Annotated in this window: 55 protein-coding genes and 1 tRNA gene; 34 read left to right on the top strand and 22 right to left on the bottom strand. The window is 45.2% G+C overall.

Features of this window, described 5'->3' with window-relative positions; all coding sequences use genetic code 11:
- The first annotated feature begins 6 nt into the window (after nt 1–6).
- The 13 genes from GTQ38_RS10805 (at nt 7) to pheS (ending at nt 14,916) form a co-directional block, all read left to right on the top strand.
- Nucleotides 7–1,008: an AAA family ATPase gene (locus tag GTQ38_RS10805; RefSeq protein WP_161435534.1), complete on the top strand. Its 1,002-nt coding sequence runs from the start codon at nt 7–9 to the stop codon at nt 1,006–1,008.
- A gap of 70 nt (nt 1,009–1,078) precedes the next feature.
- Nucleotides 1,079–1,945, top strand: a complete 867-nt coding sequence (locus tag GTQ38_RS10800; protein WP_161435533.1) for a DUF58 domain-containing protein — start codon at nt 1,079–1,081, stop codon at nt 1,943–1,945.
- 5 nt (nt 1,946–1,950) lie between these two features.
- Entirely contained in the window at nt 1,951–3,606 is a 1,656-nt protein-coding gene (locus tag GTQ38_RS10795; protein WP_161435532.1) for a hypothetical protein, read from the top strand.
- Nucleotides 3,607–4,605: a vWA domain-containing protein gene (locus GTQ38_RS10790; protein ID WP_161435531.1), complete on the top strand. Its 999-nt coding sequence runs from the start codon at nt 3,607–3,609 to the stop codon at nt 4,603–4,605.
- Nucleotides 4,606–4,643: 38 nt separating this feature from the next.
- On the top strand, nt 4,644–5,690 hold the full coding sequence (locus GTQ38_RS10785; protein ID WP_161435530.1) for a VWA domain-containing protein: 1,047 nt from the start codon (nt 4,644–4,646) through the stop codon (nt 5,688–5,690).
- Nucleotides 5,671–6,546: a tetratricopeptide repeat protein gene (locus GTQ38_RS10780; RefSeq protein WP_238857903.1), complete on the top strand. Its 876-nt coding sequence runs from the start codon at nt 5,671–5,673 to the stop codon at nt 6,544–6,546. The genes GTQ38_RS10785 and GTQ38_RS10780 overlap by 20 nt, the downstream gene beginning before the upstream one ends.
- Complete coding sequence (locus GTQ38_RS10775) at nt 6,543–8,330, top strand: BatD family protein (protein ID WP_394350965.1); 1,788 nt, start codon at nt 6,543–6,545, stop codon at nt 8,328–8,330. The genes GTQ38_RS10780 and GTQ38_RS10775 overlap by 4 nt, the downstream gene beginning before the upstream one ends.
- 2 nt (nt 8,331–8,332) lie before the next feature.
- Nucleotides 8,333–9,091, top strand: coding sequence for a tetratricopeptide repeat protein (locus GTQ38_RS10770; protein WP_161435529.1), 759 nt, complete (start codon nt 8,333–8,335; stop codon nt 9,089–9,091).
- A 50-nt stretch (nt 9,092–9,141) separates the two neighbouring features.
- A complete protein-coding gene (locus GTQ38_RS10765) occupies nt 9,142–9,444 on the top strand; it encodes a hypothetical protein (protein WP_161435528.1) in 303 nt (100 codons plus the stop codon).
- An 82-nt stretch (nt 9,445–9,526) separates the two neighbouring features.
- Nucleotides 9,527–11,107, top strand: a complete 1,581-nt coding sequence (locus GTQ38_RS10760) for a SulP family inorganic anion transporter (protein ID WP_161435527.1) — start codon at nt 9,527–9,529, stop codon at nt 11,105–11,107.
- A 19-nt stretch (nt 11,108–11,126) separates the two neighbouring features.
- A complete protein-coding gene (locus tag GTQ38_RS10755) occupies nt 11,127–11,753 on the top strand; it encodes a carbonic anhydrase family protein (protein WP_161435526.1) in 627 nt (208 codons plus the stop codon).
- Between the two features lie 112 nt (nt 11,754–11,865).
- A complete protein-coding gene (locus GTQ38_RS10750; protein ID WP_161435525.1) occupies nt 11,866–13,767 on the top strand; it encodes a SulP family inorganic anion transporter in 1,902 nt (633 codons plus the stop codon).
- A gap of 129 nt (nt 13,768–13,896) precedes the next feature.
- Nucleotides 13,897–14,916, top strand: coding sequence for a phenylalanine--tRNA ligase subunit alpha (pheS, locus tag GTQ38_RS10745; RefSeq protein WP_161435524.1), 1,020 nt, complete (start codon nt 13,897–13,899; stop codon nt 14,914–14,916).
- 332 nt (nt 14,917–15,248) lie between these two features.
- Here pheS and GTQ38_RS10740 read toward each other — a convergent pair whose 3' ends face one another.
- On the bottom strand, nt 15,249–15,761 hold the full coding sequence (locus GTQ38_RS10740; RefSeq protein WP_161435523.1) for a YciI family protein: 513 nt from the start codon (nt 15,759–15,761) through the stop codon (nt 15,249–15,251).
- Nucleotides 15,749–16,222, bottom strand: coding sequence for a CYTH domain-containing protein (locus GTQ38_RS10735; RefSeq protein WP_161435522.1), 474 nt, complete (start codon nt 16,220–16,222; stop codon nt 15,749–15,751). The genes GTQ38_RS10740 and GTQ38_RS10735 overlap by 13 nt, the downstream gene beginning before the upstream one ends.
- Before the next feature lie 54 nt (nt 16,223–16,276).
- Here GTQ38_RS10735 and dinB point away from each other — a divergent pair, with 54 nt between their 5' ends.
- Nucleotides 16,277–17,377, top strand: a complete 1,101-nt coding sequence (gene dinB / locus GTQ38_RS10730) for a DNA polymerase IV (RefSeq protein WP_161435521.1) — start codon at nt 16,277–16,279, stop codon at nt 17,375–17,377.
- 51 nt (nt 17,378–17,428) lie between these two features.
- Here dinB and GTQ38_RS10725 read toward each other — a convergent pair whose 3' ends face one another.
- The 8 genes from GTQ38_RS10725 to GTQ38_RS10690 form a co-directional block, all read right to left on the bottom strand.
- Nucleotides 17,429–17,836 (bottom strand): cupredoxin domain-containing protein, encoded by a 408-nt coding sequence (locus GTQ38_RS10725; protein ID WP_161435520.1) that lies wholly within the window; start codon nt 17,834–17,836, stop codon nt 17,429–17,431.
- 25 nt (nt 17,837–17,861) lie between these two features.
- Nucleotides 17,862–18,410 (bottom strand): carboxymuconolactone decarboxylase family protein, encoded by a 549-nt coding sequence (locus tag GTQ38_RS10720; RefSeq protein ID WP_161435519.1) that lies wholly within the window; start codon nt 18,408–18,410, stop codon nt 17,862–17,864.
- Nucleotides 18,411–18,712: 302 nt separating this feature from the next.
- Nucleotides 18,713–19,561, bottom strand: a complete 849-nt coding sequence (locus GTQ38_RS10715; protein ID WP_161435518.1) for a helix-turn-helix domain-containing protein — start codon at nt 19,559–19,561, stop codon at nt 18,713–18,715.
- Nucleotides 19,562–19,657: 96 nt separating this feature from the next.
- Entirely contained in the window at nt 19,658–21,100 is a 1,443-nt protein-coding gene (pyk, locus tag GTQ38_RS10710; RefSeq protein ID WP_161435517.1) for a pyruvate kinase, read from the bottom strand.
- 4 nt (nt 21,101–21,104) lie between these two features.
- The gene (locus tag GTQ38_RS10705; RefSeq protein ID WP_161435516.1) at nt 21,105–21,569 is read right to left on the bottom strand and encodes an IPExxxVDY family protein; all 465 of its coding nucleotides are present in this window, start codon (nt 21,567–21,569) and stop codon (nt 21,105–21,107) included.
- Between the two features lie 113 nt (nt 21,570–21,682).
- Entirely contained in the window at nt 21,683–22,420 is a 738-nt protein-coding gene (gene rnc / locus GTQ38_RS10700) for a ribonuclease III (protein ID WP_161435515.1), read from the bottom strand.
- Between the two features lie 10 nt (nt 22,421–22,430).
- Entirely contained in the window at nt 22,431–23,681 is a 1,251-nt protein-coding gene (gene fabF / locus GTQ38_RS10695; protein WP_161435514.1) for a beta-ketoacyl-ACP synthase II, read from the bottom strand.
- Between the two features lie 112 nt (nt 23,682–23,793).
- Nucleotides 23,794–24,027, bottom strand: coding sequence for an acyl carrier protein (locus GTQ38_RS10690; protein WP_009778413.1), 234 nt, complete (start codon nt 24,025–24,027; stop codon nt 23,794–23,796).
- 242 nt (nt 24,028–24,269) lie between these two features.
- Here GTQ38_RS10690 and purN point away from each other — a divergent pair, with 242 nt between their 5' ends.
- From purN to GTQ38_RS10670, 4 genes are all read left to right on the top strand, one after another.
- The gene (purN, locus tag GTQ38_RS10685; RefSeq protein ID WP_161435513.1) at nt 24,270–24,839 is read left to right on the top strand and encodes a phosphoribosylglycinamide formyltransferase; all 570 of its coding nucleotides are present in this window, start codon (nt 24,270–24,272) and stop codon (nt 24,837–24,839) included.
- The gene (locus GTQ38_RS10680) at nt 24,839–25,471 is read left to right on the top strand and encodes a ribonuclease H1 domain-containing protein (protein WP_161435512.1); all 633 of its coding nucleotides are present in this window, start codon (nt 24,839–24,841) and stop codon (nt 25,469–25,471) included. The genes purN and GTQ38_RS10680 overlap by 1 nt, the downstream gene beginning before the upstream one ends.
- Nucleotides 25,472–25,549: 78 nt before the next feature.
- A complete protein-coding gene (locus GTQ38_RS10675) occupies nt 25,550–26,476 on the top strand; it encodes a PfkB family carbohydrate kinase (protein WP_161435511.1) in 927 nt (308 codons plus the stop codon).
- A 44-nt stretch (nt 26,477–26,520) separates the two neighbouring features.
- Nucleotides 26,521–28,419 carry an amidophosphoribosyltransferase gene (locus GTQ38_RS10670; RefSeq protein ID WP_161435510.1) on the top strand — a complete coding sequence of 633 codons (1,899 nt, stop codon included), beginning with the start codon at nt 26,521–26,523 and terminating at the stop codon, nt 28,417–28,419.
- Between the two features lie 797 nt (nt 28,420–29,216).
- Here the strand turns inward: GTQ38_RS10670 and GTQ38_RS10665 are convergent.
- Entirely contained in the window at nt 29,217–29,825 is a 609-nt protein-coding gene (locus tag GTQ38_RS10665) for a superoxide dismutase (protein WP_161435509.1), read from the bottom strand.
- Nucleotides 29,826–29,946: 121 nt separating this feature from the next.
- On the opposite strand from GTQ38_RS10665, the gene GTQ38_RS10660 reads away from it, so the two are divergent.
- From GTQ38_RS10660 to GTQ38_RS10645, 4 genes are all read left to right on the top strand, one after another.
- Nucleotides 29,947–33,054, top strand: coding sequence for a UvrD-helicase domain-containing protein (locus GTQ38_RS10660; RefSeq protein ID WP_161435508.1), 3,108 nt, complete (start codon nt 29,947–29,949; stop codon nt 33,052–33,054).
- 19 nt (nt 33,055–33,073) lie between these two features.
- Entirely contained in the window at nt 33,074–34,267 is a 1,194-nt protein-coding gene (gene kbl / locus GTQ38_RS10655; RefSeq protein WP_161435507.1) for a glycine C-acetyltransferase, read from the top strand.
- 112 nt (nt 34,268–34,379) lie between these two features.
- Nucleotides 34,380–35,738: an OmpA family protein gene (locus tag GTQ38_RS10650; protein WP_161435506.1), complete on the top strand. Its 1,359-nt coding sequence runs from the start codon at nt 34,380–34,382 to the stop codon at nt 35,736–35,738.
- A gap of 65 nt (nt 35,739–35,803) precedes the next feature.
- A complete protein-coding gene (locus GTQ38_RS10645; RefSeq protein ID WP_161435505.1) occupies nt 35,804–38,554 on the top strand; it encodes a PD-(D/E)XK nuclease family protein in 2,751 nt (916 codons plus the stop codon).
- A gap of 3 nt (nt 38,555–38,557) precedes the next feature.
- Here GTQ38_RS10645 and GTQ38_RS10640 read toward each other — a convergent pair whose 3' ends face one another.
- The 4 genes from GTQ38_RS10640 to GTQ38_RS10625 form a co-directional block, all read right to left on the bottom strand.
- A complete protein-coding gene (locus GTQ38_RS10640) occupies nt 38,558–39,271 on the bottom strand; it encodes an SDR family oxidoreductase (protein WP_161435504.1) in 714 nt (237 codons plus the stop codon).
- A gap of 104 nt (nt 39,272–39,375) precedes the next feature.
- Nucleotides 39,376–39,449, bottom strand: a tRNA-Ala gene (locus GTQ38_RS10635).
- Nucleotides 39,440–39,697 carry a GIY-YIG nuclease family protein gene (locus GTQ38_RS10630; RefSeq protein WP_161435503.1) on the bottom strand — a complete coding sequence of 86 codons (258 nt, stop codon included), beginning with the start codon at nt 39,695–39,697 and terminating at the stop codon, nt 39,440–39,442. Before GTQ38_RS10630 ends, GTQ38_RS10635 begins: the two co-directional genes overlap by 10 nt.
- 192 nt (nt 39,698–39,889) lie before the next feature.
- A complete protein-coding gene (locus GTQ38_RS10625) occupies nt 39,890–40,687 on the bottom strand; it encodes a universal stress protein (protein WP_161435502.1) in 798 nt (265 codons plus the stop codon).
- Nucleotides 40,688–40,864: 177 nt separating this feature from the next.
- Between GTQ38_RS10625 and GTQ38_RS10620 the strand changes: the two genes are divergently transcribed.
- The 6 genes from GTQ38_RS10620 (at nt 40,865) to GTQ38_RS10595 (ending at nt 46,561) form a co-directional block, all read left to right on the top strand.
- Nucleotides 40,865–42,199 (top strand): MATE family efflux transporter, encoded by a 1,335-nt coding sequence (locus GTQ38_RS10620; protein ID WP_161435501.1) that lies wholly within the window; start codon nt 40,865–40,867, stop codon nt 42,197–42,199.
- A 20-nt stretch (nt 42,200–42,219) separates the two neighbouring features.
- Nucleotides 42,220–42,987, top strand: coding sequence for an enoyl-CoA hydratase/isomerase family protein (locus tag GTQ38_RS10615; protein WP_161435921.1), 768 nt, complete (start codon nt 42,220–42,222; stop codon nt 42,985–42,987).
- A 133-nt stretch (nt 42,988–43,120) separates the two neighbouring features.
- On the top strand, nt 43,121–43,984 hold the full coding sequence (locus tag GTQ38_RS10610) for a LytR/AlgR family response regulator transcription factor (RefSeq protein ID WP_161435500.1): 864 nt from the start codon (nt 43,121–43,123) through the stop codon (nt 43,982–43,984).
- 97 nt (nt 43,985–44,081) lie between these two features.
- Nucleotides 44,082–45,239, top strand: a complete 1,158-nt coding sequence (locus GTQ38_RS10605; protein WP_161435499.1) for an acyltransferase family protein — start codon at nt 44,082–44,084, stop codon at nt 45,237–45,239.
- A 59-nt stretch (nt 45,240–45,298) separates the two neighbouring features.
- Nucleotides 45,299–45,748, top strand: a complete 450-nt coding sequence (locus GTQ38_RS10600; RefSeq protein ID WP_161435498.1) for a 6-pyruvoyl trahydropterin synthase family protein — start codon at nt 45,299–45,301, stop codon at nt 45,746–45,748.
- Between the two features lie 45 nt (nt 45,749–45,793).
- A complete protein-coding gene (locus GTQ38_RS10595) occupies nt 45,794–46,561 on the top strand; it encodes a UDP-2,3-diacylglucosamine diphosphatase (RefSeq protein WP_161435497.1) in 768 nt (255 codons plus the stop codon).
- On the opposite strand, the gene GTQ38_RS10590 is transcribed toward GTQ38_RS10595, so the two are convergent.
- The 3 genes from GTQ38_RS10590 to GTQ38_RS10580 all read right to left on the bottom strand — a co-directional run bounded on the left by GTQ38_RS10590 (nt 46,558) and on the right by GTQ38_RS10580 (nt 49,308).
- Entirely contained in the window at nt 46,558–46,914 is a 357-nt protein-coding gene (locus tag GTQ38_RS10590) for a hypothetical protein (RefSeq protein ID WP_161435496.1), read from the bottom strand. The two genes, GTQ38_RS10595 and GTQ38_RS10590, sit on opposite strands and share 4 nt — an antisense overlap.
- Nucleotides 46,915–47,040: 126 nt before the next feature.
- Nucleotides 47,041–48,738 carry a single-stranded-DNA-specific exonuclease RecJ gene (recJ, locus tag GTQ38_RS10585; protein WP_161435495.1) on the bottom strand — a complete coding sequence of 566 codons (1,698 nt, stop codon included), beginning with the start codon at nt 48,736–48,738 and terminating at the stop codon, nt 47,041–47,043.
- Nucleotides 48,739–48,876: 138 nt separating this feature from the next.
- Nucleotides 48,877–49,308, bottom strand: a complete 432-nt coding sequence (locus GTQ38_RS10580; RefSeq protein ID WP_161435494.1) for an OsmC family protein — start codon at nt 49,306–49,308, stop codon at nt 48,877–48,879.
- A 48-nt stretch (nt 49,309–49,356) separates the two neighbouring features.
- Between GTQ38_RS10580 and GTQ38_RS10575 the strand changes: the two genes are divergently transcribed.
- Nucleotides 49,357–49,947 carry a carboxymuconolactone decarboxylase family protein gene (locus tag GTQ38_RS10575; protein WP_161435493.1) on the top strand — a complete coding sequence of 197 codons (591 nt, stop codon included), beginning with the start codon at nt 49,357–49,359 and terminating at the stop codon, nt 49,945–49,947.
- Nucleotides 49,948–51,573, top strand: coding sequence for an adenine deaminase (gene ade, locus GTQ38_RS10570; protein WP_161435492.1), 1,626 nt, complete (start codon nt 49,948–49,950; stop codon nt 51,571–51,573).
- 10 nt (nt 51,574–51,583) lie between these two features.
- Here ade and GTQ38_RS10565 read toward each other — a convergent pair whose 3' ends face one another.
- The 4 genes from GTQ38_RS10565 to GTQ38_RS10550 form a co-directional block, all read right to left on the bottom strand.
- Nucleotides 51,584–52,156: a uracil-DNA glycosylase family protein gene (locus tag GTQ38_RS10565; protein ID WP_161435491.1), complete on the bottom strand. Its 573-nt coding sequence runs from the start codon at nt 52,154–52,156 to the stop codon at nt 51,584–51,586.
- A complete protein-coding gene (gene rsmI, locus GTQ38_RS10560) occupies nt 52,137–52,826 on the bottom strand; it encodes a 16S rRNA (cytidine(1402)-2'-O)-methyltransferase (RefSeq protein WP_161435490.1) in 690 nt (229 codons plus the stop codon). The genes GTQ38_RS10565 and rsmI overlap by 20 nt, the downstream gene beginning before the upstream one ends.
- 6 nt (nt 52,827–52,832) lie before the next feature.
- Complete coding sequence (locus GTQ38_RS10555; RefSeq protein WP_161435489.1) at nt 52,833–53,189, bottom strand: DoxX family protein; 357 nt, start codon at nt 53,187–53,189, stop codon at nt 52,833–52,835.
- Between the two features lie 118 nt (nt 53,190–53,307).
- The gene (locus tag GTQ38_RS10550; RefSeq protein ID WP_161435488.1) at nt 53,308–53,994 is read right to left on the bottom strand and encodes a hypothetical protein; all 687 of its coding nucleotides are present in this window, start codon (nt 53,992–53,994) and stop codon (nt 53,308–53,310) included.
- 167 nt (nt 53,995–54,161) lie between these two features.
- On the opposite strand from GTQ38_RS10550, the gene GTQ38_RS10545 reads away from it, so the two are divergent.
- The 4 genes from GTQ38_RS10545 to GTQ38_RS10530 all read left to right on the top strand — a co-directional run bounded on the left by GTQ38_RS10545 (nt 54,162) and on the right by GTQ38_RS10530 (nt 57,588).
- The gene (locus GTQ38_RS10545) at nt 54,162–54,812 is read left to right on the top strand and encodes a thymidine kinase (protein WP_161435487.1); all 651 of its coding nucleotides are present in this window, start codon (nt 54,162–54,164) and stop codon (nt 54,810–54,812) included.
- Nucleotides 54,799–55,908 carry an alanine racemase gene (gene alr / locus GTQ38_RS10540; protein ID WP_161435486.1) on the top strand — a complete coding sequence of 370 codons (1,110 nt, stop codon included), beginning with the start codon at nt 54,799–54,801 and terminating at the stop codon, nt 55,906–55,908. Before GTQ38_RS10545 ends, alr begins: the two co-directional genes overlap by 14 nt.
- 88 nt (nt 55,909–55,996) lie before the next feature.
- Entirely contained in the window at nt 55,997–56,398 is a 402-nt protein-coding gene (gene mscL, locus GTQ38_RS10535) for a large conductance mechanosensitive channel protein MscL (RefSeq protein ID WP_161435485.1), read from the top strand.
- A 200-nt stretch (nt 56,399–56,598) separates the two neighbouring features.
- On the top strand, nt 56,599–57,588 hold the full coding sequence (locus GTQ38_RS10530) for an aspartate-semialdehyde dehydrogenase (RefSeq protein WP_161435484.1): 990 nt from the start codon (nt 56,599–56,601) through the stop codon (nt 57,586–57,588).
- Nucleotides 57,589–57,671: the final 83 nt, after the last annotated feature.

Raw genomic sequence — 57,671 nt, 5'->3', positions numbered from 1 at the left:
ACTTTTATGGAAGAAAATGCTACCGTAGATATTAGCGCTGTGAACGAGAAAATTGCCCAGGAAAGCGCTTTTATTGACCTACTTATGTTAGAAATGAACAAAGCGATCGTAGGCCAGAAGCACATGGTTGAGCGATTGCTTATCGGGCTTTTGGGTCAGGGCCACATCTTACTTGAGGGAGTTCCGGGACTTGCAAAGACCCTGGCCATTAATACCCTTGCCAATGCGGTAAAAGGAGAATTCAGCCGTATCCAGTTCACTCCGGACCTACTTCCCGCGGACGTGATCGGGACGATGATCTATAATATCAAAGAAAACGACTTTTCCATCAAGAAAGGTCCCATTTTTGCCAACTTTGTTTTGGCTGACGAGATTAACAGGGCTCCGGCCAAAGTGCAATCCGCGCTGCTTGAAGCCATGCAGGAAAGACAGGTGACCATTGGAGACGAAACTTTTCCTTTGGACAAGCCTTTTCTGGTCATGGCCACTCAAAACCCGGTGGAACAGGAAGGTACTTACCCCCTTCCGGAAGCACAGGTAGACCGTTTTATGCTTAAGACGGTCATAGACTATCCCAAGATGACCGAGGAGCAACTGATCATCCGGCAAAATCTGAAAGGAGGCCACGAAGCCATCAAGCCGGTGGTAAGCCTTAAGCAAATTCTTGCGGCGCAGCAGGCCGTACGCGAAGTCTATATGGACGAAAAAATTGAAAAGTATATTTTAGACCTGGTCTTTGCTACGCGATATCCCGAAAAATACGACCTTGGAAACCTTAAACCATTGATCAGCTTCGGGGCATCTCCAAGGGGAAGTATCAACCTGGCAAATGCGGCCAAGTGTTATGCCTTTATCAAAAGACGCGGGTATGTAGTACCCGAAGATGTGCGGGCTGTAGTTCACGATGTGCTGAGACACCGTATTGGGATCACCTATGAGGCCGAGGCTGAAAACATAACTTCAGAAGAGATCATCAACCGAATCGTAAACGAGATTGAAGTACCATAACAGTTCAATGTTTGTTGCTCAATGTACCGGATCCGGACATTGAACCTTAAACCCTAAACCTTGAACCCTAATGGATACCAAAGAGTTACTTAAGAAAGTTCGAAAGATTGAGATAAAGACCCGACGGCTCTCCGATCATATTTTTGGCGGGGAGTACCACTCTACGTTTAAGGGTCGGGGAATGACATTCAGTGAAGTTCGGCAATATCAGTTTGGGGACGATGTGCGTTCCATAGACTGGAATGTTACGGCCCGGTACAACGAACCCTTTGTTAAGGTTTTTGAAGAAGAGCGGGAGCTTACCATGATGCTACTGGTAGACATCAGTGGTTCAGAGCTTTTCGGGACCACTCAGCAGTTCAAGAAAGCGATCATTACAGAAATTTCTGCTACCCTGGCTTTTTCCGCCATGCAGAACAACGACAAGGTTGGCCTAATCCTTTTTTCAGATGAAGTGGAGCTGTTCATTCCTCCCAAAAAGGGAAAAAGCCACGTATTGAGGATCATTCGGGAATTGCTGGAATTTAAACCTTCAAGCAAAAAAACGGACATTGCGGAAGCATTGAAATACATGACCAACGTGATGAAGAAAAAGGCCATCGTTTTTGTCCTTTCTGATTTCATCGCGGACGGTTACGATCAGACCCTGAAAATAACCGGGAATAAACACGATGTTACCGGGATAAGGGTTTATGATCCCAGGGAAGAAGAAATTCCGAATCTCGGGATGGTTCAGGTGCTGGATGCGGAATCCGGGGCCCAGAAACTCATAAATACCCAGTCCAGAAAAGTGCGTATGGCCTATGCCGAATACCATCGCGATAAAGTGGCATATTTTCAGAACGCTTTTACCAAAGCAGGTTGTGGTGTATTGAGTTGTAGGGTGGATGAAAGTTATGTCAAGAAGTTGTTGGGATATTTTAAGCGAAGAGGATAGTTAATATGAGAACTCAGGGAGTAGAGGCTGGTAAGATAGCATCGCATTTTTTGCGATATAGTTTACTGTGGCTTTGCCTGGTCTCTGCCCATAGCTACGGCCAAAAGAAACCCGTGGTAAGTTCGGAGGCGGATACCACTTCCATAAAAATAGGTGAGCAAATAAAATTTAAGGTGGTAGTTGAGGCAGACTCTACGGCCCAGGTGATATTTCCCGAAGGCCAGACTTTCGCCCCGTTGGAGACCGTGGAAGCCTATAAGACCGATACGACCCGGAAAAAGGACAGGATCACCCTGCAGAAGACCTATGCCCTTACACAGTTTGACTCCGGCACTTACAAACTACCCACACAGCGCATTGAAATTGATGGCATAGGCTATTTTACGGATTCCCTGGAGGTGCAGGTGGCCACGGTTCCCGTAGATACACTGACCCAGAAAATGTACGATATCAAACCCCTGATGGAAGTTCAGAAGAGCTATTCGGATCTCTTGATAACCATCCTCATCGTGTTATTGATACTGGGAGTGATCGCGGGATTGGTCTACTGGTTCGTACTGAGAAAAAAGCCGCTCACCGAAGAAGAAAAAGAGGCGATGCTTCCTGCCTATGACCGGGCCTTGCTGGAACTCAAAAGACTGGAAAATTCCAAGTACCTCATCCAGGATGAGTACAAAAAATACTATTCGGAGCTCACGGCCATCGTCAGGGCCTACCTGGAGGAAGACGTACATGTTTCCGCCCTTGAAAGTACCACGAACCAATTGATAGACAAATTGGAATTGCTGAAAGATTCCGGGGAACTCCAACTGGAGGAAGAAACCATTCAGCAATTCAAAAAAATATTGCAAACCGCTGACCTGGTAAAATTTGCGAGGTCCAAACCCCCAACTTCTGTAGCAGAACAAGACCGTTTGGCCGTAGAGCAGATCGTTATTAAGACCAAAGAGGCCTTACCGGAACCCACCGAAGAAGAGTTGATGATGCAGGAGGCTTACCAGGAAGAAATGGCAGAAAAAAGACGAAAGAAAAAGATCTATATTGCCGCCGCGTCCTTTGCCGGACTGGTGTTCTTTGCCCTGGCTTTTTCGATTGCTTACTACGGATTTAGCACCGTAAAAGACAGTGTTTTCGGGCATCCGACCAAATCCCTTCTGGAAGGGGAATGGGTTTCCAGCGCTTACGGCTATCCGCCTATAATCGTTGAGACTCCGGAGGTGCTTATCCGTCAGGAGACCGAATTATCTGCAGAGGCCATGGCCAAAATAAAGGAATTACAGGTGTTTAGCTATGAACAACCCAAAGGAATGTTCACGGTGGGCGCCATTTCCACGACCTATACGGATCCGGAAGAATTGAATTTTGAAGAATCCGTGGAGGCGTTTATCATAAATCTGGAAAAGAGAGGAGTAAAGAACATCATAACAAAGGAAGAAGAGTTCACCACTTTATCAGGAGTAAAAGGGGTGCGAATATATGGCAGTGCTAAATTTCCGGTAAACGGATCAGATGAGACCAAAAGCGGAAAGTACAGCGTAATCCTGTTTGGGGGCAAGGGCTTTCAACAGCAGCTTATGCTGTCCTGGCTGGAGGATGACGATTACGCCCAGGAGATCATCGATCGTATTATGAAGTCCATTGAAGTTAAAACAGAGGTCTAGATGTTTCAGGATATAGAATTTGCGAACCCACAATTCTTCTGGTTGCTGTTACTGCTGCCGGTGGCGCTGGCCTGGTACCTTTTCAAAAGAAAACAGGAAACCGCCTCCCTAAAGATATCCAGTACACAGGGTTTCCTTACCAATCAGTGGTTGCCCAAGCTCAAGCCTGTGCTGTTCGCCATGAGAATACTGGCCCTGGCTTCGATAATTCTGGCTATGGCGCGTCCCCAGACGGAAGACATTTCCACCCGTACCAAAACCACCAAGGGGATCGATATAGTAATGGCCATTGACGTCTCGTCCAGTATGCTGGCGCGGGACCTTAAACCCAATCGTCTTTCCGCACTTAAGGAGGTTGCGGCAGATTTTATCAGAAAACGCCCGAATGACCGTATTGGCCTGGTAGTCTATGCCGGGGAGAGCTATACCAAGACCCCAATTACCAGTGATAAATCCATAGTGCTGAGTGCCCTGAGGGAGATTACTTATGGGCAGCTAAACGACGGTACGGCCATAGGTATGGGACTGGCTACTTCGGTGAACCGGCTTAAGGAAAGCAAAGCGATCAGTAAAGTGATCATACTACTTACAGACGGGGTGAATAATTCCGGTTTCATAGAACCACAAACCGCCGCAGACCTTGCAGTTGAGTTCGATATTAAAACCTACACCATTGGTTTGGGTACTAATGGAAACGCCCTTTCACCCATCGCCTACAATGCAGATGGTTCTTTCCGTTACGGGATGCGGCAGGTTGAGATCGATGAAAAGCTGCTGGAAGATATTGCCGAAGTTACCGGAGGTAAATACTTCCGTGCAACGGATAATGAAAAACTCGAGGCGATCTACGATGAGATCAACAAACTGGAAAAAACGGAGATCGAAGAGTTCAAGTATTATAAATACGAAGAAAAGTTCAGGCCATGGGTGCTTTTGGCAGGGGCTTTGCTATTGTTGGAATGGGTGTTCAGAAATACGGTATTCCGCAGTTTTGTGTAAATTTTTGAGATAAGACCCCCTAGGGTCAATAGTTGAATATGATTCAATTAGACGAAAAAATATATTTTTACCTGTTGTCGGTTATTCCGATACTGGTCTTGCTGTTCATTGGCTTGCAGATCTGGAAAAGAAGAACACAGAAGAGATTTGCAGACAGTAGGCTGCTGAGAAGGCTAAGTCCGGACCGATCCAGTTTTAAGGGAGCTCTAAAACTGATTTTTCTGATTATCGGGCTCTTCTTCCTGGTGCTGGGTCTTGTGAATCCTAAAATAGGGACCAAGCTGGAAACGGTTAAAAGAGAAGGGGTAGACATTGTTTTTGCAGTGGATGTCTCTAAAAGTATGTTGGCTGAGGACATTGCGCCTAACCGTCTGGAAAAAGCGAAACGCCTGGTGTCTGAGATCATCAATCAACTGGCCAGCGATCGTATAGGGATTATCGCTTATGCGGGTCAGGCTTTCCCGCAACTGCCGATCACTACGGATTACGGGGCGGCCAAGATGTTCCTTCAGAGTATGAATACCGATATGTTATCTTCTCAGGGGACCGCCATTAACGAGGCTATTGAACTCGCCGCTACTTACTATGACGATGAGGAGCAGACCAACCGAGTGCTGTTCATTGTTTCGGATGGGGAGGACCATTCAGAAGGGTCGACCCTTGATGCGGTTGAAATCGCGGTAAGTGAAGGGATACGTGTCTTTAGTATTGGAGTGGGAAAAGCTAAAGGAGCCCCTATCCCGATAAAGCGCAAGGGAGTGGTTGAAAGCTTAAAAAAGGACAGGAACGGAGAAGTGGTCATTACCAAACTCAACGAAGAAGTCCTAACCGATATCGCTGAAGAAGGAAACGGAGAATATATTAACGGAGCGAATACAGAAGAGGCTGTTGAATTTATCAAGGAACAGCTGGATCAGATGGATAAGAAAGAATTTGAAGCCAAGCAATTTGCAGAGTACAAAGACCAGTTTCAATGGTTTTTGGCGGCAGGGCTGTTATTTTTATTTTTGGATGTTTTTTTCCTGGATAGAAAGACAGGATGGCTGAAAAAATTAAATCTTTTTAATGAAAAGGATTGGGAGTAAGATGAAGCGAATTTGTTTCCTTATTGGCTTGTTTTGTTTGACAGGGCTTACCGCCCAGGAAGATGAGGCAGCCAAAGAAAAGGCGTTAAAGGCTTCCAGGAACCTTACCTGGGAAGCCAACAACGAGCTTTCAGACCAGGATTTTGTAGGGGCTGAAGCCAATTACAGAAGGGCCATTTCCAAAAGCAAGGATAATGCAGCCGCTCCATACAATTTGGGTAATGCCTATTACGAAAATGAAAGCTATAGTGAAGCTTTCGGGCGCTTTAAGCAGGCCGGGGAGACTGCCGCGGAAAAAGGCGGCAAGCACAAGGCCTATCACAATATGGGTAACGTCTTTATGAAAAATAAGGAGTACGAGAAAGCGGTTGAAGCCTATAAGGAAGCCCTTAGAAATGATCCTACAGATGAAGAAACCCGATATAACCTCGCCCTTGCCAAAGAAATGCTGAAAAAGGATCAGCAAAATCAGAATAAGGACGACAACGAGGATAATAAGGACAACAAAGACCAGAAAGAAAAGAACCAGGATCAGCAGAACCAGGGCGACGATCAGGAAAACAAGGAGAACAAGCAGCAGAACGATCAACAGAAAGACCAGGGAGACCAGGGAGACCAAGGCGATCAGCAAAAAGAGCAAAATAAAAAAGGAGAAGGAGACGAGAAAGAAGAGAAGCAAAAACAGCCGGAGCAAGGAGATCAGCAACAGCAAAAACAGCCCAGACCGAATCAGTTATCACCCCAGCAGATAAAGAACTTACTGGAAGCCATGCAAAATGAAGAGAAGAAGGTGCAGGAAAAGATTGACGCCAAAAAAGTACAAGGCGTGAAGCGTAAAAACGAAAAAGACTGGTGAAACGGTATTGCCCTATATACCTGGTAGCATTGTGCTTTTTCCTGGGAACGCATATTTCAGCGATTTCACAGGATAAAAAGGAGGTTACTTTTGAATTAAAGGTCAGCAAAAGCAAACTGGGGATCAACGAGCGTTTACGGGTAGATTTTGAGATGAATCACGATGGCGATAATTTCAGCCCGCCGGATTTCGAAGGTTTCCGGGTGCTTATGGGCCCTTCTCAATCCATTAGCTCATCCTGGATCAACGGGGTAAGGACCTACTCCAAAACCTATTCCTATACCCTGGCGCCAACGGCAAGGGGAAGATTCAAAATAAAGCAGGCTTCTATTGTGATCGATGGGCAGACCTACAAATCCCTGGCCAAGGAAATAGAGGTAACCGCAGCTGTGGACAAACCCAGTGACCAGATGACTGTAGACGATATTGCAGACGAGAATCTGCACCTGATCGCAGAGGTTTCTAAAACCAGACCCTACCTCAACGAAGCCATTAGCGTGGTGTACAAACTTTATGTAAGTCCCTCCATCAACGTCTCGAACTTCAGGCCATTGGACAACCCTAAATACAACAATTTCTGGAGCCAGGATATGCCTTTCAGCAAATACAATATCCAGAACGGTACCTTTAAGGGTCAGCCATACAGGTATGTGGTACTCAAACGTGTGGTACTCTATCCGCAAAAGAGCGGTAAGCTGGAAATAGAGCCGCTCTCGCTGGATGTGAGCCTGGAAGTCCCGACCAATAAAAGGGATTTTTTCGGAGGCCGCATATACACCCAGACCAATAAAACGGTCTCTGCAGGAAGGCGGACCATAGACGTCAAGCCGTTGCCCAGTGCCGGAAGACCGGCCGACTTCAGTGGGGCTGTTGGGGATTTTGATTTTACGGTCACCACCAGCAAAACCAAGTTGAATGCAACTGAATCCCTGCAAGCCAAAGTTGAGGTTAAAGGAAAAGGCAATCTCAAATTATTTCAACTTCCTGAGCCAGTGCTCCCCAGCTCCCTTGAAGTATATGAACCGGAGTTTGAACAAAACGTTCGCACCACCCTGTCCGGAATGCAGGGCAAGGTAAGCAACAACTACACCATAGTACCCTCATACCGAGGAAAATACCCTATTCCCGGGATTTCATTCAGCTACTTCAACCCAAAAACAGGGAAATACAGCACCCTGAGTTCCGAGGAAATCCTCATAGATGTTTTGGAAGGTCCCACGGATGGAAGCGCTGTAGTATCCGGGAATGAAACGTCCGACAGACAACCAGTGATCAGCTCCGGAAACCAGTTTAATTTTATAAAGTTAAAACCCAATCTCAGTGCCATTTCGACTGACCATTTTTTTGGGTCGACCCGCTTTTACCTCTGGCTTACTTTACCCCTGTTGCTAATTCCCCTGGCCATCGTTGTCGGCAAGAAACGTGAAGCGATCGCCAGCGATGTGGCAGGGAACAAAATCAAACGCGCCAACAAACTGGCAAGGAAATTCCTTTCCAAGGCAAAAAAAGAACTGGGGCAGAAAGAGGCTTTCTACATAGCTTTGGAGAAAGCCCTCCACAACTATCTCAAGGCAAAACTCAAAATAGAGACCTCTGAATTCAGTAAAGATAAAATTGCAACTTTGTTGGCAGAACGACAGGTAGATACAGCTACCTCCGAGGGATTCATAGGTTTACTGCAGAATTGCGAAATGGCGCGTTACAGCCCTTTTTCAGATGTACAAATGCAGCAAGATTACAATAAGGCCAGTGAAGTGATCTCTTCAATGGACAAACAGCTTTAGCAATGAAGAAGTGGTTAACAATAGCGTTGGTATTGCTCGGCTTTGCGGTTTATTCGCAAAACGAAGGTCTCTTTAACAGGGCTACAAGCGCGTACAATGAGGGAGATTATGAGAAGGCCATAGAAAGGTATATGGAAATCCTGGATAAAGGACAACATTCCGCGGCTTTATATTACAATCTTGGAAACAGCTATTACAAATTAAACCAGATCGCACCCAGTATTTATTACTACGAAAAAGCACTCTTGCTTCAACCTAATGATCCGGAAATAAAAACCAATCTTTCCTATGCCAGGAATATGACACTGGATGCCATTGAAGCACTGCCGGAAACCAGCCTTTCCAGGATATACAATAGTATTACCGGTCTTTTTACCTTTGACGAATGGTCTTATGTTGGTGTTGGTTTTATGCTGCTTTTTGTCCTTGCCTACCTGGCATTTTACTATTTGCGGTATTCTTCTCATAAGCGAATTGCCTTTGTCACCAGTATGATCTCCCTGATCCTGGTGGTGGTATGTCTGGTTTTTGCCTTTATGCAATACCGGAATTTTGAAACAGACCAACCCGCCATAGTCTTCGCAGAAGAGTCTGTTGTGAAATCAGAACCAAATCAACGGAGTTCCCAGGTTTTTGTACTTCATGAGGGGACCAAAGTCAATGTTCTGGACCAACTGGAGGACTATAGAAAAATTCAATTGGTTGACGGAAAAACCGGATGGATTCAGGCTGAAGATGTTAAATTATTGAAAGACTTTTAATATTCTCTTAACAAATTATACCAGTAATACTATTAATTTAGCGATTAACTATGCGCAGAAAAAATGTACTTTTTGCGCTTTTAGCCGTTTGGCTATTTGCGATCTTTGCACCTCCCGCTTTTTTACTTATCAGCGAGGATAACAGTAGTTTTATGTCCTACAACCTAACGGAAGAAGAGCAACCGGAACAGGAGAAACAGGATACCAGTGAGGAAAAAATAATTCCTGACTTTACAGAGATCGCCGTATTTAAAACATCAGATAAAAAAATGCTTTCTGAAATTTACACTATCCAGGTAATTTCAAACCATGCCCCGGATATCCAACTTCCACCCCCGGAAGGTCGAAGCTGAAAGCAAGTTGCCCATACCCTTTGAGTTATTTACTAACCAGCCTTTGATCTGCGAATTAAGGGCTTAACAACCACCAGTAATCATGTTTAGATATTTAAAAAACGACCTGCCGGCGAGTATAGTCGTATTCTTTGTAGCGCTTCCTCTATGTCTCGGTATCGCCCTGGCTAGTGGAGCTCCCCTGTTTTCAGGGTTAATAGCCGGTATAGTCGGAGGTATCCTGGTAGGAGCCCTTAGTGGTTCTCATATTGGGGTCAGTGGTCCTGCAGCCGGTTTGGCCGCAATAGTACTGGCAGCTATAGGAACTCTCGGAGGTTATCAAAATTTTCTTCTTGCAGTGGTACTCGGAGGAGCAATCCAGATAATGTTCGGCGTTCTCAAGGCAGGTATTATCGGTTATTATTTCCCAAGTTCGGTGATCAAAGGAATGCTCACAGGGATCGGGATCATTATCATTCTCAAACAAATTCCACACTTTTTCGGATACGATTCCGACCCGGAAGGAGATTTCGCCTTTTTTCAAGTGGATGGTGAGAACACCTTTTCAGAAATATTCAATTCGCTGAATTTTATTAGCCCGGGAGCCACAACAGTGGCGGTAATTGGCTTGGCGATCCTGATTCTTTGGGATAAAGTCCTCTCTAAAAAACACAAAGTATTTCAACTCGTACAGGGGCCACTGGTCGCTGTAGTTGTCGGTATTATCTTTTACGTAGCAACCAAAGGAAATGAGGTTTGGGGGATTTCCGAAGACCATCTTGTAAGCGTTCCCATACCGGAAGACGCGGCATCTTTTTTCGGGCAGTTCAGCTTTCCTAATTTTTCGCTGATCACAGATCCGGCCATATGGCTTACAGCATTTACCATTGCCCTGGTGGCAAGTCTGGAAACCTTACTTTGTGTAGAGGCCACAGACCGGCTGGATCCCAGGAAAAGGGTTACCCCGACAAACCGGGAATTATTGGCCCAGGGAACCGGTAATATGGTTTCAGGCCTTATCGGAGGTCTGCCGATCACCCAGGTAATCGTCCGGAGTTCGGCCAATGTGCAATCAGGTGGTCGTACCAAAATGTCCGCGATCATTCACGGGTTTTTCCTTTTGAGTTCCATCATTCTCATTCCACGTCTGCTGAACATGATCCCGTTATCTGTACTGGCGGCTGTCCTGTTTATAGTAGGTTATAAATTGGCCAAGCCTGCACTCTTCAAAAAGATGTATCAATTGGGATGGAAGCAATTCGTTCCTTTCACTGTAACCGTACTGGGGATTATCTTTACAGACCTGCTTGTAGGAATCGGTCTGGGACTTGCCGTTGGTGTGGTGGTTATTCTTATCAAGAGCTACCAGAATTCCCATTTCCTGCATATTGAGGACAAGAGTAATGGAAGGCACAGGATTAAGATGACCCTCGCAGAAGAAGTAACCTTTTTTAACAAGGGTGCCATCCTCAAAGAACTGGATAGTATCCCCAAAGATTCTTATCTTGAACTGGATGTTCGTAAAACCAGGTATTTGGATAATGATATTATTGAAATTCTGGAAGATTTCTCAGAAAAGGCGAAAAACCGGAATATTGATATTAAACTGATATCAGAGCGAGGTGAGGTGGAAAATCCGGACAGTTACATTGAATTTTTTAAACTAAGACCGAAATCGGCCTAAATAATAAACACTAGATCAAATGAAAGCACATACTAAAGAAACGCAGGCTGCTATTACTCCTGATATGGCCATAAGCCTCCTAAAAGAAGGTAATGAACGATTTGTCCAAAATTCCAAGGCAGACCGTGACCTTCTTGAGCAGGTGCGCGACACCATAGGCGGTCAATACCCTTTTGCAACCATATTAAGTTGTATCGATTCCCGGGTCTCCGCAGAGTTGATATTTGATCAGGGTGTCGGAGATATATTCAGTGCCAGGGTCGCGGGTAACATTGTAAACGAAGATATTCTGGGTAGTATAGAGTTCGCCTGTAAGCTGGCCGGAACCAAGGTGGTAGTCGTTTTGGGACACACGAGTTGTGGTGCAGTCAAGGGTGCCTGCGATGACGCCCAGTTGGGAAATCTCACTGCGCTGGTAAGCAAGATCAAACCGGCTGTAGAAGCCGTCACCGAACCGGCTGATCCTGGATTGAGAAATTCAAAAAACGCCGAATTTGTAGATGAGGTAGCGGTCACAAACGTCAATATGACCATTGCGAATATGCACAAACAAAGTCCGGTGTTAAAAGAAATGGAGGATAACGGTGAAATTGCTATTGTAGGAGCGATGTACGACATCAGTAATGGCAAGGTTAGCTTTTTTTAAGTACCTCCTCTAAAGCTTATGTTAAATATGGGCCGGGACGTTCAGTTCCGGCCCTTGCATTTAATAAAAAAGAGTATATTTCTCTTAGAAACAGAAGAACGGCTAACTTCCTATGAACAACTTGTTTTCCAATCTTAAGGGAGATCTCTTTGGTGGAATAACCGCGGGGATCGTTGCCCTGCCTCTCGCCCTTGCTTTTGGGGTATCTTCGGGATTAGGTCCGAGTGCCGGTCTGTATGGTGCCATCTTTATCAGTTTTTTTGCCGCGCTTTTCGGTGGTACGAATACTCAAATTTCCGGGCCAACAGCTCCTATGACAGCAGTTAGTATGGTAGTCATCGCCAGTATAATTGCGGTATACGACGGTAGTGTTGAAAAGGCCCTGCCAGCAATACTCACAGTGTTTCTACTTGCCGGATTGATGCAAATAGGCCTGGGAGTCTTAGGGATTGGAAAATATATACGTTATATCCCTTATCCGGTAGTCTCCGGTTTCATGACGGCAATTGGTGTGATCATCATTATTACACAGATACTGCCTGCCCTGGGCTACTATCCGAAAGAAGACATCTCCTGGGTAAATCCGTTTAAGCCACAAGCAGAAGAACTGATACTGGAGAACATCCTGAGAGAGGAAGCCGGAGAAGGTATCCTGGTACTGGAAGATTTTCAGGAAACCATCCGCAGATCCGGCGAAATCACCGAAGCTACCATTCAGGAAGAAGCACGGACACTGGCAGCAAAGGAAGCTTCGGGAGTCATTGGCGCTTTAAAAGTACTGCCGAAAGCCCTCAAGAACATCAGTTGGCTGGAGCTGATCCTGGCCCTCTCAACCATATTGATCATTTACGGTTTCAAAAGAATTACCTCCGCAATTCCAAGTACGCTGGTGGCCCTGTTGGTGGTCTCTGGTGTGGCCTATGCTTTTGGCATGGATTACAGGCCAATTGAGAAGATCCCTGAAGGTTTTCCCATGCCGAATATGGAGATATTTACCTCCTTTAGCCTGGGTAGCATAAGCCCGTTCATTTTTACAGCACTTACCTTGGCCTTGCTCGGCGCGATAGATTCCTTACTTACCTCTGTTGTTGCTGATAATATGACCAAAACAAAACACAAGCCGAACAAGGAACTTGTGGGTCAGGGAATCGGGAACAGTGTTGCGGCTGTCTTTGGAGGTATCCCGGGTGCCGGGGCTACTATCCGGACGGTGGTCAATATTAACTCCGGCGGAAAAACCCGGCTTTCAGGGATGATCGCAGGGGTTCTTCTGTTATTCATTCTACTGGCAATGGGTCCTGTGGCTTCACAGATCCCGGCAGCTGTTCTGGCTGGTATTCTCATTACGGTTGGAATAAGTGTCATGGACTATAAAGGCCTGAGAGCCATCCCCAGCCTTCCGAAAGACATTAAACTGGGTCCTCTTAAATTGAGTTCAGAGGTGATGGTAATGCTGGTGGTGCTGGTACTTTCCACCTTTTGGAACCTGGTATATGCAGTGGGAATTGGCCTGGTGATCGCCTCGCTGATGTTCATGAAGAAAATGGGAGACCTGACCGCTCAAAGTTCTGATGTAACATCACTGTTAAAGGAAACCGCCTGGGCGGACGAGAAGAGCTTTCCCAAGCGTTTCCAGGAAGAGGTTTTTATCAAACATATCAAAGGACCTCTTTTCTTTGGTGCAACAAGCGAGTTCCAGGTACTTGCCCAACAGATACCAGACACCGCTAAAACCGTCGTCATACGTTTAGGCAGAATGCAGTATATGGATCAATCCGGACTTTATGCTATGGAAGACGTACTTCAGGAACTTCGTAAGAACGGTGTAACCACTCTTTTGGTAGATGTTCTGGAACAGCCCCAATATATGATGGAACGGATTGACATTATTCCTGATCTTATCCCCAGGGAACACATCTTTGATAATTTTGAAGACTGTGTACGTTGGATCAAGCAAAATGTTCCTGACTTGCATAGCTCTCCCACAGTTGCTCAGCCAGGATTATCCAGCTGAGTCCGTTTTTAGATCCCTCTTTTGCGCCCATACTTCAATTACAAGACGAAAAGTTTTACCTTTGCCTTTCGCATTTAATAAATTAGAGCTCTGGAAGCCAGTTAATAGCGAGACACAGTGCCTGAAACAATGATAGACCAACTTAAAGAACACATTTCGGAAGTAGAGCAATTCTCCGCGGACTCTACGGAAGCCCTGGAAGCCTTCAGGATAAAATACCTTGGCAAAAAAGGCATCCTGAATAAGTATTTCGCTGAATTCAAAAACATTCCGAAAGAGGACAAAAAGGCTTTCGGACAAACGATCAATCAGCTTAAGACCGCCGCGACCGAGAAAGTAAACAGTCTAAAAAGTAACCTGGAGCAGTCTGTCAAGGCATCTTCTAAATACGGTGACTTGTCAAGACCCGGCGAACCCATGGAACTTGGAGCCCGTCACCCCATATCTATAGTCAAAAACCAGATAATCGATATTTTTTCGCGTATCGGTTTCAATGTTTCGGAAGGGCCGGAGATTGAAGACGACTGGCACAACTTTACCGCGCTTAACTTGCCTGAACACCATCCGGCAAGGGATATGCAGGACACTTTCTTTGTCCAGACAGATCCGGATATACTGCTGAGGACCCATACTTCCTCAGTACAGGTACGGTATATGGAAAACAATAAACCTCCCATCCGAACCATTTCTCCCGGGAGGGTATATAGAAATGAAGCCATATCCGCGAGGTCTCATTGCTTCTTCCACCAGGTAGAAGGGCTTTATATTGACAAGAATGTCTCTTTTGCCGACCTGAAACAGACCTTGCAATTCTTTACCCAGGAACTGTTTGGCAAATCCAGGATACGTCTCAGGCCTTCTTATTTCCCATTTACGGAACCCAGCGCTGAAGTAGATGTTTACTGGGGTCTTGAAACTGAAACAGATTATCGCATTACCAAGGGTACGGGCTGGCTGGAGATCATGGGTACCGGAATGGTAGATCCAAATGTATTGGACAACTGCGGTATAGATTCAAAAGTGTACTCTGGTTTCGCATTCGGCATGGGAATAGACCGTATCGCGCTCCTATTGCATCAGATACCCGACATTCGTCTTCTCAGTGAGAACGACGTTCGTTTTCTGGAGCAGTTCAGGAGTTCCTTATAGGATTTTCTTCAAATTTTACGGGAAACCCGAAATCAATTCTAACAGCTCTGTACCCCCTCTAAACGGGGCAATTTAGACTTCAATAATTTTGGATAGGGCACAATTTCCTTTTCGCAACTGAAGGCCCTGATTTTTACCGTTTTATCATAGGTTTTCCCTGCGGATGTTCCTAAATTAGAGGTGATAGCTAATTCAAATAATGCAGTTGGGAACCGGGCCGTTTTAAAGTGGAGTTAAGAAATGGCAATGATGTCCTGACCCTTGAATATCTTTTGGTCATTGCCTTGATTTTGATATTCCCGGGTTTCCAATGGAATCATTGCCTTTTTAACTTAACGCAGCGGGAAGCCTTTTGCCGCCCACCACGGATGCACCTCTATCACGAGACGCCCCGCTTTTACCATAGGATCCAAATTGGCAAGGCTATCTGCCATTTCAAGGGTTGGGGTATTGTAGATCGTAATCCCCCGTATTTCGCCATCATCCCCGAAAGGACCGGAAATATCTGCAAAGCCCTCTTCGTACATCCTACCCAAATGGGCCAGGTGAAGCCTTTGCAAGCTATCCGTTTCCTCTTTGGATTGCGAACGATTGGGACCGCTTTTCAGGAAGGCTATGAAATACTGCTGCATGAGCACTGTATCTCCACTTTCCTCATCCACATAATCAAATATCTCAAAACCGTTGGCAAGGAGTTCTTCCCTGAGCTGAGATACTGATTTCTCAACCTCTTTGGCATCGGTGATTTCCACTTTATGCTCAGCCTGCGTTTCCCTACAGGAACTAATCAGGACCACTATTAATAAAGCAGTTCCAATAAGGAAGATTTTCTTTATGATTTCCATTTTGTAAAAGGTTGTTTACTCAGTTGTGAATTGTAATAGCGCGGGTCTCCCGTCACCTCCTTACCTAACCAATCAGGTTTGGAATATGCCTCGTTCTTGGATCCCAACTCTACCTCAGCGATCACCAGCCCTTCGTTCGCTCCGTGAAATTCATCTACTTCAAAAATATGACGGCCTGCCGGCACTTCGTATCTCGTCTTGCTGATCATGCCATCCTCACATAGTTGAAGCAGGGCTTTGGCATCAGCTCCTGTAATCTCCTTTTCCCATTCAAAGCGGGTGGTTCCCTCTTTATCCGACAATCCTTTTACAGTGATGGTCCCCGATTCTCCTTTGAGACGGACCCGAACCGTACGCAGGGGATGGGAATTCAAAAAGCCCTGGTATATCTTGTTTTTGGAAATTGCATGCTGTTTATAAACATCGGAAGTAACCAAGAATTTCCTTTCAATTTCTATCATCCCTAAAGCGATTTTACCCCCCTCTTTCAAGCTAAATATACCTTAAATTTGTTTATGTCCTACGATTTCCCATTGCGAAAGATCATTCACGTAGATATGGATGCCTTTTACGCTTCCGTTGAACAACTGGATCGTCCGGAGCTCAGGGGAAAGCCTGTGGCCGTGGGAGGTGGCTCCAAGCGAGGGGTGGTATCTGCAGCCAGCTACGAAGCAAGAAAATACGGGGTCAGAAGTGCGATGAGCGGATATATCGCGAAGCAAAATTGCCCGGACCTCATCTTTGTAAAACCCAGGTTCGACCGTTACAGGGAAATCTCGCTGCAAATACGTGCTATTTTTTTCGAGTATACCGATCTGGTGGAACCGCTTTCACTGGACGAGGCTTATCTGGATGTGACAACAAACAAAAAGGGAAACCCATCGGCCACACTGATAGCGAAAGAGATCAGGCAGCGGATCTTTGACGAATTAGGTCTTACCGCCTCGGCAGGGATCTCTATCAATAAATTTATAGCCAAGGTAGCCAGTGATTACAACAAACCCAATGGACAAAAAACCGTAAACCCGGAAGAGGTGATCCAGTTCCTTGAAGATCTTGAGATACGCAAGTTTTACGGTGTAGGTAAGGTTACTGCCGAAAAAATGTACAAGCTTGGGATCTTTACCGGAAAAGAACTCAAAGAACGTTCCCTTGAATACCTTCAGGACACTTTCGGTAAATCCGGCAGCTATTATTATCAGGTAGTCAGAGGCATACATACCAGCGAAGTAAAACCTCACCGCATACCAAAGTCCGTAGGGGCGGAAAGGACCTTTAGTGAGAACCTGAGCAGCGAAGTGTTTATGCTCGAAAAGCTTGAGCAAATAGCCGTGGAATTGGAAAGGCGTCTCAAAAAGAATAGGCTGGCAGGAAAGACCATAACCCTAAAGATCAAATACAGCGATTTCAGGTTACAGACTCGTAGCAAAACACTGCCGTATTTTGTTTCGGATAAAAACCTCATCCTGGATACGACCAAAGAACTGCTCTACCAGGAGAATCTGCAAAATTCGGTTCGACTACTCGGTATTTCCCTGGCCAATCTAAATACCGAAAAAAAGAAAACCGAACCTAAGGAAGATTCGGTTTCCATTCAATTGAAATTTGATTTTTAGACGGCCCGCCTCACCATCAGGGCCTTCTCTTTTCCACATAAAATTGGGTACTTACTCTACTATTAGCGTGTTATCGGTAGCCGTTGGATTTAAGGGACAAAAGTATACGTATTCTCCCCTCTCCAGTTTTGTAGGCTTAGAATGCTGGGTCTTTCCGGTGGCAACAGCTTCTGTTACATAGGCTGTCTGGATGTGATTCTCAGGCTTGCTGATGTCTTTTCCCTTTTCTACCAAAACAAAGCCGACATCATGTCCCACATTGTTATTGTGGATCTCGAAAACATAGGTGCCAGCCTTTACAGTCAGTTCCTTTTTAGTGAACTCACCGGGGGTTTGCTCAAGGCTGATCACCTCTGCTTTGTCTTTCATCATTTTGTCGTCCTTCATCATTTTGTCCTGGGCATTTCCGCTAACCAGCGCTCCAAGAGCCAATACAAATACTGCGATTAAATTTTTCATCTTTAGATATTTAAATAGTTTATAATTATGCTATTACGGTTTCAAGAGGTTGGGCTGCTGGAAAGTCAACAGGCACCTGGGTGGTTTTGTGTACATAGTTAGAGATGGTTTTATCTCCTACCAGTACGATGGTGTCAATAAGGTTTTCTTTGGTCCAACCAGCTGCAAAGAAATTGTCCACTACATCCTGACTTGCTGCACCTCTGTTTTGGGTTATATTTCTTGCCAATCTGGCCAGGGCGTCCAGCCTGTTGTCAAAAGATGCTCCTCCTGCTCTTAGTTCAAGTACTTGCTCATCTGTAAATCCGTTCATTTTCCCGATGGCGGTATGAGCGGCAAGACAGTAATCACAAGCGTTAACTTCACTTACCGCGAGGTTTACCACTTCTTTTTCCTTGGCTTTAAGGGAAGTTTTTGCATTTGAAAGGGCCAGGTAATTGGCTAATGCGTTTTCTGAATAGGCGTAAGTGGCATAAAGGTTAGGTACAAAACCTACCGCTTTTTCCAGGTTGTCAAATATCGCCTGGTTGTTTTCACTTACTTCTGCTCTCTGAGGTACATTAAATTTACTCATGGTGTTTGCTTTTTGTGTCAATATCTACTAATGACTGTTATTACTTTATTTACTTTTTAGCTACATAGGGTTTCTCCGCATCGCAATAGTAATCGTGTAGCTGCTTGTGCTCACAATGCGTTTTAGTGTTCAGTGTTTGCACGGCAGGTTTCATCTGATGCCGAAAAATTTCAATAAGGTTGAAAACTGATTTTGGTTTGAGATTCATCTTGCCAGTGATTTTAATTTTACACTGCAAAGATGCGCCGCAGGATCAGGCAAGTGTTATTATGGATTGCCCGACTACTTGTACAAATTTCCCTTTAGACGGCTGCCGTCCTGATTTCGCGGTATTGGGAAGGGGAATAGCCAGTCATTTTTCGGAAAAAACGGCTAAAATGAGCAGGGTCGTTAAAACCGAGATCATAGGCGATCTCCTGGTTCTGTTTGTCGGTAAAATTTACCAGCCTCTTGGCTTCTAAAGCCAATCTTTCCTGAATTATCTGCTGTGGTGATTTCTGGTTGTAGATCGCAAAAAGATTGGAAAGCGTTTTTGGGCTCTTGTAAAGCAAATCCGCGTAATCGCTAACTTTACGCTTCTCCTTATAGTGAAGGTCCACCAAAAAATTGAATTTGCGAATGGTGTCGATCTGGTCATTATTGAGCCTTTTTACGATCCGCTGTTCTTTGGCCAGACGGGTACATATGATGATCAACCGCTTTAAAAGCATCTGGAGCATATCGCCCTGAATGACGTCCGGATTGGAAAACTCGTCCAGAAAAACTTCGAACAGAATATTAAACTTCCTGAGCTGATCCTGTGGTATGGTAATTATTGGCAGGTCCTGGGTACCAAAGAACAGAATCCCGTTACAGGAAACCTCGCTGTCATGATCAGAAATGCAATAGAATTCTCTATTAAAGGTAAATGCAGTAAGTTGGTTTTTGGTGTTTTTATAGGATACCTTTTGCAGATAAGTAGTGGTAACCAGTTGATTGGGTAAAAGAGTGACCTCAATCTCATCCACTTTAAAGCATACCGGGCTATCGCTGCGATTCCAAAGGATATGAATGGTCTTTTCTCCGATGGAAAAATAGTCCTTATCCTTTTTGATGTCCTCGGTCAGGCCGAAGATCGATCCCATTTTGGGGTTTGTAAATTCGAATCTCATAACAGACAGTTCAGTGCTCAGGTATTACACCAATATCAGTCTGGTTTTTGCATAAATACTTACTCCTGGACTAAGCGAGCCCAGATACAGGCCTCCTTAGAAGGTACAGGTCTCTATTTCTGTAACTCTTAAGGTATTGACCATCCCTTTGTCTTTGATGGGCATGGCCGCCAGGCTGATCAGCATATCCCCTACATCCAGGAATCCTTTCTTGCAGGCGATACTATTCACATCTTCTATGGTTTCGTCCGTTGACACAAACCTGTCATAATAAAAGGCCTTTACACCCCATAACAGGTTGAGCTGCGTCAATATCCGCTTATTCGATGTGAAAACCAGGATATGGGCGCTGGGGCGCCAGGCTGAGATCTGAAAAGCAGTGTATCCACTGTTCGTTAGCGTAGAAATGGCCTTGGCCTTTATCTCATTGGCCATAATTGCCGCGTGGTAGCACACAGACTTGGTAATATATCTTTTAGTGCGAATATGAGGGGGGTCGTGAGGCACCTGGATAAGCGGAGAACCTTCAACACTTTTTAAGATCCCGGTCATTCTTTCTATTACCTGGACCGGATAGTTCCCGACTGAGGTTTCCCCTGAAAGCATCACCGCATCGGCGCCATCCATAACCGAATTCGCAACATCGTTTACCTCGGCTCGCGTAGGGGTGAGGCTGGTTATCATGGTTTCCATCATCTGAGTGGCAATGATCACAGGGATCCTGGCTTTTTTGGCCCGTAAAACCAGCTTTTTTTGTATTAGCGGTACCTCCTGGGCCGGAACTTCCACCCCCAGATCTCCCCGGGCCACCATAAGGCCATCACAATAGGCAACGATCTTGTCGATATTATCTACCGCTTCCGGCTTTTCAATCTTAGCTATGATAGGGATCTTATGTTCCGAATGCTCTTTGATGAGATTCTGAAGATCAATAAGGTCCTGGCTATGGCGTACAAAAGATAAAGCAATCCAGTCTACCTCCTGAGAAATCGCAAAAATGGCGTCCTGGACGTCTTTTTCGGTTAGGGCCGGCAGGGAAATATCTGTATTGGGCAGGTTTACACCTTTTTTGGATTTTAGGGGCCCTCCCTGTAAAACCCTGGCTCTCACCTCATCCTTTTTATTGGTAGAAAGCACCTCGAAAATGAGTTTTCCATCATCCAGAAGAACGCGTTCTTCCGGCTTAACGTCTTTAGGGAAATTATCGTAGTTCATATAAACCCGTTCCGAGTTCCCCTCGAAAGCCTTACCGGTTACAAAATTTATCTCGTCACCCGGATCAACCACCACTTCCCCGGCCATGACCCCAACCCTGAGTTTAGGGCCCTGAAGATCTGCCAGGATGGAGGTATAAACCCCAAGTTCCTCGTTCAACTCACGTATCATTTTTACCCGGTTCGCTACATCGGCATAATCCGCGTGGGAAAAATTAATTCGAAAGACATCTACCCCTGCATTGATCATGTCCCTTAAGGTATCTTTCTTATTGGTAGCCGGGCCCAGCGTGGCAACGATTTTGGTTTTTTTCTTGCTTGGCATGCCGCTAAAATATTAGGTTTTGCTTAGATTTTAGTTTGTCGGTTTCGATATTATAGGCCATGATAACTTTGGGGACGGACTGTATAGTTTTTAGGATTAGTTCGTCCTCCTCAGGATCTTCCTGATCCACTTTCAAAAAGTAATCCACTTCTTTGTATTCCGGAACCAGCTGTCTTTTTGTATAGGATGGTTCGTCACTAAATAGTCCATCAAAATTGAGATCCGTTTCCGCTTCGCTCTGGTTCACGATAAGGGTCCAGTATCTTTCTGAAAACTCATCTTTCCATTCAAAATAGGGAAAAAGGGTTTGGTCCGAAAAATCCAGGTCTTTTTTAGATCTTTCCAGGCGGACCTTCAAAGCTGCATTGATAGCATAGGCCAGGGCGTAATCCTCCAGGTCACTGTGTATTGCCGTCAGTGTGAAAGATTCTTCGTAAAAGTCCTCCAGAATTTTAAGTGTTGTCGCCATAATCCAAACCAAGCAGTAAAGATATGATTAATCCCTTTACGAGTCTAGTGATCAAATATGTAATGCGTTAATTAGAGGTTACGAAAACGTTGCAGTACTGGAAAATTTGAGGTTTATTGCTTATTCATCTTGTCCTGCAAGGCAAAAAAGGCCCTTTTGGAAGCTTTTTCCTCCGCTTTCTTTTTCGAGGTAGCCCTGGCCTTGGCCATTACCTTATCGTCTATGGTAAGCTTTACCGCGAAATGCTTAAGTGGATCCATTCCGGTATCCTCGTAAACCTTGTATTGGAATTCTTTTTTCTGTTTCTGGCACCACTCAATGACAAGACTTTTATAGCTGATCACTTTTCCTTCCAATTGCTCAATATCAACATAAGGTTCTATAACCCGTTCATTGATAAATTTTTCGCAATACTGATAACCCCTATCCAGGTAAATGGCTCCAACAAGTGCCTCGAATACGTTCCCGTGAATATTGTCTCCAAAATGCGATTTGGGTATCCTGCTCTCAACAAATTTGATAAGGTTGAGGTCTTTTCCCAGTTCGTTCAAATGCTTCCGGCTCACGATCTTAGACCGCATTTTTGTCAGGTAACCTTCGTCTCCCGCGGGTACTTCGCTATACAGATGTTTGGAAATTATAGTTCCCAGCATGGCATCTCCCAGGAACTCCAGACGCTCATAGTTCATAGGATTACCCTTAGCGTCCCTTTTGTTCGCCGATCGGTGAAGAAAGGCTTTCTTATAAATGTCAAGTTTTTTAGGCTTAAATCCCAATATCTTTGATATCCCTAAAAAAAAATCCCCATCCTCCTTAGAATGGGAATTGAATATATTACTAGGGAAATTCATTCATTTGGGATTAGCTGATTTTTTTGAAAAGGATACATGCATTATGTCCTCCAAAGCCAAATGTATTACTCATCGCCACTCGGACCTCCCTTTCCTGGGCCTTGTTAAGCGTGAGGTTTAACCTGGGGTCAATTGTTTCGTCAACCGTTGAGTGATTGATAGTGGGTGGTACCACTCCGTGCTCCATGGCCAGGATAGAAGCGATTGCCTCAATGGCTCCTGCTGCACCCAGCAAGTGCCCGGTCATCGATTTTGTGGAGTTTATATTGATATCCGGTGCATGATCTCCAAAGACCTGCGCAATGGCCTTTAGTTCCGCTACATCTCCTAAAGGTGTGGAGGTACCATGTGTATTGATAGCATCAACCTCTGACGGGTCTATTCCGGCATCCTTCAGACAATTTTCCATAACACGTACCACTCCGATTCCTTCAGGATGTGGTGCGGTCATATGGTGTGCGTCGCTGGAAAGACCTCCTCCGGCAACTTCAGCGTATATCTTTGCGCCTCTGGCTTTGGCGTGCTCGTATTCCTCCAGGATCAGTCCTCCTGCACCTTCTCCCAATACGAAACCATCCCTGGTCGCATCAAAGGGACGGGAGGCTGTTTCCGGACTGTCATTCCTGGTAGAGAGCGCATGCATCGCATTAAACCCTCCCATTCCGGCAATGGTCACTGCAGCCTCACTTCCTCCTGTAACGATCACGTCACAATGCCCCAATCGAATGTAATTCAACGCATCGATCATGGCATTTGCTGATGAGGCACAGGCCGAAACCGTTGTATAGTTAGGCCCCATAAATCCGTATTTTATGGAGATATTCCCCGGTGCTATATCCGCGATCATCTTAGGAATAAAGAAAGGATTGAACCTCGGCGTACCATCCCCGGCAGCGTAGTTCAGGACTTCTGTCTGAAAAGTTTCCAGGCCGCCGATTCCGGCACCCCAGATCACCCCTACGCGGAATTTGTCCAAAGCGTCCAGATCCAGGCCTGAATCCTTAATGGCTTCATCCGAGGACACCAGAGCGTACTGCGCAAACCTGTCCAGTTTGCGTACCTCTTTCCTGTCAAAATATTCGCTGGGATCGTAATTCTTAAGCTCGCAGGCGAACTTAGTTTTGAATTTTTCAGTATCGTAATAGGTAATCGGGGCACAACCACTTTTGCCATTCTTCAAGCCTTCCCAGTACTCCTGTATATTGTTTCCTATTGGTGTCAAGGCCCCAAGACCGGTAACCACAACTCGCTTTAACTGCATTGAACCAAATTTTTATTAGCCGTCTTACCCAAGTGTAAATTAAAAAAAATTATCCATGCAGCATAGGTCACCGCATGGATAAAATCAAAATCTTATTCAAGATATCATTAAATTATTTGGCTTCCTCGATATAGCTTATAGCTTGGCCAACAGTTGCAATATTTTCTGCTTGATCATCAGGGATCTGGATATCGAATTCCTTTTCAAATTCCATTATCAACTCTACTGTATCCAATGAATCTGCCCCTAGGTCGTTCGTAAAGCTTGCTTCAGCTACAACTTCATTCTCATCAACACCCAACTTATCCACAATGATAGCTTTTACTCTTGATGCAATGTCTGACATAATTATTTTGGTTTTTAAATTTAAATCGTTGGCAAAAATAAAAAACTTTGGATTAATAACACTATATGGCGATAAAATGTACTGTAATTTAAGCATTTTCGTCTCAAGAGTACTACTTTAGCTCAAAAATTTCGGGCCCTCTGCATGCGTGTACCGCAATTGTCTGATCTTATTTAAATTAGGGCTTAGTTGCTGTCAATAAAGGGCCTCAGCGTGATCTGATTAACAATTTATCCACAGAAATGAAACGCATCGTACTCTTTGCTTCTGGTTCCGGGTCTAACGTAGAGAATATTATACGATTTTTTAAAGACCGTCCGGAAATTACGGTTTCCTGTGTACTTTCGAACAAGAGAGATGCCAGGGTTTTGGATCGTTGCGCAGCCCTGGATGTAAGCGCCATCTATTTTAACCGGCACGCATTCTACCACTCGGATACTGTTCTGGATTTCCTTAGGTCGCAAAAGCCGGACCTCATCGTCCTGGCCGGATTCCTTTGGAAGGTACCGGAAAACCTCGTCGAGCATTTCCCTGATAAGATCATAAACATTCATCCGGCCCTTTTGCCAAAATACGGCGGAAAAGGCATGTATGGCTCCCGGGTACACCAGGCAGTTAAAGAAAACCAGGAGCGGGAAACCGGTATTACCATTCATTACGTAAATGAAGCGTATGACGAAGGTGCGATCATTGAACAGGTACGCATACCAATATCCCCGGAAGATGGGGTAGACGACATAGCCCGAAAGGTGCATGAGCTGGAATACAAACACTTTCCCCGTGTCATTGCAGGGCTTTTATCTCAGGATTGATGGCAAAAAAGAAATTCTATGTGGTTTGGAAAGGGAAACGCCCGGGTATTTATCATAGCTGGGATAAATGCCTTGAGCAAATCAAAGGTTTCAAAGGAGCCCAATACATGTCTTTTTCTTCCCTTTCTGCGGCAGAAGAGGCATATAACAGTAATTACAGCGCTTATAAGGGTAAGAAGAAATCTTCCCCGGAACTTTCAGCCCGTGACCTTCTGAAAATAGGACAGCCCAATTTCCATTCCATTTCCGTGGATGCGGCTTCCAGCGGAAATCCCGGCAAAATGGAATACCAGGGAGTAGACACCAAAACCAAAAGACGGCTTTTCAGGCAGGGCCCATACAAGGAGGGAACTAATAATATTGGAGAATTCCTTGCCATAGTACACGGGCTGGCCTATCTCAAAAAACGCAAAAGCGACCGCATTATTTACAGCGACTCGCGCACGGCAATCAGTTGGGTTCGAAAGAAAAAATGCAACACTCAATTGAAAGAGAACAAGAACAACCGGGAACTTTTTGAGTTGATCCACAGGGCGGAGAAGTGGCTAAATGCCAACGATTACAGCACGCCTATAGTTAAATGGGAAACCAAAGCCTGGGGTGAGATCCCGGCAGATTTTGGCAGAAAATAAGCCCCGCGGTTTATTAGTTTACAATTCTGATATTTTGGTAATTCAAAAGCGTATATTTGCAGCAAATTTTAAACCTCTATGAGTAAACTCCTAATAGTGGGGACCCTGGCCTTCGATGCCATTGAAACACCTTTTGGCAAAACTGATAAGATACTGGGTGGCGCCGCGACCTTCATAGGCCTTGCAGCCTCTCAGTTTGATATAGATTCTGCGATAGTTTCTGTGGTTGGGGATGATTTTCCACAGGAATACTTTGATATACTTACAGAACAGCAAATTGATATTTCCGCTGTTGAAGTGGTAGAAGGAGGAAAGACCTTTTTCTGGAGTGGAAGATACCATAACGACCTGAACAGTCGGGATACCCTGGTTACCGAACTGAATACCCTTGCGGATTTCAATCCTGTGGTACCGGATAACTTTAAAGATGCGGATGTAGTTATGTTGGGCAATCTTCATCCCAATATCCAAATGAGCGTTATCCAACAAATGTCTCAAAAGCCCAAGTTGGTGGTATTGGATACCATGAACTTCTGGATGGACAATACCCTTCCGGAATTGCTGGAGGTGATCCGCCATGTGGATGTGATCACAATTAACGACGAAGAAGCCAGGCAGTTAACCAATGAGTATTCCCTGGTAAAAGCCGCTGAAAAAGTGCATGCCCTCGGACCGAAATACGTGGTGATCAAAAAAGGAGAACACGGGGCACTTTTATTCCATAACGGAAACATTTTCTTTGCCCCGGCCCTTCCGTTAGAAGAGGTTTTTGATCCGACCGGCGCGGGAGATACCTTTGCCGGGGGATTTGTGGGTTACCTGACAGAAAGCAAAAACATTTCTTTTGACAACCTTAAAAATGCCGTCATTCACGGTTCCAATCTGGCTTCCTTTTGTGTGGAGCGTTTTGGAACGGAGCGAATGTTGGCCCTGGACGGGCATGAGATCGGGAGAAGGTTGCAACAATTTAAAGAACTGACTCAATTTGATATCGAACTGCAATAATGATACATGCCCCGAATTACGGGGCTTTTTTAATTTCTTTTGCGATGAGCGATGCCATTAAACACGAATGTGGGATTTCACTAATTCGATTGTTAAAGCCTCTATCCTATTATCAGGAGAAATACGGCACAGCCTTTTACGGTGTAAATAAAATGTACCTGATGATGGAGAAACAGCACAACCGCGGACAGGACGGTGCAGGTTTTGCCAGCATCAAAATGGATATGTCTCCCGGCGAGCGATATATGAGCCGGGTACGGTCCATACAATCACAACCCATTCAGGATATTTTTGCGCAGATCAATGATCGGATCAATACCACTTTGGAAGCGCATCCGGAATACGCGGACGATCCTGAGCTGCAAAAGAAGCACATTCCCTACATAGGAGAACTGCTTCTGGGCCATGTCAGATACGGAACCTTTGGAAAAAACAGCATAGAAAGCGTACACCCCTTCCTGAGGCAAAACAACTGGATGCATAGAAACCTGATTGTGGCGGGTAATTTCAATATGACCAATGTAGGGGAGTTGTTTGACAACCTCGTTCAACTGGGGCAGCACCCCAAGGAAATGGCGGATACCATTACCGTTATGGAAAAAATAGGCCATTTCTTAGACGATGCAGTGGCCAAACTGTACAAGGAGATCAAAAAGGAGGGCCACAACAAGCTGGAAGCCTCTCCGCTGATCGCCGAAAGGTTAAAGATCTCCAAGATCCTGAGGAAAGCAGCCAAGAACTGGGACGGAGGATACGCCATGGCCGGCTTGCTGGGACATGGAGATGCTTTTGTGTTGAGAGACCCTTCAGGCATCAGACCGGCCTATTTTTATAAGGACGATGAAGTGGTGGTAATCGCTTCGGAAAGGCCGGCGATTCAGACAGTCTTTAATGTTCCTTATGAAAAAGTCGAGGAACTGGATCCGGGAAATGCGATCATCATCAAAAAAGATGGCCGGGTTGCCACAGAAGAGATCCTGGAACCGCGTGAAAGGATGGCCTGTTCCTTTGAACGCATCTATTTTTCGCGAGGTAGCGACCAGGAGATCTACCAGGAGCGCAAGGAACTGGGCAAGCTGCTCTTTCCTCAAATACTGGCATCCATAGGAGGTGACATTAAGAACACGGTCTTCTCATATATTCCCAATACCGCGGAGACCTCTTTTCTGGGTATGGTAAAGGAGGCTCAGAATTACCTCAACAAAAAGAAAGAGGAGCAGATCCTGGCAAAAGGCTCGGCAATCACCAGTGAGGAGTTGCACAAAATCCTGGAGGTTCGCCCCCGAATCGAAAAGGTAGCCATCAAAGATGCCAAACTGCGAACCTTTATAACACAGGACAGTAGCCGGGACGATCTGGTCACTCACGTTTACGATATATCATATGGTTCCGTTAACAAGGATGACAACCTGGTGATCATTGACGACAGTATCGTTCGGGGTACCACGCTTAAGAAAAGTATTCTGCGTATTCTGGATCGGCTTTCACCAAAAAAGATCATCGTGGTGTCTTCAGCTCCTCAGATCCGTTTTCCCGATTGCTACGGGATAGATATGGCCAAGTTGGAAGATTTTGTGGCATTCCGGGCGGCACTGGAACTTCACAAGGAAAACGATTCCTACCATTTGGTGGATGAGATCTACAGCAAATGCAAAGAACAACTCAACTGCAAGGACGCGGAAGCGGTCAATCATGTCCAGGAATTCTATGCCCCGTTTTCCGCCCAGCAGATATCCAGGAAGATAGGCGAGTTATTAAGCCCTTCCGATATGAAGGCAGAGGTACAGATCATCTATCAGACCATTGAGAATTTGCATCAGGCTTGTCCAAAAAATCTGGGAGACTGGTATTTTACAGGCAACTACCCCACTCCAGGGGGAAATCGCGTGGTAAACAAAGCCTTCGTTAACTTTTACGAGGGCAAAAACGAAAGGGCTTATTAGACAGTTTATCGATAAACTGCATAAAATTGTGCATTTCATCGATAATATCTACATTTTATCGGGTTTTTAGTCGCAAAGCGTTTCAGGCATTTACTTTAGACTTGCCATAGCATAAGTAGGTTAAGTTCATGGTAAGATTTGGGGCAAAAAAGGTGGAGGCTACTCCACCTTTTTTATTTTTACACGATTATATCTTCCTTCAAACTCACCCCTCATTTTCTTACAATTCCCGCGGAATCCGAGTCAATTTTTAGAACGCACGAGGTAGAATTAGATTTCATCTGAAAAGTACAGTGCGAATTATTGGTTTTAGGGGTGGATTTTGTACACGTTTTCTTCAGTTTTTGTGCTTTAAAATACTGCTGTGCGCATTTCAACCAAATTAAAAGACGTTTGTCCAAAACCTTTTTTCACTTCCTTCTCTTAGCCTACTTTTGGAGAACCATAGCATAAGTAGGTTAAGTTCATGGTAAGATTTGGGGAAAAAAGGCAGGATGTTATCCTGCCTTTTTTATTTGCGGTAATTATCGCTATTCCTGTGATTTACTGGGTGTACGCCTTCAAAACGCCCGTAACTTCGCAGTTTGAATTATAAAATTTCCTAAAATTTCTTTGTTATTTCTCACAATACCAGTAATTTAGTAATGCCATAGCATAAGTAGGTTAAGTTTATGGTAAGATTTGGGACGAAAAGGGTGGATTCTTCTCCACCCTTTTCTATTTCCAATAAAAAAACCACCTGTGCATAAAGCCAGGTGGTTTTTTTGTTTTATGACCGAAACGATCTGAAGCTGTTTTTACTTATTTGCTTCGTAGTTTTTCGCTACTTGTTCCCAGTTAATCACATTGTAAAAGGCATTGATGTAGTCAGGCCTTCTATTCTGGTAATTAAGGTAATAAGCATGTTCCCAGACATCTAGCCCCAGGATGGGATATCCTTCGCAACCGGTATCGGGCATTAAGGGGTTATCCTGATTAGGTGTAGAACACACTTCTAGTTTGCCCCCCGGATGTACACACAACCAGGCCCAACCTGAACCAAATCTTGTGGCGGCCGCGTTGCTGAATTTTTCTTTGAAGCCATCAAAAGATCCGAAAGCCTCGTCAATGGCAGCGGCAAGGTCGCCCGTAGGGCTTACGCCACCATCCGGAGACATGATCTCCCAGAAAAGCGCGTGATTGAAAAATCCACCTCCATTATTTCGCACGGCCCCATTGCTCATATCGAGATTGGTCAAAATGGATTCTATGGACTGGTCGGCAAGTGGTGTTCCCTCTATAGCGCCATTGAGTTTCGTGGTATAACCGTTGTGATGCTTTGTATGGTGTATCTCCATGGTTCTGGCATCTATATTCGGTTCCAGGGCATCGTAGGCGTATGGTAATGCCGGTAATTCAAAAGCCATATTTTTTATGTTTTTAAGTTAATAAATCATGTTCTTCAAATTTACTGCTTTTTGACCAATTTATTCCTCTTAAACTATAATAAGAACTCTATAAGATTCCTTATTTTGCAGAGAAAACGAAGTGCCGGAAACTTCCTTTAAGATCTTCAATGCTTCCGCAGGCTCCGGAAAGACTTTTACATTGGTAAAAGCCTATCTGAAAATCATTCTTTCTTCGGATCAGGCACGCAGTTTTAGACAGATTCTCGGGGTAACTTTTACCAATAAGGCCGTCAACGAAATGAAGCAGCGCATATTGGGGAGCCTCTTTGAGTTCAGCCAACCCAAATGCAGTCCGAATGCCGAACCGCTTTTTGAGGCCTTGGAGAAAGAGCTGGATTTTTCCTCAGAACAACTGCGGCAAAGGTCTTCTCATAAACTAAAAGAGATCCTTCACAACTATGCCTTCTTTGACATTTCTACCATAGACAAGTTCAACCACAGGCTTATCCGCACTTTTGCCAAAGACCTGAGACTTCCGAGCAATTTTGAAGTGGTCCTGGATACCAATGCTCTCCTGGATGAGGCCATTGAACGTTTATTGAACAAAGCCGGGGAAGACAAAAAGCTTACCGCCCTGCTTATTGCCTTCGCCCTGGACAAGGCAGACGAAGACAGGCATTGGGAAATTACCACAGACCTCACCAAAGTGGGTAAACTACTGTTCGAGGAGTCCCAAACCGAACATCTTGAACCGCTCAAGGTTAAAAACACCGAAGACTTTTTAGCTCTGAGAAAAGTATTGCTCCAGGAAATTGCGGTGGCTGAAGAGCGAATGAAACTCAAAGCGAAACAGATCCTGGAAATCATTCACGAGAATCAACTGCAATTTGAAGATTTCAAATCCGCCTGGTTCCCTAAGTTCATCCTACGGATAGCTGAGGGCGACCTTTTCGTAGATTTCAAGGCCGGATGGAAACAGAATTTTGGTTCGGTACCTTTATACAACAAAAGTACGGATGAGGGTAAAAAAAGTTTGATGGATGGGTTGATGCCGGATTTTACAGCCTTGTTCTCGCGGATCAAGAGCGATTTTTTCAGAAGATCCATGCTGAAGAATGCCCACGGCAATATCGTACCTATGACCGTCCTGAACGCGATACAAAGAGAGTTAAGCGCACTGGAAAAGGAACGCGAGCAGTTGCCAATCTCGGCATTTAACCAATTGATCTCCCGTGAGATCAAAGACCAGCCTGCACCTTATATATATGAAAGACTGGGGGAAAAATATCGCCATTATTTTATCGATGAGTTTCAGGATACCTCCCAAATGCAATGGAATAACCTGATCCCGCTCATATCCAACGCTCTTGAAAGTGTAGATGAACAGGGCAAAGTCGGTTCCCTGACCCTGGTAGGGGATGCCAAGCAGGCCATTTACCGCTGGCGCGGAGGGCGTGCCGAGCAATTCTTAAACCTGATCAATTTAAAGACCAATCCCTTTACCGTTGCTCCGGATGTCCATACGCTTCCGAGAAACTACAGGAGCCGTGAGGAGATCGTAAAATTCAACAATTCTTTTTTCAGCAGCATCTCTTCCTTCTTGTCCAAGCCGGAGTACCAGTCCCTTTATGCGGAAAGCCGGCAGGAGTTCAACCCCGCCAAAGGGGGCTACATACAGCTGGAATTTCTTGAAAACGATCCCGATCCGGACACTACTTATTGCAGAAAGGTAGTTCAGATCATCAATGAGGTGAGGGAGCGAAATTACCTTTATAAAGATATTTGTATTCTTACCCGAAAACGGAAACAGGGACTTCTGGTTTCAGACGTTCTGATGCAAAACGGCATCCCCATGGTGTCTTCGGAAACCCTTTTGCTTGCAAATAGTACAAAAGTGCGTTTTCTGATCAATTTACTACTGCACAATCTGCAACCCGAAGAATATGAGCATCGTTTTGAGTTACTTCGATTCCTGGCTGTCGATGTAGACGAAAAGCATCAGTTCATTTTGCGGAACCTGGCAAAATTACCTTCCTACCTTAGGGAGGCATTCGGTTTCAATGCGGATTTGCTTTCACAGCTTTCTGTATACGACGGCCTGGAGTATTCCATACGGCAATTTCGCCTTGCGGAAAGCTCGGATGCCTATCTCACACATTTACTGGATGAGGTTTTGCTGGTTGAGCAGTCTAAGGGTGCGGGCATTCCCGTATTCCTGGAACACTGGCAAAAAAAGAAGGACTCCCTTAGTATCTCTGCGCCGGAAGATCTCAATGCCGTCAGGATTATGACCATACACAAAGCCAAGGGGCTTGAATTTCCTATAGTCATATATCCCTTTGCAAATTCCAATATATACGAAGAGATTGATCCCAAACTTTGGATAACTGTGGAGGAACAAAATTTTGAAGGGTTTCAAGAACTACTGATCAATAAAAAGCAGGAGCTTCTTCAGTACGGGCAAGAGGCTGCCGATCGCTATCAGGACGAACAGCAAAAACTGGAGCTGGATACCTTTAACCTCCTGTATGTTGCCCTGACCCGTGCCATCTCGGGACTTTATATTCTTACCGAGAAAAAATCAAGCAAAACCAGGCGGACCAGCCCAAAGTACTTTTCAGAGCTGTTTGAATACTTTATTGAGTCTAACTCCCCTGGAACTACCAATAATCTCATTTTTAGCTTTGGAGAACTTCCAAAACAAAAGACCCTGGAATTTTCAGCAGTTCAGGAAACCGTTGAGCACGGCTATACTTCCAAAGACCGATCGGATTTCGCCATTATAGCCAAATCCGGGATGTTATGGGATAGTGAGAGGGCACAGGCTATTCAGCTGGGCAATCTGGTACATTCCATCATGGAAGACATAGGGTCTGAAGAGGACGTAGAACAGGCCTTGAAGGCACATGATCTCAAGGGACAGATCCCACCTGGTCAGGAAGAGATCCTCAGAGATACCGTCCGGAGTATTATTTCACATCGGCAACTGAGGGCGTTTTACAACAAGAATGCCGAAGGGAGGAATGAGGTTGAGATAATTACAAAGAATGGCCTAATTTTGCGCCCGGACCGGGTGGTACTTCAGGGAAATCAGGCAAGTATTATCGACTATAAGACCGGGATCCCGAAAGAAGCGCATCATCATCAGCTTAAGGCATATGCGGAGGCGCTCGAAGAGATGGGTTTCGAGATAAAGAATAATATAATCGTATATATCGCAGAAGATATTACGCTAAGGTTTGTATAAGTATTAAGATTATCAATATATGTACGGAAAGATCAAGCAACACTTAGAAACAGAGTTAGAAAGTATCCGGGAAGCCGGTTTATTCAAAGAAGAAAGGGTCATTACCTCACCACAGGGAGCTGTAATCACCATAGCCAGCGGGGAAGAGGTGATCAATTTTTGTGCGAACAACTATCTGGGGCTATCCTCGCACCCGGAGGTTATCCAGGCCGCTAAAGATACCCTGGATTCTCACGGCTTCGGCATGTCTTCCGTTCGCTTTATTTGCGGGACTCAGGATATACACAAAGAGCTCGAGGCAAAGATCGCCGACTTTTACGGTACAGAGGATACCATATTATATGCAGCGGCATTCGATGCCAATGGCGGTGTCTTTGAACCATTATTGACCGCGGAAGACGCCATAATTTCCGATTCGCTGAACCACGCCTCAATTATTGACGGTGTCAGGCTATGTAAGGCCAAGCGTTACCGTTATGCCAATAGTGATATGGAAGATCTGGAAAAACAACTGATCCAGGCTGAAGCGGATGGCAGCAGATTTAAGATTATTGTAACTGATGGGGTCTTTTCTATGGATGGCCTTCTGGCCCCTCTGGATACCATTTGTGATCTTGCAGAGCAATATGACGCCCTGGTAATGATAGATGAATGCCACGCTACCGGTTTTATCGGGGAGACCGGAAGAGGAACGTTGGAGGAAAAGGGTGTTATGGGAAGAATAGACATTATTACCGGAACTCTGGGTAAAGCGCTTGGAGGCGCTATGGGTGGCTACACCACCGGAAAGAAAGAAATCATAGAAATGCTGAGACAACGGTCAAGGCCATACCTTTTCTCTAACTCCCTTGCTCCGGCTATAGTTGGCGCCTCCATAAAGGTTTTCGAGATGCTCGCCAACGACACGGCATTAAGAGATAAGCTGGATTACAACACCCGATACTTCAAAAAGGGGATGAAAGAAGCCGGTTTTGATATCATTGAAGGAGACTCCGCTATTGTGCCTGTAATGCTCTACGATGCCAAACTGTCCCAACAAATGGCAGATATGTTACTGGAAAAAGGTATTTACGTTATTGGCTTCTTTTACCCGGTTGTGCCTAAAGGAAAAGCCCGGATTCGAGTCCAGTTATCCGCCGCTCACGAGGTGGAACATTTAGACAAAGCCATAGCCTCTTTTAAGGAAGTTGGGCGTGCTTTAAAAATCGTTTAAATGCCGTTTTTACCGCTTAAACGCCGTTAAAAAAATGAGAAATTGATTTTGTTAATAATATTTAACAACTTACATTTGCAGCTAATAAACACTTAAACTTAAAAATTCAAACATGAAACAGCTTAGCAGATTATTAGTTGTTGGCCTACTTATTTTAGGGTTTAACAACGTACAAGCGCAAGATGAAAATAATCCCTGGCAGGTTAGCTTTGGTGTAAATGCGATTGACGTTTACCCAACTAATGACTCAGACGCTTCTTATCCAACGGGCTCTCTTTTCAGCGAGTACTTCAACGCGAATGATCACTGGAACATTCTTCCATCTATTTCTTACGTTGCCGTTTCGAAGTCTGTAGGCGATGGATTTTCTGTCGGCGTTAGAGGTTCTTTGAACCGTATCAGTAAATTAGGAGATGTAAGCGCGGACGACCTTTCTCACTACGCTGTTGATGGAACAATCAAATATCAAATTCTTAAAAACACCAAATTAGATCCTTTCGTTGAAGTAGGTGGTGGTTATACCTGGGTAGACGAGATCGGTGCCGGTACTGTAAATGGTGGTATCGGAGTTAACTACTGGTTCTCTGACAACATTGGTTTAACACTTCAGACTCAATACAAGCACGCTTTTGAGGATTACGGTGTAAAACACTTCCAACACCTTGGAGGTCTTTCTATCAAGTTCGGAGGAACTGATACTGATGGAGATGGTATCTATGACAAAGACGATGCTTGTCCTGAAGTTGCTGGTCTAGAGGCTTTCAACGGATGTCCTGATTCTGACGGTGACGGTATTGAAGACAGCAAAGACAGCTGTCCTAACGAAGCCGGATCTAAGGAAATGAACGGATGTCCTGATTCTGACGGTGATGGAATCGCTGACAAAGACGATGCTTGTCCAAACGAAGCAGGTCTTGCAGCTCTTGCCGGATGTCCTGATGCTGACGGTGACGGTGTAGCTGATAAAGATGATCAGTGTCCTAACGAAGCTGGTCCAGCTGAAAACAACGGATGCCCATGGCCAGACAGAGATGGTGACGGTGTTCTTGACAAAGATGATCAGTGTCCAGACGTTGCCGGAACTGTTGCTAACGCAGGATGTCCTGAAGTAACTGAAGAAGTTCAGAAGCAATTGAATGACTACGCGAGAACTATCTTGTTCGATACTGGTAAGTCTTCTATCAAAGCTGAGTCTACTGGAGTAATGGTAGATATCATCCAGATCCTTAACGAGTATCCAAATGCTAAGTTTACCGTTGAAGGTCACACAGACAGCGTTGGTAGTGCTAAGCTTAACCAAAGACTTTCTGAGGAAAGAGCGAATGCGGTTAGAGACTTCCTAATCAACGAAGGTATCGGATCTGACAGACTTAACGCCATCGGATACGGTGAAGATAAGCCTATCGCTACAAACAATACCAGAGCTGGTAGAACTCAAAACAGAAGGGTAGAGATTAACCTGATCAAGTAATGAGGTAAATCCCTTAATCATAAATAAAAAGCTCCGCAAATGCGGAGCTTTTTTTATTTTTAAGTATGAAAAGTTTTCTGGAAGAGGTCGTAGATGAGTTAAGGTCCGAAGACTTGATTTCAGCAGATACGACCCTGGTCCTTCCCAGTAAAAGAGCCGGTACTTTCCTCAAAAATTATATTGCAAGATCTGCTTCCCAAACCTCTTTCGCTCCCGAGATATATAGCATAGAATCCTTTATTGAAAAGATCTCCGGATTGCATTACGCCTCCAATACGCTTTTGTTGTTTGAGCTATATCAAACCTATTCAAGCAGTGGCGATGGCCAAAAGGACAGCTTTTACGAGTTCACCAAATGGGGTCAGGTGGTTCTCCAGGATTTTAATGAGATTGACCGTTATCTGGTCGATCCACAGAAGATCTTTGGTTATCTGAGTGCGGTTCAGGAAGTCAACCACTGGTCACTAAATCCCGAAAACTCCGGAATGCTGAAAAATTATATGGAGTTCTGGAATTCCCTTGAATCCCTGTATGAAAAATTCAAAACCGCCCTATTAAAAAAACATATAGGATACCAGGGCCTGATTTACCGAACAGCCTGCGCAGAGCTGGAGGGTTATCTTAAAAACACCTCAAATAAGACCACTATTTTTATCGGATTTAACGCGCTTAACACCGCGGAAAGCCAAATCATTCAGAAGATCTTATCCGAAGGCAAAGGAAGCATTTATTGGGATACCGATGTGCACTTTACAGAAGATCCCGTTCACGATGCGGGACACTTTATACGGCAGCATATCAAAAGCTGGGATTTCCTGAAAGGCAAGGACCTCAAGGGGCTATCGAATCAATATCTTTCGAAAAAGAAAATTAATATCATAGGGACTCCAAAGAGCGTTGCCCAGGTGAAATACGTAGGCGAACTCCTTGAAGCAAATGCCCCTGGCCATTTTGATCTAAAACGAGCCGCGGTTGTACTCGGAGATGAAACCCTTTTGAATCCACTGGTGAATTCCATCCCCAAAACGGTAGATGGCGTAAACATAACCATGGGATACCCGCTCTTCAAAACCCCGGTAGCTGATCTGTTTTCCCAGTTCTTTGAGCTGCACCTTACCAAAGACTCCCAGGGGTGGTTCTACAAGAACGTCCTGGCATTACTGACACACAACTATCTCCAGGTCTTTTTCTCAGAAAAGAGAGATCCTGATGTCCTTGCATTATTCCAGGTAAGGCTCAAGGAAGAGAACTGGGTTTTTGTGGATATTCCACGACTTCAGTCCCTGAATCTCATTCCGGAAAGTCTGGTTGAGGTTCTTTTTTTCGAGAATACCCAGAACCCGGAGGCTTTTGTGGACCATTGCATTTTGTTGATCTCCATGCTGAAATCCGAATTTCAGAAGCGGGCAAACCCCCTCGGACTGGAATACCTGTACGAGTTTAACAGCCTTTTTACGCAACTTAAGACCTTGATCAGTAGCTACCCTTTTTTAAAGGACTTAAGATCCCTCGCCGCGCTTTACAATGAATTGTTGCGGTCTGAGACCGTTGATTTCCGGGGAGAACCCCTTGAAGGTTTACAGTTAATGGGTATGCTGGAAAGCAGGAACCTGGATTTTGAGACCGTAATAATTACCTCCGTCAACGAAGGTATACTGCCTTCGGGGAAATCCAATAATTCCTTCATTCCTTTTGACATAAAAAAAGAGTTTGGCCTGCCTACCTACAAAGAAAAAGATGCGGTATATACGTATCACTTCTACCGGCTTCTTCAAAGGGCTAAGAACATTTTCCTGCTCTATAACACGGAACCGGATGTGCTGGAAGGAGGAGAGCGGAGCAGGTTAATTGCACAGCTGCTGACCGAATCGAACAAGCAGCACGAGCTCAGCCATATTATAGCCTCACCAGAGGTACATCCATCTACCGATATGACACTTGAAATTTCAAAAGATCGGGACCTGCTGGAGAAAATTCAGCAGCGCGCCCTGTCTGGTTTCTCTCCAACGGCCCTGGCCCGATATATCAGAAACCCCATGGAGTTTTATAAGGTGGAGATCCTTGGGATAAGGGAAGTGGCTGAAGTGGAAGAAACCATTGCAGCCAACACCATGGGAACTATCGTTCATCACGCTTTGGAAGTACTGTACAAACCCTTTATAGGTCAATTCCTTTCTGAAGATGCCTTAAAAGCACTGAAACCAGATATTAAGAGCGTGGTTGAAAGCTGTTTTGTTCGATACTACTCCAAAACACCCATCAAAAGAGGAAAAAACCTCATCGCATTTAACGTAATCCTACGGTACATAGAAAACTTTGTGGATCAGGAGATCCTTGAAGTTAAAAAGCACCGCATCAAGATCCTGGCTCTGGAATTACGCGAGCAACTCAGCCTAAGCATCCCGAGTTTTGAGCATGAGGTTGTGCTAAAAGGCACCGTTGACCGTATAGATGAAAAAGACGGGCTTCTCCGCATTATTGATTACAAAACCGGAAGCGTTTCCCATTCTGATCTTGAGTTGATAGACTGGGCAGATCTCATTGAGCAATACGACAAGAGTAAGGCTTTCCAATTACTTTGTTATGTCCTTCTATATCATAAAGACCCCATTATTACACCAATTAATGCTGGCGTAATCTCCTTTAAGAACCTAAAATCAGGATTTCTTCCATTCGCTACCAAAGAGAAAAAAGGCAGTCGCAGCAAGGACATGGCTATAGTTCAGACTGTACTGGATCGCTTTAAGGAGCAGTTGATCCGTCTGATTTCAGAAATCTGTGATCCGGAAATTCCGTTTAAAGAAAAGGAAGTTTAAGGGTTACTTTTTGTCCGGACGACTTGGCCTCATCTCCACCTTACTAGGCAATGTCCTGGCCGGCATAAGCAACAAGTCCACAACCAACTGCCCGATATCTTCCGGCTGTATTTTCCACGCGTCCTTCTCTGACGGCTCATTATTGTTAAAATAAGTCGCCACCGAACCCGGCATTATAGTAGTGACCTTTATATCGTATTTCCTGAGGTCGAGCATAGCTGCTTGTGTAAACCCGACAACACCAAATTTTGTAGCGTTATACCCGGCTGCTGTAGCAAAGAAATTGGTCCCGGCAAGGCTTGCCAGGGTCATATAGTATCCCTTGGAGTTTTTAAGCGCTGGAATGGCGGCTTTTAGTGTATGGAATACCCCGTTAAGGTTGGTATTGATCATATTGTGCCAGGCATCGTACTCCAATTCCTCAACAGGCGCAAAATGACCCACACCCGCATTAGCGAGCACCAAATCTACCTGGCCCCACTTTGCCAGAATATCTTTAATTGCCCGGTTTTCATCCTCTGGGACGCTTACATCGGAAACCAATCCTAAAACCCTGTCGGAGGAACCAAGATCTTTGACGGCCTGTTCAATACTATCCCTGGACCGGCCACTGATCGCCACCCTCATACCTGCATCAAGAAGCGATTTGGCCACGCCGTAGCCTATTCCTTTAGATCCTCCGGTTATATAAGCTACCTTATCTTTAAGACTATCCATATACTTCATTTTCTGTTTAAAAAAAGACAGCCTGTATTGAATTGCTATGCTGTCGGTAATTGAAAAGAAAAGCCCTCCTTTGCCTGAGCTGTGGAGGGCTTTTGTGGAGAATACCGGAGTCGAACCGGTGACCTCTTGCATGCCATGCAAGCGCTCTAGCCAGCTGAGCTAATCCCCCATCATGTCAATTCTTATATTATCCTTTCGCCATCTTCTCCCTGCAGCAGATTTAAGATACTTTTCTCTCTTTCTTGCCTCTGGCCTGGTATGGTACGTCTCTACATGTACCAGTTTCCACGGAGTGAATGGACTTGTGCTTTTTGTCCTTCCCGAATTATGCTCAGCCAATCTCTTCTTAGCATCCACAGACATGCCTATGTAATAGCGATTAAAATCATTACTGTATAGAACGTATACCTGGTACATGCTTTTGAGCGCTCCCCGCCCGAACGTAGCGTTCGGTACGGGCGGGTAGCCAGCTGAGCTAATCCCCCGAAATAAAAGGAACTGAGCTAGGCTCTCGCAATAAAAGAAGCCGAGCTAATCCCTCTTTTTAAAAGGAACAGCAAAGAAACCAATTTTTAAATTAGTTTCAAAATCGCATTGATGAAATTTGGATCAGTCCTTCTTAACACTAAGGATCAACACGGGAATACGGGCTGAAAACTCAGATTTTGGAACCGTATTCTTTTCCCAGAGGTTCTTAAAAAAGCCTCGTTTCCGTCGAAAAACACAAAGCAGATCCGGATGCTGAGCCTGAAAATGTTCCAGTACCCCCAGATAGGTATTGGCGTGCTCCGTTATTGTCATTTGGGAGCTAATATCCATTAAGGCCGTGTTTACCTTAAGGTCCTCATCGGAATATCCGGGATTCTTAACAAGAAGTAAGTTTACCTTGAATCGGAACCTGTTCTTCATGGTTATGAGCGGATCCAAAGCGCGCTTGCGTTTTAAGACACCGGAACCAAAGGCGGTTAGCGCTACCTTAAAGGGTTCAAATACGGTACCCTTGGGCACTATCAAGGTTGGGATATTGGTCTTCTTAATAATGGCTCCTGAAGTATTTCCAAGATAGAGTTCCTCTTTGATGTCGTTGCTTCTTGGTGCGATGATGATCAGGTCTATCCCCAACTCTTTGTTGATGTCTTTAAGCCCGTCTACCAGATCCCCTTTGTAAGTGGCGATCTTTATGTCCACACCCTTGGCATCTACCTGGTCAATTACACCCTTTAACCGGTCTTTGGTGCTTTGTTCTACTTTTTCTCCAATATTGGCCAGTGCACCAGCCCCGGCAGAAAAGTTAAAAACATCAAGGGCAAACAATTGCGCGGAAAATTGAGATGCGAAATCTACAGCGTACTGCAAGGTTTCATGAGAATTTGGAGAGGTGCCAATGGGTACCAGGATATTCTTCATAGGATTAGGATTTATTAGTCTAAATTTGCGTCTTTATCGGGCACCGGCATGTTCATCTGCAGTGCAAAGATACTGGAAATCCCCGAATGTTAAAGAAACTCATTTAGCCAATGATTTTGTTTGTAACTCGCGGAAAATCAATCGTTGCAGTAGGCCAAATTATTAGAATTATCAATCTTGAAAGCAGTAATAAACCGTAAGACAATAAACAAGCTGGCCGTACCCGCCACAATTGCCGGGATCGCCGAACCCATTTTGTCCATTACGGATACCGCGATTGTAGGGAATATTCCGATTGATGGTATTGAGTCTCTGGCAGCAGTGGGGATCGTAGGGTCTTTTTTGTCCATGCTGATCTGGATCCTCGGACAGACCCGTAGTGCAATTTCCGCCATAATTTCCCAGTACCTGGGTGCCGGTAAATTGAGCGAAGTCAGAGCACTGCCCGCCCAGGCAATTTTCTTTAATATCTCCCTGAGTGGTATCCTTTTGCTTTCCACAATTTTTATTCGTGAAGAGATCTTTATTCTTCTCAACGCCTCCGGAAAGATCCTGGAATACTGCGTTGCCTATTATGACATCAGGGTATGGGGATTTCCGTTAACGCTGTTCGTTTTTGCCGTAATGGGGATTTTCCGCGGATTGCAGAATACCTTTTGGCCCATGCTTATAGCCATAGTAGGGGCGGTCCTCAACATTATTCTGGATTTTTTACTGGTCTACGGATATGACGGCTTTATTGAACCTATGCATCTGGAAGGTGCCGCATGGGCAAGTCTCATTGCTCAGGGGGTAATGGCAATAATGGCATTTATACTCCTGGTAACGAAGACGGACATCAGTCTGAGACTTCGCTTTCCCATACATCCGGAACTGGGTCGACTTGTAGTGATGAGCCTCAACCTTTTTGTTCGGGCCATAGCCCTGAATACCGCTCTGATACTGGCGGTAAGGGAGGCAACAGCATTGGGAGATGCCGTCATTGGTGCCCATACCATTGCGATCAATCTTTGGCTTTTCGCGGCTTTCTTTATCGATGGTTACGGAGCAGCGGGGAACATTCTGGGAGGGCGACTATTGGGGGCAAAAGACTACAATGGCCTTTGGAAACTTGCACAAAAAATAAGCTGGTACGGCGGAGCTGTAAGTTTGGTACTTACCTTTTTGGGATTTGTATTTTACCGGCAGGCCGGTGAGCTGTTCTCCAACGAAGCGATCGTCCTGAATACTTTCTATTCGGTTTTCTTTATAGTACTGCTCGGCTTTCCTATGAATACCGTTGCTTTTGTGCTTGACGGGCTTTTTAAGGGACTTGGCGAAATGCGTTATCTGAGAAATGTACTGATCTTGGCCACATTTTTGGGTTTTGTGCCCGTACTCTTCCTGGGGAAGATCATGGGATGGGGGCTGGCCGGAATTTGGATAGCCTTTGTAGTCTGGATGGCCATCCGCGGTGGGGCCCTGGTATTCAAGTTTAGGCGAAAATTTCGCCCGCTTTTGCAAAAGGCTTAATTTTGGATAAAACAACAGTCATGGGGACAGACAGGCAAAACGGAAGCCTTTATACCAAGATAGAAGACCGGGTCGCAACAGTAGAATTCGGCCATCCGGCCAGTAATTCCTTTGTAGGAGAACTGCTGGACCGATTAGCCAAAGAATTTGACAAACTTTCGGAGGCCGATGAGGTTTCCTTGATCCTCTTAAGATCTGAAGGGGACAGGGCTTTTTGTGCGGGTGCTTCTTTTGATGAGTTGATAAGCATCTCCAACCTGGAGGAAGGAAAGCGGTTTTTCGGGGGATTCGCCAAAGTAATCAATGCCATGCGTCAATGTACCAAACCCATAGTGGGAAGGATCCAAGGCAAGGCCGTTGGTGGAGGTGTAGGGCTGATAGCGGCCTGTGATTACGCCGTGGCAACGGTGGCAGCTGCCACCAGGCTGTCCGAATTAACTATCGGAATTGCACCTCTGGTTATTGCCCCGGCTGTAGAACGAAAGATCGGAAAAGCAGGACTAGCCGAAATGGCGCTCGCCCCTACAGAATGGAAGAACGCCTATTGGGCACAGGAAAAAGGTTTGTTTTCAAAGGTTTTTGAGGATATCAAGACCATGGATAAAGAAATTCATTTCTTATGCCAAAAACTGGCTTCTTACAACCCTCAGGCCCTGCAAAAGATGAAACAGGTTCTGTGGGAAGGCACGGAAGATTGGGGTGATCTGCTGGAAAAACGGGCAGAAATGTCCGGAAGGCTCGCACTTTCCGAAGAAACCAAGTCGGCCTTAAGCGCATTTAAGAAATAAGACTTATGGATATTCTGAATTTCATTAATAGTGATATTGTCCTTCCCCTGCTGGCCCTCTTGGTAGTAGTGGTATATCTGATCAATAGAGTTCGCCGAAGAAGAAGGTTTAAAAGGTAATTCTGCCGTAGCCTATGAGCTTTGCTGTCCGAAAGTTTATAAAACAACCCTACCCCTTCTATTACGAGGGAAAGTCATTTTTCATCATTCTCGGCATACTCTTTCTAATGGGGTTTGGATTCAATTACTTCTTTATGCCATTCAATGTGAATACGGCAGAACATAGAATGAGTTATTTGGCGATATCCTTTGTTCACACCCTTACGGCGCTATTCTTGTTTTTTCTTGTTTTCCTGTTTTTTAGGGTTTTTCCACGACTTAGAAATAATTGGAATGTGGGTAAGGAGATTGCAACGCTCGCAACCTTCTTATTGTTCACCGGAATAGGACAATTCCTGATCAGGGATATTATTTATGACAATCCTTATAACTGGTGTCTGGGGTATCTGATCGAGGAAGTCAGGAACACTTTTATGGTAGGGATCCTTTTTATTCTCATTCTGGTCCCCGCCAATTTCAGCAGGCTTTATTACAGAAACATGCAAAAGGCCAGTAACCTTGAAAGAAGGCAAAAGGAGGTAGTAGACAACAGTAAGATCTTTATAAAAACACATTTAAAGAGTGACGACTTTCACCTGGAAAGCCGGGAATTCATTTTTGCGCGCTCGGAAGGGAATTATGTGGAGATCTGTCTTCTAAACAATGATTCAATAGAAAAACTACTTAAACGGATCTCCATTAAGGACCTTGAGCATCAATTGGCCTCTCTGAACTATATCGTTCGAACGCACCGTTCTTATCTGGTTAACATGAATTACGTTAGTTCCGTTAGCGGCAATGCCCAGGGCTACCGCTTGCAACTTCAGAATTCCGATGAGATTGTTACGGTCTCCAGAAACATGATCCCGGTATTTGAGGCGCATTATCAGGCTGTTTGATCCCCTGCCTTGACATTCATCACAAATCCTTGTTCATCATCACAACTTTCAATTTCGCATCTCCTTCCCGCCTAACTTTGGAAAAAATTCTGAAGTTATGCGTAGGTACGATATGGATTGGTTAAGGGTGTTGGTCTTTGGTTTACTCATTTTATATCATGTGGGCATGTTCTTTGTCCCCTGGGGCTGGCATATTAAGAACAACGATATCTATGGGTGGTTGCGCTACCCAATGTTGTTCCTCAATCAATGGCGTTTGCCCATACTTTTTGTAATATCCGGTATGGGTACCTACTATGCTTTGAATAAAAGATCGGGTAAGCAATTTGCCTTGGAGCGCTTTGTACGTCTGTATATCCCTCTTGCTGTAGGTATGTTGTTGATCGTTCCGCCTCAGGTATATTTCGAGCGCCTGGCCAACGGGCAATTTCAAGGTGGATATTTGGATTTCTGGCCGTCCCGTGCTTTTATAGGCATCTATGCGGAAGGGAATTTTAGCTGGCATCATCTGTGGTTCCTTCCCTATCTGTTTTTGTTCTCCCTGATCCTGATCCCTGCTTTTCTAAAATTGAGAAATAATCCCGATAATGGGCTGTTGAGATGGATTCGCAGGCAAATGAATAAGCCTTTTGGACTGTTCTGGCTTATTATTCCGCTGTATCTTGCGGAAGCCTTTCTGGAACCCTTCTTTCCGGTTACTCACGCCTTGGTTGGGGATTGGTTCACCCTGGTGTTCTATGTTTTCCTTTTTTTCTACGGTTTTCTTTTGATGGCCTCCCGCAATAACTTCTGGGAAATTGCCGCTCAGCGACGGCGCCTGTTTCTTAAATGTGGGATAGTAGGATTTACAGTTTGGCTGGCAACCATTCTGACATTTGAAGACAGCACTGTACGCCATTTTACAGAGGCTTTTTTGAAAGTTTTCAACCTCTGGTCATGGATATTAGCCATATTCGGCTATGGTGCCAGGTACCTCAACAAACCCAGTAAATTGCTCGCCTATTGCAATGAAGCTGTATATCCCTTTTACATCCTCCATCAGACCGTAACCATAAGCATTGGGTATTACCTAATGGACCTCAATTGGGGTTTTGTTCCCAAGTTTTTGGTACTCACTCTGGGAACTTTCGGGATCTCCTGGATACTTTATGAGTTTGGGATTCGCCGTTGGAGGGCTATCAGGCCGCTGTTCGGCTTGAAAGTAAGGCCAAAAAAATACGATCAGGTAGGGGTGTTGACAAAAGAAGCTTCCTGAATCCGAATTCGGACCTTCCATTGCAAAGATTACCTACCTTTGCAGAGCAAATCTTGCTCATGGAAAATATTCGAATCACAAAGCAATTCAACTTTGAAACCGGCCACGCGCTATACGGCTATGATGGTAAATGTAAAAACGTACACGGGCACAGTTATAAGTTGTCCGTAACCGTGATTGGAAAGCCGATTACGGATACTTCGAACGTAAAGCTGGGTATGGTCATTGATTTCGGAGACCTGAAAAAGATCGTCAAGGAAGAAGTGGTGGACCCCTTTGATCACGCCACGGTTTTTAATAAGAATACCCCACATATAGAACTGGCCCGGGAACTGGAGAAAAGGGGCCATAAGATCATCCTTGCGGACTACCAGCCTACCAGTGAGAATATGGTGGTGGATTTTGCGAATAAGATCCAAAAGAGGCTGCCGGATACCATTAAGCTGCACTCTCTGAAACTGCGAGAGACGGAAACCGCTTATGCGGAGTGGTACGCTGCAGACAACTAGGCGAGCGTTTGGGAGCTTCAACGCTTTACGTATCTTTACTGCCAAATGAAAACCATAAGCTTTCCCGAAGGCGAAAAGATCTATTTTGCCAGTGACAACCATCTTGGGGCACCAGACATGGCTCAAAGCCTGGAGAGGGAAAAGAAGTTTGTTTCCTGGTTAGACGAAATAAAACAGGATGCGGCGGCCATTTTTTTACTAGGTGATCTGTTTGACTTTTGGTTTGAGTATAAAACCGTAGTCCCTAAAGGCTTTACCCGAACTTTGGGAAAGCTGGCAGAAATTACTGATTCCGGAATACCTGTATACTATTTTGTCGGCAATCACGATCTGTGGATGAATGGGTATTTTGAACAGGAGCTGAATATTCCCGTTTTTCATAAACCACAACAATATCTTTTGAACGATACCTCATTTTTTGTAGGTCATGGAGACGGGCTGGGGCCCGGAGACAAGGGCTATAAACGCATGAAAAAAGTGTTTACAAATCCCCTCGCCAAGTGGTGCTATCGGTGGCTGCACCCGGACCTGGGTGTACGGCTCGCCCAGTATTTCTCCTTAAAAAACAAATTGATCTCCGGAGATGAGGATGTTAAATTCCTGGGTGAAGAAAAGGAATGGCTGGTACAATATTCCAAGAGAAAACTGGAAAAGCAGCATTACGATTATTTTGTCTTTGGGCATCGCCATCTCCCCATGGAGATCCCATTAAATGAATCTTCTACATACATCAACCTGGGAGACTGGATCTCCTACTTCACTTATGCCGTTTTCGACGGTAAAAAACTCAGGCTACACAAACTGCAAACCTAATTGCCACAGAGCTTATCCAGGTATTTTTCCAGATCCAACTGAAAAAGTGTGCCTCTGATCAGGTCGGAAATCCCCTGGAGTTCCTTGTAGCTTACTGCAAAACACAGTTGTGGTATAGGGGTTTCCAAAAGCAGAGACCTGCAGGAATCATTTTCTTTGCAATCCGAACAAAGTGGTGGTTCTGTCGCCAATGTGGATATGGAATCGTAAAACTTGTGAAGCTCTTCAGGGCTTAAAAGTATACAGCTGTCCCGGAAAACCAACTGAACTTTTTGAATGTCTTTGACAGTGCCTCGCTTCCAATAGAAGCAAATACCCAGCTTGTTATAGTAAATAGGATCAATTTCCTGCATGGTAGAGGGATGTTTAGAAAGCAAATCCAAATCTACTAATTTATTTTTATTTAGATTAATTATAAATAATATATTATAAGGTTCATCCAACTACATATTCATTACCGCCTCATTTCCTGACTGTTGTTAAGCCGTAGATTCCCGAATATCCCTTAGGCGTAATTGCAGGCTCACCCTGCCCTGCCACTCATTTTCATCCAGGCTAAACACGGCATCAAAAGATTTACCATCTTTTACCAGATCCAGCTTTTCACCCAGATTGAACCCAATTCCTCCAAGGAGACCACCTTCCTGAACTACACTCAGTTTTAAATGTTTTCCCTCTTCTCCCACCCCCCTGGCATAACCGTTATCTCTCAGCCGGTTCGCCATAAAGACCGGGGCCCGGTTTCCCGGACCGAAAGGTGCAAATTGCTTAAGGATCCGATAGAGTTTTGGCCTTAGCTGACCGATGTATATCTGGGAGTCTATTAAAAGTTCTGGTACCAGCAGGTTCGGATCGATGCTATCTTTTACGATCGCTTCAAATTTTTCCTTAAATGCCCCGTATTGCTCTTTGGCCAGGGTTAAACCAGCTGCATACTTATGTCCTCCGAATTGCTCTATATGCTCCGAGCAGCCTTCCAGGGCATTATATACGTCAAAGCCTTTTACAGAGCGAGCGGAGGCCGCCAACTTTCCACCACTTTCCGTAAAAACCAGGGTTGGTCGGTAATAGGTCTCGGTAAGGCGAGAAGCAACAATCCCGATAACCCCTTTATGCCAGTTTTCGGAAAATACCACGGAGGTAAACCGCTCTTCCTCCTGATTATGGGCTATCTGAGCCAGGGCCTCTTTTGTAATTTCGCGATCCAGATGCCTGCGATCCGTATTGAATTGTTCAATTTCCTTTGCACTGACCCTGGCTTGCTCATCCCTGGTTTCCGTCAGCAGGTTCACCGCATATTCCCCGTGTTTCATCCTTCCGGCCGCGTTGATCCTCGGAGCGATAATAAAGACCACATCGGTTATGCTCAAACGGCTCTTACTAATGGTATTGATTATTGCTTTAAACCCGGGCCGTGGATTGGAGTTGATCACTTTCAGGCCGTGATATGCCAGCACCCGGTTCTCTCCGGTTATCGGAACGATATCTGCTCCTATTGCCGTAGCGACCAGGTCCAGATAGGGTATGAGATCATCTACTTTATAACCGGAACCCTGAGCTAATGCCTGAACAAGTTTAAAGCCGATCCCACAACCACACAACTCGTCATAAGGATAGTGGCAATCCTGGCGCTTAGGGTCAAGAACGGCAATCGCCGTCGGAAGTTCCTTTCCGGGCCTGTGGTGATCACAGACAATAAAGTCAATACCTTTTTCTTTGGCATATGCGATCTGTTCAATGGCCTTTACCCCGCAATCCAGGGCAATGATCAGGCTTATCCCGTTGTCTTCAGCATAATCTATCCCCTGCAAAGAAACCCCGTAACCCTCGGTATACCTATCGGGTATATAAATCGCCACTCGGCGATAATTCTTCTTTAGATATGAAGAAAGCAGGGCCACAGCACAGGTACCATCAACGTCGTAATCCCCATAGACCAAAATATTTTCTTCATTCTCGATGGCCTTTCGGATACGGTCTACCGCCCTGTCCATATCCTGCATAAGAAATGGATCGTGCAGGTCGCTCAACCGTGGCCGGAAAAACTTCCTGGCTTCATCGTAGCTGTCAATTCCACGCTGGAGTAATAATTGCGCTACCAGTGGCTCCACATTCAGCTCAGTGGCCAGCTTCTGTGTTTTGGCAGCATCCGGTTTCGGTTTGAGGGTCCAGCGCATGAGTCTCGTGTAGAAATTTCAGTTTTAGGTGTTAGGTTTTAAGTACTAAGACGAAATTTGAAATGAAACACGCCTTATTTTGTCTGTTATAATCAAAATTAGTGTTTCTTCCTGCAATGATATTGCGTATTACTTGTATTAACTTTTATGATGAAAAACGGTTACTATTTTTAATTCGGCAAACCTTCGGAACATCTCCATTACGCCGCAGTACTTCTCAACGGAAAGATCCACAGCCTTATTCAATTTTTCCTCTTTCAAATTGCTGCCGTGAAAGTGGTACTCAACAGTAACTGAATCATAATACCTCGGATGCTCATCTGTAAGGTTCGCGATCGTCTCTATGGAAAAATCATCCACTTCCAGCTTCATTTTCCTGATCAGGGAGGCAACATCCAGGCCGGAACAGCCGGCCAAACTGGACAGCATCAGGGCTTTTGGGCGTAGCCCCTTACCTTCGCCCCCATCATCTGGACTCGCATCTATAGTAAGATTTAAGCCTGATGGATTCGTACTTTCGAAGGCCATATTGCCCATCCATTTGGTGGAGATATGATTTGTAGTGCTCATTATTTTTTGTTTCTTGTGGGTTCAAAAATACAATTTAAAAACGCAATTATGGCGCTTGTCCAACCCCTTGATCCGAACCACGATCCGAAGACCAAAGAACTCGCAGAGTTTTTCAACGAGACCCTTGGGTTTTGCCCAAACTCTGTGCTCACTATGCAGCACAGGCCAGCTATTTCAAAAGCATTTATCAACCTGAACAAAGCCGTAATGGCCAACGAAGGAAGGGTCTCCTCAGCCCTAAAACGTATGATCGCCTGGGTAAGCAGCAATTCTACAGGTTGCCGCTACTGTCAGGCCCACGCGATCAGAGCTGCAGAAAGGTACGGCGCGGAGCAGGAACAGTTGGACAACATATGGGAATACCGCACTCACCCCGCCTTCTCCGAGGCTGAAAGGGCCGCACTGGATTTTTCACTAGCGGCTTCCCAAATTCCGAATGCCGTAGACAGCCAGATCAAGGAGCGGCTGTATCAACATTGGGATGAAGGAGAGATCGTTGAAATGCTTGGGGTAATCTCCCTATTCGGTTACCTCAACCGATGGAATGATTCCATGGGAACTACTATTGAATCCGGTGCTGTGGAAAGCGGCGAACAATATCTTGGAAAACACGGTTGGGAAAAAGGTAAGCACGCGTAAATGACAAGAATTAATGGGCAGCTGGTAGACATTCCAGGCCGCAGGATCTATCCCGCGGAGATTCTTTTTAGTAATGGCAGGATAAGCGCCGTCCGCGAGATAAAGCAGGCGGCAGATCATTTTATTCTTCCGGGTTTCGTTGATGCGCATGTTCATATTGAGAGTTCCATGTTGGTACCATCGGAATTTGCCAGGCTTGCAGTGCTGCAAGGTACTGTGGCAACGGTTTCAGATCCTCATGAGATAGCCAATGTATTGGGCGCTGATGGGGTGCGCTTTATGATAGAAAACGGGCGGAAAGTACCGCTAAAATTCCATTTTGGAGCGCCTTCCTGTGTTCCGGCCACTAGTTTTGAGACATCGGGCGCTACTATCGACGCCAATGGGATCGATCAATTACTATCCCTTCCGGATATCTATTACCTGGCGGAAATGATGAACTATCCCGGGGTACTGACGGACGATGAGGAGGTTTACCAAAAGATAGCCCATGCCCATGCCCACAAAAAGCCGGTAGACGGGCACGCCCCTGGCCTGATGGGCCCCGAGCTGCAAAAGTATATCGAGGCAGGCATTAGTACGGACCACGAATGCTTCAGTTATGCCGAGGGCCTGGAAAAACTGGAACGGGGCATGAAAGTTATTATACGCGAGGGAAGCGCAGCCAAGAATTTTGAAGCGCTGATCGATCTGTTGCCAGAACACTACGGAAATATGATGTTCTGCTCAGACGATAAACACCCGGACGATCTGGTTAAAGGACATATCAATCAGCTTTGCGCCAGGGCCGTAGCCAAAGGCATGGATGTTTTCAAAGTACTTCAGGCAGCCTGTCTGAACCCCATTGCCCATTACAATATGGATGTAGGGCAGCTTCGCGAAGGAGATGCCGCGGATTTTATCCTGATAGACGATCTGGTGGATTTTAAGGTGCTTCAAACCTTCATCAACGGGGAATGTGTAGCAAAAAACAACCGATCATTAATAGGTACTGTTCCCTTTTCCACGCCTAACAATTTTGAATGCGATCCCAGGCGTCCGGAAGACTTTTTCGTTTCCGCGGACTCCTCAAATATCCGGGTCATTGAAGCTTTGGACGGGGAGTTGATCACCAACGAGATTCAGGCTTCGATCCCGGTCCACAAGGGAGGCCTTTCGTCCGATATCCAAAAAGATATCCTCAAGGTGGCCGTGGTCAATCGCTATAAGAATACTGAACCTGCGGTGGGTTTCATTAAGAACTTTGGACTCAAAAAAGGTGCTATCGCCAGTTCGGTTGCCCATGATTCGCATAACATCATTGCCGTCGGAACCACAGACGAGGCTTTGTGCGAAGCCGTAAACCTTATCATTCAGAACAAAGGGGGAATTTCTTGTGTCAGCGATGCGGGACATCAATGCCTGGCGCTACCCGTGGCCGGTATAATGAGCGACAAGGGAGGCCTGGAGGTCGCAAAGGCTTACGAGGAATTGGACAGCATGGCGAAATCCCTGGGAAGCCAACTTCGTGCTCCATTTATGACACTCTCCTTTATGGCGCTGCTCGTAATCCCGGACCTGAAACTTTCAGATAAAGGCCTTTTCAGCGGCAGGTCCTTTTCCTTTGTAGATCTATTTGCCGACTGATTACTTCTCTTTACAGCAAAAGTTTACTGACACGGGCCTTGAGCTCCGGCAAAACCTCCTCCTCAAACCAGGGATTTTTTGAAAGCCAAAAGCGGTTACGGGGTGAAGGATGTGGTAAGGGGAAGTATTGAGGCAGGTATTCTTGATAGTTTCGAACGGTTTCGGTAAGATTAGCCTGTGCCCGTTCTCCCAAATAGTACTTTTGAGCATATCCGCCTATAAGTAATGTCAATGCATCATCCGCAATGGGTTCTAATAAGGGGCCGTGCCAAAGCGGAGCGCATTCCGGCCGGGGAGGCAGATCTCCGGATTTGCCTTTTCCAGGATAGCAAAAGCCCATAGGGATCAGGGCCATTTTCTTTTCGTCGTAGAAGACCTGGTCCGAAACGTCCAACCATTTTCTAAGCTGTTTACCACTGGGATCATCCCAGGGTATACCCGTCTCGTGAACTTTGGCCCCGGGTGCCTGCCCGATAAGAATGATCCTGGAATCGGTATGTGCCGCTACTATGGGCCTTGGACCCAATGGCAAATAGGATTCACACACCACGCAAGACCTGATATCATCCAGAAGTTTTTCCATCTTTTTTCCCTGCCACTACGATTACCAATTCTCCTTTAGGAGCTTTATTTTTAAAATGTTCCTGTACTTCTTCCAAAGTTCCCCTGATAGTCTCTTCATATAGTTTTGTCAATTCCCGGGACACGCTGACCCTTCGGTCCGCCCCAAAGTATTCGGAAAGATCCGATAGGGTTTTGAGTAATTTATAGGGGGATTCATAAAAGATCAGGGTGCGGGATTCCTCGGCCAACTGTTTTAAACGGGTTTGCCTTCCTTTTTTAGGTGGAAGGAAACCCTCAAATACAAATCGGTCGTTAGGAAGGCCGCTTTGCACCAGGGCCGGTACAAAAGCCGTCGCACCAGGCAGACATTCCACAGGGATGTCGTTCTCCACGCAGGCCCGTGTAAGCAGAAATCCCGGGTCTGAGATTGCAGGGGTTCCGGCGTCCGAGATCAATGCGATCTGTTCACCACTTTTAAGGCGTTTAATGATCCCGTCCAGGGTTTTATGCTCATTGTGCATATGATGGCTTTGCATCGGGGTACTGATCTCATAACGTTGCAGAAGTTTTCCGCTGGTCCGGGTATCTTCAGCCAGAATAAGATCTACCTCTTTTAATACCGAAATTGCCCGAAGCGTAATATCCTCCAGGTTACCAATAGGCGTTGGGACTAAATACAGTTTTTCCATAAGTGATCAGGGCCGAACGGCTCTCCCTGTAAAATAAGACAGTAATACCCCTGCAAGTGCTAGCAGAGAGAACAGATAATCCGCCCCATTGAACATATAATGCGCAAAAAAAGCCAAAAGTGTATTGAAGAAGAAGCCGGCATAAGCCCATTCCCTTAACCATTTTGAGAAATTCCCCCAAATTGCAATTAACCCCAGGATCTTTGCTATGGCAAGAGGATAAACCAGGTAGGTTGGATAGCCAAAAGCCTCAAAATAGCCTTTTATTGCTTCGTGATTAAAAAAGTAATTGTAAACAGAGAACAACATGATCGCGCTGAAGAGGGAGGTGGCGATCCAGTAAACAATCTTTTGTGTTTTCATAAAATATAGCTGTGGTCGTTTCGCGAATTCTAAAGATACTAAAATTAGCTGCCTCCGGAGCAGACAAAAAAAGCCCGCCTGGCAGCGGGACTTTAAATGCTAAAACGGTATTGAATTATTAGGCAAAACGCCTTTCGATCAAACCCATAAATCGGTTAACGTAGTCGTCCTTCCCTTGCCAGTCATTGTAATCCGGCCTGACCATATTCTCAATAAAAGCAATAGAGCGTTCCTCAGTGTCAATGGTGTTCAACTGGGATATCACACGGTTGAAATCCTCTGTACTGTCATTAAAAAGATGCTTTACAAAAGCGAGTCTGTCATTCAGTCCAACTTTAATATCCTTATTGGAAAGCGTATCGTTAAGAGATTTAGCTTTCGTTTCCTTGCTCGGGAGTTCAACCTCAGGGGTTAGCTCTTCCTTGTCGTTTTTGACAACCTCCGTTTTTGCAACAAACTCGGCAAAGAACTGATTGATCTCCGACCCGCCAGGCATTTCGGATACCATATCCTTAATGGTATCTATGCCGGGAGTGATGATATCTTCTTCGTGAGGATTAGACTCCGGTACCGACTTGTTTTCGTTCATAACCGCGCTCGCCATTTTTTCGAACTTTGAGGCGATAGCATTCTTGGATACATCGATCTCGATGTCATTCAACTTCTCATCTATGAATTTGAGTACAGCTAATTTTTCGTACAGATTCTTGGCACTTTCATATAACTGAGGAATTTCAGTAAGCCCTCTGGAGGTAATAATGTCTGTTGACAATTTTACCAATTCCTCTTTCAATTTTCTTTTCATGTCATTTTCTTAATTGCCCCATCAGGGCCGCCCAAACTTAATTTTCAACAAAAAAGGGTATGTTCTTTTTAGATATCCGAACCTCACAGGTGGTTCTTTTTTAATACTTTTACACCCGGGTATATACAAGAACGGAGAAACCACATACTTTCGTCTAAAATTACAAAATGTTTCTCGAAAACACTGTTAATCATAAGGAACAATTCGGCTGGATAGAGGTGATCTGTGGCTCCATGTTTTCGGGTAAGACAGAGGAACTTATCCGTCGTCTGAGGCGGGCGCAATTTGCCAAACAGAAAGTAGAGATCTTTAAACCCATTGTGGATACCCGTTATGATCAGGATAGGGTGGTATCTCATGACGAAAATGAAATACGGTCAACACCGGTCCCCGCGGCCGCAAATATCCGTATCCTGGCGGATGATTGCGAGGTAGTAGGAATTGACGAGGCCCAGTTCTTTGACGATGAGATCGTGACCGTTTGCAACGATCTCGCCAATAGGGGAGTTCGGGTTGTAGTCGCTGGCCTGGATATGGATTTCAAAGGGAATCCTTTTGGGCCTATGCCAGCTTTGATGGCCACAGCCGAATACGTTACTAAGGTCCATGCCATATGCACCAGGACAGGGAACCTCGCTAATTACAGTTTCCGGAAATCAGACAACGATAAATTGGTCCTTCTCGGAGAAACGGAAGACTATGAGCCTTTAAGTCGAGCAGCCTTCTACAAAGCCATGTTGAAGGAAAAGGTCAGCCAAATGGAAGTAAAGGACGAAGAGGTTGTCCAAACCAAAAAAAACACCAATGCCAGAAGTTAAGGAGACTGTCCTTGAGATTGACCTGGAGGCGTTGAGGCACAATTACGATTTTCTGAGATCAAGGCTCAGGCCTGATACCAAATTTATGGCCGTGGTCAAGGCTTTTGGTTATGGAAGCGATGCCGCGGTCATTGCCAAAAAACTGGAAGAACTGGGGGTAGACTATTTTGCGGTGGCCTATGTACACGAAGGCGTGGCGCTCAGGGAGTCCGGCATCAGTATCCCCATTCTAGTTCTTCATCCGCAGATCGGTAACCTGGACCTGCTGATCGCCCATAATCTGGAGCCCAGTTTGTATTCATTAAAAGTGCTGAAAGCATTCTTAGCAGCGGCTGGAAGACAAGGATTACTGGATTACCCCGTACATCTTAAGTTCAATACCGGCCTCAATCGCCTGGGGTTCTGGGAAAATGATGTTGACTTCATTAAAAGGGAGTTGGCCGGGCACCGTGAAGTGAATGTAAAAGGTATATTTTCGCATCTGGCGGCCTCGGACGACCTGGAAGAAAAGGATTTTACACAAACGCAGATCGGCACTTTTGAAAAGATCACATCGGAAATTACCACCGTTCTGGGCTACAGCCCGATTAAACATCTCCTCAACACTTCCGGTATACTGAACTTTCCCGAAGCGCAATACGATATGGTACGAAGCGGAATCGGTCTGTACGGTTATTCCAACGACCCGGAAATTGACCGACAGCTGAAAGGCGTGGGTACGCTTAAAACCGTGATCTCACAGCTACATAAAATAGAGCCAGGTGAAAGCGTGGGATACAACAGGGCCTATATCTCAGAGGGCTACAGGACCACAGCCACACTTCCACTGGGGCATGCAGATGGTATAGGCAGGCAGTACGGAAGGGGGAAAGCTAATGTTTTACTACATGGACAAAAAGCGCCAATCGTGGGGAATGTTTGTATGGACATGATCATGATAGACGTCACCGGGATTGACTGCCAGGAAGGTGATGAGGTTATCGTATTCGGCCCGGAAAATTCCGCGGAGGATTTTGCCTCAGGAGCCAATACCATTTCATATGAGCTTATAACGGGTATTTCTTCCCGTGTAAAAAGGCAGTTTCTAGGGGATTGAATTGCATTTTAACATTTTGTTAGGAATATTTTTTTTAGTTACCTTGTGGCGGGTATAACTAAATATTAACCATTAAAAACACTACATCATGTTAAAAGAATTCAAGGAATTTATCATGACCGGCAACGTCATTGAATTTGCAGTGGCCGTCATTATGGCGGGTGCTGTCGGTCTGGTAGTTAACGGTTTTGTCAACGATATTGTGATGCCCATCGTAGGGCAATTCACAGGAGGGGTTGACTTTGCCAATCTAAAGTACGTACTAACGGCAGCCTCAGGAGTAGAAGGAGAAGCGGGCTACGTGGCTGAAAATGCTGTACGGTATGGCGCATGGATCAACACCCTGGTCAATTTACTGATCGTTGGGTTGGTTATGTTCATGATCGTTAAGGCATACAACAAAGTGAAGACCCCACCACCCCCGCCACCGCCTTCAGGACCTTCTCAGGAAGATCTGCTCGCGGAAATCAGAGATCTATTGAAAAAGTAATAAGCTAATTCGGCCCGGTATTCTATCGGGCACCGCTACACTACAGTTATAACCAAAAACCGCCGGGGAAATCCAAACTCTGGCGGTTCTTTTTTTAAATATGTTTATTTTATAACAGTTTGTTATATTTTTATATAGCCAAAGAAAAGTCTTGGTCGATCCAGCTTCTTGAGGTAACTTTGTTGGCCTAAATTTAAACAATGAAAGTAGCTGTAGTAGGAGCCACCGGAATGGTTGGAGAAGTGATGCTGAAGGTTTTGGAGGAAAGGGATTTCCCAATAACCGAATTACTTTTAGTAGCCTCTGAGCGCTCTGTGGGTAAAACGATCTCATACCGAGGGGAAGAACATACGGTGATCGGACTGGACGACGCCATCGCCCTACGCCCGCATCTTGCCATATTTTCGGCCGGAGGAGATACTTCCCTGGAATGGGCTCCAAAATTCGCGGAAGTTGGGACCACAGTGGTCGACAATTCTTCCGCCTGGCGTATGGATCCAACCAAAAAATTGGTAGTCCCTGAAATAAACGCCCACCTGCTAACCGCGGCAGATAAGATCATAGCCAACCCGAATTGTTCCACCATACAGATGGTAATGGTTTTGGCTCCGCTTCACAAAAAATATAAGATGAAGCGTGTAGTGGTTTCAACCTATCAATCCGTTTCGGGAACCGGGGTAAAAGCCGTTCGCCAGCTGGAAAACGAGATGGCCGGAGTATCCGGAGAAATGGCTTACCCATATCCCATTAACCGCAATGCCTTGCCGCATTGCGACATATTCATGGAAAACGGCTATACCAAAGAAGAGATGAAGCTGGCCAGGGAACCTCAAAAGATATTGGACGACAGAACATTCTCCGTGACGGCAACCGCTGTCCGCATCCCTACTGCAGGCGGGCATTCCGAAGCCGTCAACGTTGAATTTGAATCGGATTTTGATCTTAGCGAAGTCCGGGCTCTGCTTCAGGCTACTCCCGGAGTGACCGTGCAGGACAATCCCGACACTAACACTTACCCAATGCCCATTTACGCTCATGACAAAGACGATGTTTTTGTGGGCCGCATAAGGCGAGATGAGACCCAACCTAATACGGTAAATATGTGGATAGTCTCGGATAACCTTAGGAAAGGGGCGGCTACCAATGCCGTTCAGATAGCGGAGTACCTTGTAGAAAACGAGCTGGTCTGAGACACCGTTTAACAATACTGTTAAAACCTTTGGAAAACCCTTTATCCAAAGGTTTTTTTATGGTAATTTTAGGGCTTCTTTTA

The organism is Poritiphilus flavus (assembly GCF_009901585.1).
GTDB classification, from domain to species: Bacteria; Bacteroidota; Bacteroidia; order Flavobacteriales; family Flavobacteriaceae; genus Poritiphilus; species Poritiphilus flavus.
This window is presented reverse-complemented; position numbering and strand designations above follow the sequence as displayed.

Excerpts from the sequence above, each read along its gene's own strand:
- GTQ38_RS10770 (WP_161435529.1), top strand. The coding sequence starts at position 8,333 with ATGAAGAAGTGGTTAACAATAGCGTTGGTATTGCTCGGCTTTGCGGTT.
- GTQ38_RS10705 (WP_161435516.1), bottom strand. The coding sequence starts at position 21,569 with ATGGCGACAACACTTAAAATTCTGGAGGACTTTTACGAAGAATCTTTC.
- GTQ38_RS10630 (WP_161435503.1), bottom strand. The coding sequence starts at position 39,697 with ATGTACCAGGTATACGTTCTATACAGTAATGATTTTAATCGCTATTAC.
- GTQ38_RS10785 (WP_161435530.1), top strand. The coding sequence starts at position 4,644 with ATGATTCAATTAGACGAAAAAATATATTTTTACCTGTTGTCGGTTATT.
- GTQ38_RS10690 (WP_009778413.1), bottom strand. The coding sequence starts at position 24,027 with ATGTCAGACATTGCATCAAGAGTAAAAGCTATCATTGTGGATAAGTTG.
- purN (WP_161435513.1), top strand. The coding sequence starts at position 24,270 with ATGAAACGCATCGTACTCTTTGCTTCTGGTTCCGGGTCTAACGTAGAG.
- GTQ38_RS10725 (WP_161435520.1), bottom strand. The coding sequence starts at position 17,836 with ATGAAAAATTTAATCGCAGTATTTGTATTGGCTCTTGGAGCGCTGGTT.
- GTQ38_RS10625 (WP_161435502.1), bottom strand. The coding sequence starts at position 40,687 with ATGAAGAATATCCTGGTACCCATTGGCACCTCTCCAAATTCTCATGAA.
- GTQ38_RS10650 (WP_161435506.1), top strand. The coding sequence starts at position 34,380 with ATGAAACAGCTTAGCAGATTATTAGTTGTTGGCCTACTTATTTTAGGG.
- rnc (WP_161435515.1), bottom strand. The coding sequence starts at position 22,420 with ATGAATTTCCCTAGTAATATATTCAATTCCCATTCTAAGGAGGATGGG.
- GTQ38_RS10670 (WP_161435510.1), top strand. The coding sequence starts at position 26,521 with ATGAGCGATGCCATTAAACACGAATGTGGGATTTCACTAATTCGATTG.
- GTQ38_RS10755 (WP_161435526.1), top strand. The coding sequence starts at position 11,127 with ATGAAAGCACATACTAAAGAAACGCAGGCTGCTATTACTCCTGATATG.
- ade (WP_161435492.1), top strand. The coding sequence starts at position 49,948 with ATGACAAGAATTAATGGGCAGCTGGTAGACATTCCAGGCCGCAGGATC.
- rsmI (WP_161435490.1), bottom strand. The coding sequence starts at position 52,826 with ATGGAAAAACTGTATTTAGTCCCAACGCCTATTGGTAACCTGGAGGAT.
- GTQ38_RS10735 (WP_161435522.1), bottom strand. The coding sequence starts at position 16,222 with ATGATAGAAATTGAAAGGAAATTCTTGGTTACTTCCGATGTTTATAAA.
- GTQ38_RS10590 (WP_161435496.1), bottom strand. The coding sequence starts at position 46,914 with ATGCAGGAAATTGATCCTATTTACTATAACAAGCTGGGTATTTGCTTC.
- GTQ38_RS10780 (WP_238857903.1), top strand. The coding sequence starts at position 5,671 with ATGAAAAGGATTGGGAGTAAGATGAAGCGAATTTGTTTCCTTATTGGC.
- GTQ38_RS10555 (WP_161435489.1), bottom strand. The coding sequence starts at position 53,189 with ATGAAAACACAAAAGATTGTTTACTGGATCGCCACCTCCCTCTTCAGC.
- GTQ38_RS10795 (WP_161435532.1), top strand. The coding sequence starts at position 1,951 with ATGAGAACTCAGGGAGTAGAGGCTGGTAAGATAGCATCGCATTTTTTG.
- pyk (WP_161435517.1), bottom strand. The coding sequence starts at position 21,100 with ATGCCAAGCAAGAAAAAAACCAAAATCGTTGCCACGCTGGGCCCGGCT.
- GTQ38_RS10595 (WP_161435497.1), top strand. The coding sequence starts at position 45,794 with ATGAAAACCATAAGCTTTCCCGAAGGCGAAAAGATCTATTTTGCCAGT.
- dinB (WP_161435521.1), top strand. The coding sequence starts at position 16,277 with ATGTCCTACGATTTCCCATTGCGAAAGATCATTCACGTAGATATGGAT.
- GTQ38_RS10800 (WP_161435533.1), top strand. The coding sequence starts at position 1,079 with ATGGATACCAAAGAGTTACTTAAGAAAGTTCGAAAGATTGAGATAAAG.
- GTQ38_RS10605 (WP_161435499.1), top strand. The coding sequence starts at position 44,082 with ATGCGTAGGTACGATATGGATTGGTTAAGGGTGTTGGTCTTTGGTTTA.
- GTQ38_RS10610 (WP_161435500.1), top strand. The coding sequence starts at position 43,121 with ATGAGCTTTGCTGTCCGAAAGTTTATAAAACAACCCTACCCCTTCTAT.
- GTQ38_RS10565 (WP_161435491.1), bottom strand. The coding sequence starts at position 52,156 with ATGGAAAAACTTCTGGATGATATCAGGTCTTGCGTGGTGTGTGAATCC.
- GTQ38_RS10575 (WP_161435493.1), top strand. The coding sequence starts at position 49,357 with ATGGCGCTTGTCCAACCCCTTGATCCGAACCACGATCCGAAGACCAAA.
- GTQ38_RS10640 (WP_161435504.1), bottom strand. The coding sequence starts at position 39,271 with ATGGATAGTCTTAAAGATAAGGTAGCTTATATAACCGGAGGATCTAAA.
- GTQ38_RS10530 (WP_161435484.1), top strand. The coding sequence starts at position 56,599 with ATGAAAGTAGCTGTAGTAGGAGCCACCGGAATGGTTGGAGAAGTGATG.
- GTQ38_RS10600 (WP_161435498.1), top strand. The coding sequence starts at position 45,299 with ATGGAAAATATTCGAATCACAAAGCAATTCAACTTTGAAACCGGCCAC.
- GTQ38_RS10615 (WP_161435921.1), top strand. The coding sequence starts at position 42,220 with ATGGGGACAGACAGGCAAAACGGAAGCCTTTATACCAAGATAGAAGAC.
- GTQ38_RS10665 (WP_161435509.1), bottom strand. The coding sequence starts at position 29,825 with ATGGCTTTTGAATTACCGGCATTACCATACGCCTACGATGCCCTGGAA.
- GTQ38_RS10760 (WP_161435527.1), top strand. The coding sequence starts at position 9,527 with ATGTTTAGATATTTAAAAAACGACCTGCCGGCGAGTATAGTCGTATTC.
- GTQ38_RS10580 (WP_161435494.1), bottom strand. The coding sequence starts at position 49,308 with ATGAGCACTACAAATCATATCTCCACCAAATGGATGGGCAATATGGCC.
- fabF (WP_161435514.1), bottom strand. The coding sequence starts at position 23,681 with ATGCAGTTAAAGCGAGTTGTGGTTACCGGTCTTGGGGCCTTGACACCA.
- GTQ38_RS10765 (WP_161435528.1), top strand. The coding sequence starts at position 9,142 with ATGCGCAGAAAAAATGTACTTTTTGCGCTTTTAGCCGTTTGGCTATTT.
- kbl (WP_161435507.1), top strand. The coding sequence starts at position 33,074 with ATGTACGGAAAGATCAAGCAACACTTAGAAACAGAGTTAGAAAGTATC.
- pheS (WP_161435524.1), top strand. The coding sequence starts at position 13,897 with ATGATAGACCAACTTAAAGAACACATTTCGGAAGTAGAGCAATTCTCC.
- GTQ38_RS10750 (WP_161435525.1), top strand. The coding sequence starts at position 11,866 with ATGAACAACTTGTTTTCCAATCTTAAGGGAGATCTCTTTGGTGGAATA.
- GTQ38_RS10715 (WP_161435518.1), bottom strand. The coding sequence starts at position 19,561 with ATGAGATTCGAATTTACAAACCCCAAAATGGGATCGATCTTCGGCCTG.
- GTQ38_RS10645 (WP_161435505.1), top strand. The coding sequence starts at position 35,804 with ATGAAAAGTTTTCTGGAAGAGGTCGTAGATGAGTTAAGGTCCGAAGAC.
- GTQ38_RS10790 (WP_161435531.1), top strand. The coding sequence starts at position 3,607 with ATGTTTCAGGATATAGAATTTGCGAACCCACAATTCTTCTGGTTGCTG.
- mscL (WP_161435485.1), top strand. The coding sequence starts at position 55,997 with ATGTTAAAAGAATTCAAGGAATTTATCATGACCGGCAACGTCATTGAA.
- alr (WP_161435486.1), top strand. The coding sequence starts at position 54,799 with ATGCCAGAAGTTAAGGAGACTGTCCTTGAGATTGACCTGGAGGCGTTG.
- recJ (WP_161435495.1), bottom strand. The coding sequence starts at position 48,738 with ATGCGCTGGACCCTCAAACCGAAACCGGATGCTGCCAAAACACAGAAG.
- GTQ38_RS10805 (WP_161435534.1), top strand. The coding sequence starts at position 7 with ATGGAAGAAAATGCTACCGTAGATATTAGCGCTGTGAACGAGAAAATT.
- GTQ38_RS10740 (WP_161435523.1), bottom strand. The coding sequence starts at position 15,761 with ATGGAAATCATAAAGAAAATCTTCCTTATTGGAACTGCTTTATTAATA.
- GTQ38_RS10675 (WP_161435511.1), top strand. The coding sequence starts at position 25,550 with ATGAGTAAACTCCTAATAGTGGGGACCCTGGCCTTCGATGCCATTGAA.
- GTQ38_RS10550 (WP_161435488.1), bottom strand. The coding sequence starts at position 53,994 with ATGAAAAGAAAATTGAAAGAGGAATTGGTAAAATTGTCAACAGACATT.
- GTQ38_RS10680 (WP_161435512.1), top strand. The coding sequence starts at position 24,839 with ATGGCAAAAAAGAAATTCTATGTGGTTTGGAAAGGGAAACGCCCGGGT.
- GTQ38_RS10545 (WP_161435487.1), top strand. The coding sequence starts at position 54,162 with ATGTTTCTCGAAAACACTGTTAATCATAAGGAACAATTCGGCTGGATA.
- GTQ38_RS10720 (WP_161435519.1), bottom strand. The coding sequence starts at position 18,410 with ATGAGTAAATTTAATGTACCTCAGAGAGCAGAAGTAAGTGAAAACAAC.